51 protein-coding genes, 1 tRNA gene and 1 pseudogene (2 of these 53 running past the window's edge) are annotated in these 57,260 nt (G+C 62.4%); 23 read left to right on the top strand and 30 right to left on the bottom strand.

From position 1 onward, the window contains the following. On the bottom strand, window positions 1–211 hold the start of the coding sequence (locus AC1RZR_RS09055; RefSeq protein WP_477269580.1) for a J domain-containing protein. The gene continues 419 nt to the left of window position 1, outside the view; 211 of the gene's 630 nt are visible here — the first part of the coding sequence; it begins with the start codon at window positions 209–211; the stop codon falls past the left edge of the window. 180 nt (window positions 212–391) lie between these two features. Here AC1RZR_RS09055 and AC1RZR_RS09050 point away from each other — a divergent pair, with 180 nt between their 5' ends. Beyond that, window positions 392–694, top strand: coding sequence for a BolA family protein (locus AC1RZR_RS09050; protein ID WP_481828286.1), 303 nt, complete (start codon window positions 392–394; stop codon window positions 692–694). Window positions 695–716: 22 nt separating this feature from the next. Here the strand turns inward: AC1RZR_RS09050 and AC1RZR_RS09045 are convergent, their stop codons facing one another. Then, complete coding sequence (locus tag AC1RZR_RS09045) at window positions 717–2,270, bottom strand: acetolactate synthase large subunit (protein WP_481828285.1); 1,554 nt, start codon at window positions 2,268–2,270, stop codon at window positions 717–719. A gap of 121 nt (window positions 2,271–2,391) precedes the next feature. Then, window positions 2,392–3,198, bottom strand: coding sequence for an alpha/beta hydrolase (locus tag AC1RZR_RS09040; protein ID WP_481828284.1), 807 nt, complete (start codon window positions 3,196–3,198; stop codon window positions 2,392–2,394). 451 nt (window positions 3,199–3,649) lie between these two features. On the opposite strand from AC1RZR_RS09040, the gene AC1RZR_RS09035 reads away from it, so the two are divergent. Genes AC1RZR_RS09035 through AC1RZR_RS09025 form a run of 3 tightly spaced genes read left to right on the top strand, consistent with a single transcriptional unit; the run spans window position 3,650 to window position 8,482 of the window. Next, window positions 3,650–5,599, top strand: a complete 1,950-nt coding sequence (locus tag AC1RZR_RS09035; protein WP_481828283.1) for a PrkA family serine protein kinase — start codon at window positions 3,650–3,652, stop codon at window positions 5,597–5,599. An 18-nt stretch (window positions 5,600–5,617) separates the two neighbouring features. Next, window positions 5,618–6,931, top strand: coding sequence for a YeaH/YhbH family protein (locus tag AC1RZR_RS09030; RefSeq protein ID WP_481828282.1), 1,314 nt, complete (start codon window positions 5,618–5,620; stop codon window positions 6,929–6,931). A 9-nt stretch (window positions 6,932–6,940) separates the two neighbouring features. Then, window positions 6,941–8,482 (top strand): SpoVR family protein, encoded by a 1,542-nt coding sequence (locus tag AC1RZR_RS09025; RefSeq protein WP_481828281.1) that lies wholly within the window; start codon window positions 6,941–6,943, stop codon window positions 8,480–8,482. A 181-nt stretch (window positions 8,483–8,663) separates the two neighbouring features. Here the strand turns inward: AC1RZR_RS09025 and AC1RZR_RS09020 are convergent, their stop codons facing one another. Genes AC1RZR_RS09020 through AC1RZR_RS09010 form a run of 3 tightly spaced genes read right to left on the bottom strand, consistent with a single transcriptional unit; the run spans window position 8,664 to window position 11,349 of the window. Then, window positions 8,664–9,560 (bottom strand): HlyC/CorC family transporter, encoded by an 897-nt coding sequence (locus tag AC1RZR_RS09020; RefSeq protein WP_477269567.1) that lies wholly within the window; start codon window positions 9,558–9,560, stop codon window positions 8,664–8,666. Further along, a complete protein-coding gene (gene aroB, locus AC1RZR_RS09015) occupies window positions 9,557–10,741 on the bottom strand; it encodes a 3-dehydroquinate synthase (protein WP_481828280.1) in 1,185 nt (394 codons plus the stop codon). Before aroB ends, AC1RZR_RS09020 begins: the two co-directional genes overlap by 4 nt. Continuing rightward, window positions 10,738–11,349 carry a shikimate kinase gene (locus AC1RZR_RS09010; protein ID WP_477269563.1) on the bottom strand — a complete coding sequence of 204 codons (612 nt, stop codon included), beginning with the start codon at window positions 11,347–11,349 and terminating at the stop codon, window positions 10,738–10,740. Before AC1RZR_RS09010 ends, aroB begins: the two co-directional genes overlap by 4 nt. 209 nt (window positions 11,350–11,558) lie before the next feature. On the opposite strand from AC1RZR_RS09010, the gene AC1RZR_RS09005 reads away from it, so the two are divergent. From AC1RZR_RS09005 to AC1RZR_RS08985, 5 genes are all read left to right on the top strand, one after another. After that, the gene (locus tag AC1RZR_RS09005) at window positions 11,559–11,711 is read left to right on the top strand and encodes a histidine kinase (RefSeq protein ID WP_477269866.1); all 153 of its coding nucleotides are present in this window, start codon (window positions 11,559–11,561) and stop codon (window positions 11,709–11,711) included. Window positions 11,712–11,749: 38 nt separating this feature from the next. Further along, window positions 11,750–12,685, top strand: coding sequence for a site-specific tyrosine recombinase XerD (locus AC1RZR_RS09000; protein ID WP_481828279.1), 936 nt, complete (start codon window positions 11,750–11,752; stop codon window positions 12,683–12,685). Between the two features lie 100 nt (window positions 12,686–12,785). Further along, window positions 12,786–13,736 (top strand): acetyl-CoA carboxylase carboxyltransferase subunit alpha, encoded by a 951-nt coding sequence (locus AC1RZR_RS08995; protein ID WP_379105470.1) that lies wholly within the window; start codon window positions 12,786–12,788, stop codon window positions 13,734–13,736. A gap of 218 nt (window positions 13,737–13,954) precedes the next feature. Then, window positions 13,955–15,274, top strand: a complete 1,320-nt coding sequence (locus AC1RZR_RS08990) for a L,D-transpeptidase family protein (RefSeq protein WP_481828278.1) — start codon at window positions 13,955–13,957, stop codon at window positions 15,272–15,274. 11 nt (window positions 15,275–15,285) lie between these two features. Beyond that, window positions 15,286–15,528, top strand: a complete 243-nt coding sequence (locus AC1RZR_RS08985; protein ID WP_481828277.1) for a sulfurtransferase TusA family protein — start codon at window positions 15,286–15,288, stop codon at window positions 15,526–15,528. A 3-nt stretch (window positions 15,529–15,531) separates the two neighbouring features. Here the strand turns inward: AC1RZR_RS08985 and AC1RZR_RS08980 are convergent, their stop codons facing one another. Continuing rightward, window positions 15,532–16,635, bottom strand: coding sequence for a CobW family GTP-binding protein (locus AC1RZR_RS08980; protein ID WP_477269555.1), 1,104 nt, complete (start codon window positions 16,633–16,635; stop codon window positions 15,532–15,534). A gap of 4 nt (window positions 16,636–16,639) precedes the next feature. Then, window positions 16,640–17,806, bottom strand: coding sequence for a serine hydrolase (locus AC1RZR_RS08975; RefSeq protein ID WP_477269553.1), 1,167 nt, complete (start codon window positions 17,804–17,806; stop codon window positions 16,640–16,642). A 217-nt stretch (window positions 17,807–18,023) separates the two neighbouring features. Between AC1RZR_RS08975 and AC1RZR_RS08970 the strand changes: the two genes are divergently transcribed. The 4 genes from AC1RZR_RS08970 to AC1RZR_RS08955 all read left to right on the top strand — a co-directional run bounded on the left by AC1RZR_RS08970 (window position 18,024) and on the right by AC1RZR_RS08955 (window position 21,341). Next, window positions 18,024–19,187, top strand: a complete 1,164-nt coding sequence (locus AC1RZR_RS08970) for a M20 aminoacylase family protein (protein ID WP_481828276.1) — start codon at window positions 18,024–18,026, stop codon at window positions 19,185–19,187. 86 nt (window positions 19,188–19,273) lie between these two features. Then, window positions 19,274–19,350: transfer RNA gene (locus AC1RZR_RS08965), tRNA-Arg, on the top strand. 293 nt (window positions 19,351–19,643) lie between these two features. Beyond that, window positions 19,644–20,531: a metal-dependent phosphohydrolase gene (locus AC1RZR_RS08960; protein ID WP_481828275.1), complete on the top strand. Its 888-nt coding sequence runs from the start codon at window positions 19,644–19,646 to the stop codon at window positions 20,529–20,531. 30 nt (window positions 20,532–20,561) lie between these two features. Next, a complete protein-coding gene (locus tag AC1RZR_RS08955) occupies window positions 20,562–21,341 on the top strand; it encodes a cytochrome b (protein ID WP_481828274.1) in 780 nt (259 codons plus the stop codon). A 442-nt stretch (window positions 21,342–21,783) separates the two neighbouring features. On the opposite strand, the gene AC1RZR_RS08950 is transcribed toward AC1RZR_RS08955, so the two are convergent. Further along, entirely contained in the window at window positions 21,784–21,999 is a 216-nt protein-coding gene (locus tag AC1RZR_RS08950; protein ID WP_477269547.1) for a cysteine rich repeat-containing protein, read from the bottom strand. A 68-nt stretch (window positions 22,000–22,067) separates the two neighbouring features. Here AC1RZR_RS08950 and AC1RZR_RS08945 point away from each other — a divergent pair, with 68 nt between their 5' ends. Next, the gene (locus AC1RZR_RS08945) at window positions 22,068–23,225 is read left to right on the top strand and encodes an efflux RND transporter periplasmic adaptor subunit (RefSeq protein WP_481828273.1); all 1,158 of its coding nucleotides are present in this window, start codon (window positions 22,068–22,070) and stop codon (window positions 23,223–23,225) included. Next, window positions 23,222–26,367: pseudogene (locus AC1RZR_RS08940) on the top strand (efflux RND transporter permease subunit). The gene AC1RZR_RS08945 and the pseudogene AC1RZR_RS08940 overlap by 4 nt, the downstream one beginning before the upstream one ends. Window positions 26,368–26,444: 77 nt before the next feature. Here AC1RZR_RS08940 and AC1RZR_RS08935 read toward each other — a convergent pair. Together AC1RZR_RS08935 and AC1RZR_RS08930 are read right to left on the bottom strand one after the other, a co-directional pair. Next, on the bottom strand, window positions 26,445–26,798 hold the full coding sequence (locus AC1RZR_RS08935; RefSeq protein ID WP_111544347.1) for a cupin domain-containing protein: 354 nt from the start codon (window positions 26,796–26,798) through the stop codon (window positions 26,445–26,447). 93 nt (window positions 26,799–26,891) lie between these two features. After that, the gene (locus AC1RZR_RS08930; RefSeq protein WP_477269539.1) at window positions 26,892–27,917 is read right to left on the bottom strand and encodes a sugar-binding transcriptional regulator; all 1,026 of its coding nucleotides are present in this window, start codon (window positions 27,915–27,917) and stop codon (window positions 26,892–26,894) included. Between the two features lie 119 nt (window positions 27,918–28,036). On the opposite strand from AC1RZR_RS08930, the gene AC1RZR_RS08925 reads away from it, so the two are divergent. Continuing rightward, window positions 28,037–28,873 (top strand): hypothetical protein, encoded by an 837-nt coding sequence (locus tag AC1RZR_RS08925; protein ID WP_481828272.1) that lies wholly within the window; start codon window positions 28,037–28,039, stop codon window positions 28,871–28,873. Window positions 28,874–28,941: 68 nt separating this feature from the next. Here the strand turns inward: AC1RZR_RS08925 and ptsP are convergent, their stop codons facing one another. The 5 genes from ptsP to AC1RZR_RS08900 form a co-directional block, all read right to left on the bottom strand. Continuing rightward, a complete protein-coding gene (gene ptsP / locus AC1RZR_RS08920) occupies window positions 28,942–30,921 on the bottom strand; it encodes a phosphoenolpyruvate--protein phosphotransferase (protein ID WP_481828271.1) in 1,980 nt (659 codons plus the stop codon). Between the two features lie 56 nt (window positions 30,922–30,977). Further along, window positions 30,978–31,358, bottom strand: coding sequence for a PTS glucitol/sorbitol transporter subunit IIA (locus AC1RZR_RS08915; RefSeq protein WP_477269533.1), 381 nt, complete (start codon window positions 31,356–31,358; stop codon window positions 30,978–30,980). A gap of 129 nt (window positions 31,359–31,487) precedes the next feature. Next, window positions 31,488–32,489 carry a PTS glucitol/sorbitol transporter subunit IIB gene (srlE, locus tag AC1RZR_RS08910; protein ID WP_481828270.1) on the bottom strand — a complete coding sequence of 334 codons (1,002 nt, stop codon included), beginning with the start codon at window positions 32,487–32,489 and terminating at the stop codon, window positions 31,488–31,490. Window positions 32,490–32,504: 15 nt separating this feature from the next. Further along, the gene (gene srlA / locus AC1RZR_RS08905; protein WP_013892733.1) at window positions 32,505–33,266 is read right to left on the bottom strand and encodes a PTS glucitol/sorbitol transporter subunit IIC; all 762 of its coding nucleotides are present in this window, start codon (window positions 33,264–33,266) and stop codon (window positions 32,505–32,507) included. A 52-nt stretch (window positions 33,267–33,318) separates the two neighbouring features. Beyond that, a complete protein-coding gene (locus AC1RZR_RS08900) occupies window positions 33,319–33,756 on the bottom strand; it encodes a transcriptional regulator GutM (RefSeq protein ID WP_481828269.1) in 438 nt (145 codons plus the stop codon). Window positions 33,757–33,949: 193 nt separating this feature from the next. On the opposite strand from AC1RZR_RS08900, the gene AC1RZR_RS08895 reads away from it, so the two are divergent. Both AC1RZR_RS08895 and AC1RZR_RS08890 read left to right on the top strand, forming a co-directional pair. Next, window positions 33,950–34,591, top strand: a complete 642-nt coding sequence (locus tag AC1RZR_RS08895) for a hypothetical protein (RefSeq protein ID WP_477269527.1) — start codon at window positions 33,950–33,952, stop codon at window positions 34,589–34,591. Window positions 34,592–34,670: 79 nt separating this feature from the next. Continuing rightward, a complete protein-coding gene (locus AC1RZR_RS08890) occupies window positions 34,671–35,345 on the top strand; it encodes an HAD family hydrolase (RefSeq protein ID WP_481828268.1) in 675 nt (224 codons plus the stop codon). 4 nt (window positions 35,346–35,349) lie between these two features. On the opposite strand, the gene AC1RZR_RS08885 is transcribed toward AC1RZR_RS08890, so the two are convergent. From AC1RZR_RS08885 to AC1RZR_RS08860, 6 genes are all read right to left on the bottom strand, one after another. Next, the gene (locus AC1RZR_RS08885) at window positions 35,350–36,534 is read right to left on the bottom strand and encodes a DUF930 domain-containing protein (RefSeq protein ID WP_481829043.1); all 1,185 of its coding nucleotides are present in this window, start codon (window positions 36,532–36,534) and stop codon (window positions 35,350–35,352) included. A 247-nt stretch (window positions 36,535–36,781) separates the two neighbouring features. After that, on the bottom strand, window positions 36,782–37,537 hold the full coding sequence (locus tag AC1RZR_RS08880) for a 5'/3'-nucleotidase SurE (RefSeq protein WP_481828267.1): 756 nt from the start codon (window positions 37,535–37,537) through the stop codon (window positions 36,782–36,784). Continuing rightward, window positions 37,534–38,700, bottom strand: coding sequence for an MBL fold metallo-hydrolase (locus AC1RZR_RS08875; protein WP_481828266.1), 1,167 nt, complete (start codon window positions 38,698–38,700; stop codon window positions 37,534–37,536). The genes AC1RZR_RS08880 and AC1RZR_RS08875 overlap by 4 nt, the downstream gene beginning before the upstream one ends. Beyond that, a complete protein-coding gene (locus AC1RZR_RS08870; protein ID WP_481828265.1) occupies window positions 38,700–39,779 on the bottom strand; it encodes an ABC transporter ATP-binding protein in 1,080 nt (359 codons plus the stop codon). The genes AC1RZR_RS08875 and AC1RZR_RS08870 overlap by 1 nt, the downstream gene beginning before the upstream one ends. Further along, window positions 39,767–41,470 carry an ABC transporter permease gene (locus AC1RZR_RS08865; RefSeq protein ID WP_481828264.1) on the bottom strand — a complete coding sequence of 568 codons (1,704 nt, stop codon included), beginning with the start codon at window positions 41,468–41,470 and terminating at the stop codon, window positions 39,767–39,769. Before AC1RZR_RS08865 ends, AC1RZR_RS08870 begins: the two co-directional genes overlap by 13 nt. 96 nt (window positions 41,471–41,566) lie before the next feature. After that, on the bottom strand, window positions 41,567–42,553 hold the full coding sequence (locus AC1RZR_RS08860; protein WP_481828263.1) for an ABC transporter substrate-binding protein: 987 nt from the start codon (window positions 42,551–42,553) through the stop codon (window positions 41,567–41,569). A 260-nt stretch (window positions 42,554–42,813) separates the two neighbouring features. Between AC1RZR_RS08860 and AC1RZR_RS08855 the strand changes: the two genes are divergently transcribed. Continuing rightward, window positions 42,814–43,785 (top strand): sugar-binding transcriptional regulator, encoded by a 972-nt coding sequence (locus AC1RZR_RS08855; protein WP_481828262.1) that lies wholly within the window; start codon window positions 42,814–42,816, stop codon window positions 43,783–43,785. A 15-nt stretch (window positions 43,786–43,800) separates the two neighbouring features. On the opposite strand, the gene AC1RZR_RS08850 is transcribed toward AC1RZR_RS08855, so the two are convergent. The 8 genes from AC1RZR_RS08850 to AC1RZR_RS08815 all read right to left on the bottom strand — a co-directional run bounded on the left by AC1RZR_RS08850 (window position 43,801) and on the right by AC1RZR_RS08815 (window position 53,473). Further along, window positions 43,801–44,169, bottom strand: a complete 369-nt coding sequence (locus tag AC1RZR_RS08850) for a hypothetical protein (protein ID WP_379105336.1) — start codon at window positions 44,167–44,169, stop codon at window positions 43,801–43,803. A gap of 264 nt (window positions 44,170–44,433) precedes the next feature. Then, window positions 44,434–45,801 (bottom strand): pyruvate dehydrogenase complex dihydrolipoamide acetyltransferase, encoded by a 1,368-nt coding sequence (locus tag AC1RZR_RS08845; protein ID WP_481828261.1) that lies wholly within the window; start codon window positions 45,799–45,801, stop codon window positions 44,434–44,436. 3 nt (window positions 45,802–45,804) lie between these two features. Beyond that, complete coding sequence (locus AC1RZR_RS08840; RefSeq protein WP_477269508.1) at window positions 45,805–46,803, bottom strand: alpha-ketoacid dehydrogenase subunit beta; 999 nt, start codon at window positions 46,801–46,803, stop codon at window positions 45,805–45,807. Beyond that, window positions 46,803–47,831 carry a thiamine pyrophosphate-dependent dehydrogenase E1 component subunit alpha gene (locus AC1RZR_RS08835; protein WP_481828260.1) on the bottom strand — a complete coding sequence of 343 codons (1,029 nt, stop codon included), beginning with the start codon at window positions 47,829–47,831 and terminating at the stop codon, window positions 46,803–46,805. Before AC1RZR_RS08835 ends, AC1RZR_RS08840 begins: the two co-directional genes overlap by 1 nt. Before the next feature lie 2 nt (window positions 47,832–47,833). Continuing rightward, on the bottom strand, window positions 47,834–49,162 hold the full coding sequence (locus AC1RZR_RS08830; RefSeq protein ID WP_481828259.1) for an NAD(P)H-dependent oxidoreductase: 1,329 nt from the start codon (window positions 49,160–49,162) through the stop codon (window positions 47,834–47,836). A gap of 263 nt (window positions 49,163–49,425) precedes the next feature. After that, window positions 49,426–50,856, bottom strand: a complete 1,431-nt coding sequence (locus AC1RZR_RS08825) for a hypothetical protein (RefSeq protein WP_481828258.1) — start codon at window positions 50,854–50,856, stop codon at window positions 49,426–49,428. Beyond that, window positions 50,805–52,043 carry a patatin-like phospholipase family protein gene (locus tag AC1RZR_RS08820; protein WP_481828257.1) on the bottom strand — a complete coding sequence of 413 codons (1,239 nt, stop codon included), beginning with the start codon at window positions 52,041–52,043 and terminating at the stop codon, window positions 50,805–50,807. The genes AC1RZR_RS08825 and AC1RZR_RS08820 overlap by 52 nt, the downstream gene beginning before the upstream one ends. 215 nt (window positions 52,044–52,258) lie before the next feature. Beyond that, on the bottom strand, window positions 52,259–53,473 hold the full coding sequence (locus AC1RZR_RS08815; protein WP_481828256.1) for an ROK family protein: 1,215 nt from the start codon (window positions 53,471–53,473) through the stop codon (window positions 52,259–52,261). 209 nt (window positions 53,474–53,682) lie between these two features. Here AC1RZR_RS08815 and AC1RZR_RS08810 point away from each other — a divergent pair, with 209 nt between their 5' ends. The 4 genes from AC1RZR_RS08810 to AC1RZR_RS08795 all read left to right on the top strand — a co-directional run. Beyond that, entirely contained in the window at window positions 53,683–54,921 is a 1,239-nt protein-coding gene (locus AC1RZR_RS08810; RefSeq protein ID WP_477269498.1) for an extracellular solute-binding protein, read from the top strand. 80 nt (window positions 54,922–55,001) lie between these two features. Next, a complete protein-coding gene (locus AC1RZR_RS08805) occupies window positions 55,002–55,886 on the top strand; it encodes a carbohydrate ABC transporter permease (protein WP_477269496.1) in 885 nt (294 codons plus the stop codon). After that, window positions 55,886–56,731 (top strand): carbohydrate ABC transporter permease, encoded by an 846-nt coding sequence (locus AC1RZR_RS08800; RefSeq protein ID WP_477269494.1) that lies wholly within the window; start codon window positions 55,886–55,888, stop codon window positions 56,729–56,731. The genes AC1RZR_RS08805 and AC1RZR_RS08800 overlap by 1 nt, the downstream gene beginning before the upstream one ends. Continuing rightward, a protein-coding gene (locus AC1RZR_RS08795; RefSeq protein WP_481828255.1) for an SIS domain-containing protein crosses the window boundary here: on the top strand, window positions 56,728–57,260 show its 5' portion. It continues 490 nt past the right edge of the window; only the first 533 of its 1,023 coding nucleotides appear in the window; the start codon lies at window positions 56,728–56,730; the stop codon falls past the right edge of the window. Before AC1RZR_RS08800 ends, AC1RZR_RS08795 begins: the two co-directional genes overlap by 4 nt.

Here is a 57,260-nt window from a genome sequence, read left to right as displayed (position 1 = left end):
AGTTGAAGCCCTTGTTGTACTCGCGCACATGGTCGAAGCAGAAGCGGAAATACTCGCCCTCCTTCATGCGTCCGACCGGCGCACGATGGGTGCCAGCTTCCTTGCAGCCGTCCCACTGGCAGATAGGCGAGTGCGACTTCAGCTCCGCGTCCTTGTCGGGGCGGACGCGAATCTTCTCGAAATATTTGGGATACGGCTTCATCTCACCCATTTATGGGGCGTTCGCAAATGCGAAACAAGAATTGACATTTTCGCGATGATCGCCCTAACCGCTGAATCGCGGCATAAAGCAGGCGAATGGCTGATTTTGTTGCGCGGCAGTGGCTTTTGCGAGGACCGATTGCGGTTTGTGGACTGCTGCGCCAGCCATATGTGGTGAAGGGAGATGGCGATGTCCATACAGGCGACCATGGAAGACAAGCTCAACAAGGCATTTTCGCCGGACCGGCTGGTCATCATCAACGAAAGCCATCTCCATGCCGGACATCACCATCATGGCTCCGATCATCACGGCGCCTATGACGGCACCGGCGAGACCCATTTTCGCGTCCGCGTCGTCGCTTCCGCCTTTGCCGGCATGAGCCGCATCGACCGCCACCGCGCCATCAACGAACTGCTTGCCGACGAACTGAAGGCCGGCGTGCATGCGCTGGCGATCGAACCGGCGGCTCCCGGCGAAAAGACCCGCTGGTAGGTCGGTTCCGCCTTGGCTGTGCTCAAAGCACCGCTTCGATGAGAAACGGTCCGCGCCGCGACAAGGCGCTGTCCAGCAGCGCGTTGAACCGCTCGCAGGTGTCGGCGCGAGCCGCCTCCACGCCCATGCCTTTGGCCAGGCAAACCCAGTCCAGCGACGGATGGTCGAGATCGAGCATTCGCCTGGCGTTCTCGCCGATCGTTCCGACCCCGACATTGCGCATCTCGCCATGCAGGATCGCATAGGTTCGGTTGGAAAAGACGATCGTCACCACGTCGAGCTTTTCCCTGGCCTGCGTCCACAGCCCCTGCACCGTGTACATGCCGCTGCCGTCGGCCTCCAGATTGATCACCTTGCGATCGGGACAGGCGATCGCAGCCCCGGTTGCCATCGGAATGCCTCCGCCGATCGATCCGCCCGTGCCCATCATGTAGTCGTGAGGAGCGGCGAAGGCCGATAGCGCGAAGAAACGCCGCGCCGAGGTAACCGCTTCGTCGCAGATGATCGCATCGGCCGGCAGCTTTCGCGCCACCGACAGCGCGATCGCATCCTCGGTCAGTTTTCCGCTGGGCGTTGCCTCGTCGGGAAAGGCGGTCGCGAACACCGTCTGTTGCGACGGCTTGACGCCGAGTTCGTCGCGGAGTGCTGCCAACGCCGCATTGAGATTCTCGCCATGGGTGGCCAGCGTCAGCACCTGGCAGCCCTCCCGAACCAGCCGTCCCGGCTTTCCCGGATAGGCGAAGAACGCAACCGGCTCCTTCGCGCCGACCAGGACCAGAACGTCGATATCCCACAGCGCAGCCGTGGCGGCTTCGACCGGATAGGGGATGCGTGTCGGCGCGACACGCCCGCGGCCACGCTGCATCCGGGCGGTCAGAACCTCGCTGAACAGACGGACATCGCTGCCTGTCGAGATCTGTCCGGCGATGGCGAGTGCATCCGCTCTCGCCGCTCGCCCGCGAACGATGATGCCGGCCCGACCCGGAGCGGCGCGGATCGCCGCGGCGACGGTGCGCACGGCGTCCATGTTGACGGCAGGCGGCGGTGCCAGCGTTACCTTGCCGACTGAGGCCGCGCCGACTTCGCCCCAGGCGGCATCCGCCGGCAGGATCAGGGTAGTTACGCCTGGAGGCGTCAGCGAGGCGCGGAATGCCGCCTCGGTCGCCGGCGCGACATCGTCTGGGCCAGCGATGCGGCGCACCCAGTTCGACATCGGCGCCGCAAGGCTCTCGATATCGCTGGTGAGCGGAGCGTCGAGCGGCAGATGATAGGAAGCGTGGTCGCCGACGATGTTGATCATCGGGCTCAGCGCGCGCCGGGCATTGTGCATGTTGGCCAGGCCGTTGGCCAATCCCGGACCGGTATGCAGCAGGGTCGCGGCAGGCCGATCGGTCATGCGCGCATAGCCGTCGGCGGCACCGGTGACCACACCCTCGAACAGGCCGAGCACACAACGCATCTCGGGTTTGCGGTCTAGTGCTGCAACGAAATGCATTTCGGACGTGCCGGGGTTGGCGAAGCAGACCGTCACGTCATTGGCCAGCAGCACGTCACACAGGACATCGGCGCCGTTCATGAAATTCTCTCCCGCTTGACCATCTAAGAGAGCAATTGCACCGGCAGGCGCCCGCGCAGCAATATCCCGCCAGCACTTTTGATCTGATCCAGTTCTTACGACGCCTGCTTATGGGCAGGCATCAGCCGACCGTCGATTTCAGGAACGCCAGCGCGGCGGCGGTCAGCGCGTCGCCATCCGCGCCGAAATCGCGGTTGATCGACATGTGCGTATAGGCGCTGCCGTCGAAGACAGTGACCTTGGTGCCGGTGGCGCGCAGGCGCGCGGCAAAGGCCTTCGACTCCTCGCCACGGCCCGAAGCACGCGAATAGGCGATGAACGTCGGCGGATGTTTATGGCCATCGACGTAACTGGCGGGCGACAGCGCAGCCCACTGCGTGGGGTCGGAAAAGACACGTGCATAGGCCCGGACCATGCCGCCATTCCGGGAAAGCGAGGTGAGATCATAGGCCCTGGTGTCGTCGAGGATGAGTGCAGCTATGCCAGGCAGCCCACCGCGCATGCCGGTCAGCGCAATCAGATGGCAGCCGGCTGAATGGCCCATGCCGACAATGCGGTTCGGGTCGCCGCCATGCTGGGCGATGTTGGCGCGCACATAGGCATAGGCCTTTTCGACATCACCGGCCTGGGTGGCGACATCGGCCTCGGGCAACATGCGATAGTCGATGGAGACGAAACAGAACCCATTGGCGAGCAGGAAGGCCGGCTTGGTGTTGACCTGGCTGCGATTGCCAAACTGCCAGGTGCCACCATGGACGAAAAAGACGCCCGGCAGCCCGGTTGCACCATCCGACGCATAGATGTCGAGCTTGGCCGGCCCATAGTTGAAGGTTTTTGGCGCGGATTGTCGCGGCCGCCAAGCGGCCGATGCTCCCAATGGCAGCATCACCGCCACGGATGCCAGAATGAGGCTTCGTCGATCGATCATCATGGTCTCCCGACCGCGTAGGCCAACAGTGCCCGCAGGCGCCGCGAGCGTCCAGTTACGGATTGGCAATATTCAGAGGTCTGGCTCGGCGATCGATCATCGATCCGACTGTCGAATGGCACTCGAGCTTTTGTGTGCTCATCCGCTGTAGGCCGGATCAACCGGGCTTCGTCGAACTCGCATCGGGTCACAACTCTCGCAGCATCAGGCCACATCAAATGGGCTGCCCTTGCAGTTCAGTTCACGAAATCAATATCTACCCCTTGACGGTCTCATCTGGCCATCACCACCTAAGTATTCAGGTAAGCATTTTAGCCACATGGGTGGTGTCCCGGGTTTCAATGCCAGATGCACGCGCTCTCCTTCATGTGAAGGGAACCACAATGCGTCCCGGCAGTTGAATATAGGATGAGCCAGCTGACAGCCGGAACGGCTCTGAGGGCAAAATATCATGCGCGAGAATCAGTCCGACGTCTTCGATCTGTTTTCGGAGATCTATGCGAACGCGGCCCAGGAAGAAATCAGCCTCCAGCAATATCTCCTTGCTTGCCGAGAGGACAAATCGATGTACGCCTCGGCGCCTGAACGGATGGTCGAGGCAATCGGTGAGCCGAACCTGGTCGACACCAGCAAGGACGAACGGCTCGGCCGCATTTTCTCGAACCGCACCGTCAAGATCTATCCCTCCTTCTCCGACTTCTACGGAATGGAGGAAACGATCGAGCGCATCGCCGGATATTTCCGCTATGCCTCGCAGGGACTCGAGGAGCGCAAGCAGATCCTCTACCTCCTCGGCCCTGTCGGCGGCGGCAAATCCTCTCTGGCCGAACGGCTGAAGAAATTGATGGAGCAGCGCCCGATCTACACGCTGAAGGTCGGTAACCAGATCAGCCCGGTTTTCGAATCGCCACTTGGCCTTTTCCATCCCGATCGCATGGGCGACCTGCTGCAGGACAAATACGGCATAGCCCGACGCCGCCTGAACGGGCTCATCTCGCCATGGGCGGCCAAGCGCCTCGACGAACTGTCCGGCGACATTTCCAAGTTCAGCGTGGTCAAGCTGATGCCCTCGCGATTGCGTCAGATCGGCATCGCCAAGACCGAGCCCGGCGATGAGAACAATCAGGACGTTTCGGCCCTGGTCGGCAAGGTCGACATCCGCCAATTGGAAAATTTCAGCCAGTCCGATCCGGACGCCTATTCCTATAGCGGCGGACTGAACCGGACCACCCAGGGCCTGCTCGAATTCGTGGAAATGTTCAAGGCGCCCATCAAGGTCCTGCATCCGCTGCTGACCGCGACCCAGGAGGGCAGCTACAACGGTACCGAGAATTTCGGCGCCTTTCCCTATCAGGGCATCATCGTGGCCCATTCCAACGAATCGGAATGGCAGCAGTTCAAGAACAACAAGAACAACGAGGCCTTTCTCGACCGCATCCTCGTGGTCAAGGTGCCGTATTGCCTGCGGATCACCGAAGAGAGGCAGATTTACGAAAAGCTGCTGCGGGAGAGCGAATTGGCGGCCAGCCCCTGTGCCCCCGAGGTGCTGGACATTCTCAGCCGGTTCACCGTCTCGACCCGCCTTGCCGAGCATGACAATTCGCCGCTCTACACCAAGATGCGCGCCTATGACGGCGAGAACCTGAAGGACGTCGATCCCCGGGCGAAGTCGGTTCAGGAATATCGCGACGCGGCTGGCGTCGCCGAAGGCATGACCGGCGTCAGCACACGTTTCGCCTTCAAGATCCTGTCGCAGACATTCAACTACGATACGAAGGAGGTGGCTGCCGATCCGGTGCATCTGATGTACATCCTGGAAGAGGCAATCAAGCGCGAGCAGTTTCCGAAGGAGACGGAAGCTGCCTATCTCGAGTTCATCAAGTCGGAACTGGCAACGCGCTATGCCGAGTTCATCGGTCACGAAATTCAGAAGGCCTATCTGGAATCATACAGCGAATATGGCCAGAACCTCTTCGACCGCTACATCGCCTATGCCGATGCCTGGATTGAGGATCAGGACTACAAGGATCCCGACACCGGACAGGTTCTCAATCGCGAGGTATTGGAGAAGGAATTGTCGCAGGTCGAAAAGCCGGCCGGCATCGCCAATCCAAAGGACTTCCGCAACGAGGTGGTGAAGTTCACGTTGCGCGCGCGCGCAAGAAACCACGACCGCAACCCGTCATGGACCAGTTATGAAAAACTCCGCGAAGTCATCGAGAAGCGGATGTTCGGACAGGTCGAGGATCTCTTGCCGGTGATCAGCTTCGGTTCCAAGCAGGACAGCGTCACCGAAAAACGCCACAATGAATTCGTGCAGCGCATGGTCGAGCGCGGCTACACTCAGCGGCAGGTGCGTCGCCTTGTGGACTGGTACATGCGAGTGAACAAGGCGGGCTGAGAGAGCCCGGGTGGTTCCATGCCGATCTTCATCGACCGCCGTCTGAATCCAAAGGACAAGAGCCTAGGTAATCGCCAGCGCTTTCTGAGGCGTGCGCGCGAGGAGCTGAAGCGGAGCATACGCGATCAGATCCGCACCGGCAGGATCGCCGACGTGGATGCCGAGCACGCCGTGCCCATGCCCGAAAGAGGAACGGCCGAGCCGAGCTTCAACAACGCCAGGAACAGCGGCAGGCGCCAGCACATCCTGCCGGGCAACAGGCATTTCTCCCCTGGAGACCTGATCCCCAAGTCCGGCCAGGGCGGCGGCGCGGGAGCGTCGTCCCCGGGAAACACGGCGTCTGAAGACGACTTTCGTTTTGTGCTGTCACGCGAAGAGGTGCTCGATCTTTTTTTCGAGGATCTCGAACTCCCAGATATGGTCAAGCTCAACCTCAAGGAGATCCTAGCTTTCAAGCCGCGCCGGGCTGGCTTCGCCGCTACCGGCTCACCGACCAACATCAATGTTGGGCGCACGATGCGTAATAGCCACGGCCGACGCATTGCGCTGAGGCGCCCTAAGCAGGAGGAGTTGGACGCGATCCTCAAGGAAATCGCCATCCTCGAGGTGGTGCCATGCAGCGCAGCGGCGCGCCAGCGCATTGCGGCACTGCGCGAGGAGCTTGACCGGCTGGAGCGGCGGCGCCGGCGAATTGCCTATGTCGATCCGGTCGACATCCGATTTAACCGCTTCGATTCCCGACCTGTGCCGAACGCCAATGCCGTCATGTTCTGTCTGATGGATGTGTCCGGCTCGATGGGCGAGCGTGAAAAGGATCTGGCCAAGCGCTTCTTCGTGCTCCTGCACCTGTTCTTGAAACGGCGCTACGACCGCATCGAGATCGTCTTCATCCGCCACACGCACCTGGCCCAGGAGGTCGACGAGGAAACATTTTTCTACAACACGCAAAGCGGCGGCACTGTCGTTTCCACCGCGCTGGAGGAAATGCACCGCATTATTGCCGAACGTTACCCTGCCCACGAATGGAACATCTACGCCGCCCAGGCCTCGGACGGCGACAACTTCGCCGGCGATTCCGAGCGATGCATCGCATTGCTCAACGGCAAGCTCATGCGGCTGTGCCAGTATTTTGCCTATGTCGAGATCATCGACGAGCGTGAAGCCCATATCTTCGGCACGACCGAAAACGGAACATCGCTATGGCGTGCATATAGCGAAATCGACCTGCGATGGCCGAACTTCCAGATGAGCCGCATCGCCACGCCCGCCGATATCTACCCGGTCTTTCGCCAGCTCTTCAGCAGACAGCCGGCTTCCCTTAAGCGAGCGTGAGGGGCTCCGATGGCCAGACAAGCCAGTAAATCCAGCCTGCTCTTCTCAGGGTCCGACTGGGATTTCAAAACATTGTCGCGGGCCTATGACGCGATCGAGGCAATCGCGGTCGAAGAGCTTCATCTCGATACCTACCCCGTGCAAATGGAGATCATCTCCTCCCAACAGATGCTCGACGCCTATTCGTCGGTCGGCATGCCACTGATGTACCGTCACTGGTCTTTCGGCAAACACTTCCTCCACCAGGACCTGCTGTATCGCAAAGGCGGGCGAGGGCTTGCCTATGAACTGGTCATCAATTCCAATCCCTGCATCGTCTATCTGATGGAGGAAAACACCATGGCCCTGCAGGCCTTGGTGACGGCCCATGCTGCGCTCGGGCACAACCATTTCTTCAAGAACAATCAGTTGTTCAAGCAGTGGACGGACGCTGGGGCGATCCTCAGCTACCTGGACTTCGCCAAGGGGTACATTGTCCGTTGCGAGGAGCAGCACGGCGTCGCCGCAGTCGAGGCTGTTCTCGATTCCGCTCACGCGCTGATGGCGCAGGGTGTGTTCCGCTATCACCGGCCGCCTAAGCTGTCGTCGGAGCGGCAGCGCGAAGGGCTTCGCGAGCGCCTCGAATACGAAGAGCACTCCTACAATGACTTGTGGCGGACGCTGCCGCAGTCGCAGCAAAGGGCCAGCGACAAGGGACCAGATCCGGAGCGGAAGAAATCGCTCAACCTGCCCGAGGAAAACCTGCTGTATTTCCTGGAAAAGAACAGCCTGGTCCTGGAGCCTTGGCAGCGTGAGATCATCAGGATCGTTCGGGTCATAGCACAATATTTTTATCCGCAACGGCAAACACAGGTGATGAACGAGGGCTGCGCCACTTTCGTCCACTATACGTTGATGAATATGCTGTTCGATCGCGGCCAGATCAGCGAAGGCTCCATGCTCGAAATCCTGCGGAATCATTCCAACGTGGTCTTCCAGCCGGCGTTCGACGATCCGCGCTTTTCCGGCATCAACCCTTACGCTCTCGGCCTCGATATGATGCAGGACATTCAGCGCATCTCGACCGAGCCGACGGCCGAGGACCGGGACTGGTTTCCCGACATCGCCGGCGTCGGCAACTGGCGCGAGGTCCTGCTCGACGCCTGGGCGGATCACCGCGACGAGTCCTTTATCCGCCAATACCTCAGTCCGACTTTGATCCGGAAATGGCGGTTCTTTGTGCTCGGCGACGCTGCCGACCAACCGCATTGCCAGGTCACCTCCATCCACAACGAACGCGGCTACGACAAGATACGCGCCGCGCTCGCTCACAGCTACGAGGTCGGCGCGAACCAACCGGACATCCAGGTGGTGGATGTCGATCTGCTCGGCGACCGACATCTGCGACTGCAGCACAAGGTCAATGACGGCATCCTTCTCGATGATGCCAGCCGCGACGCCACGCTTCGTCACATCCGCAGGCTTTGGGGTTATGAGGTCAGCTTGGCGGCCGTCGACGCTGAAACGGGTGCGACGATCCACGAACGCTCGACGAGCCAGATCGCAGAATGAGGCTCCGTAGTTGCGCTGGTTCTGATGGCGCCAAAATTGCGCAGCGGGCTTGGGCGGCATTCATTGAAACTGGGGCTTAATGCACGTCGCCTGAATTCGTTTCAACGCGACGCGCTTTAGAGCAATTCCAGGAAAAGTGTGAAACGGTTTTCCGTCCGGAATTGCGTCAGAACAAAGAGCTCTAGGCGTCGCCGGCTGGTCTTATCCTCAGCCTTGCGATCCGGTTCTTGTCGCGCTTCATCACGACGAAGCGTTTGCCGTGGAACGTAAAAGCCTGTTTTTCCTCGGGGATCGACTGCGTCTCGTGGATGACGAGGCCGGCAATGGTGGTGGCCTCCTCATCCGGCAGGTTCCAGTCTAGCGCCCGGTTCAGGTCGCGGATCGGCACCGTGCCGTCGACGACGACGGAACCGTCGGCCTCCTGCTTGACGCCCTGAATGTCGACATCGTGCTCGTCGGCGATCTCGCCGACGATCTCCTCGATGATGTCCTCCAGCGTCACCAGCCCTTCGACCTCGCCATATTCGTCAACGACGACGGCGAAATGCGCCTTGCGGCGCAGGAAGGCGTTGAGCTGCTCCTGCAAGGTCGTGGTGTCGGGCACGAACCAAGGTTTCGAGGCGATCTTCATCACATCGATCTTGGAGAAGTCGTTACCGACTTCGTTGAGCGCCCGCAGCAGGTCCTTGGCGTGCAGCACGCCGACAATGTTGTCGAGTGAGCCCTTCCACAGCGGCATGCGGGTGTGCGGGCTCTGCAGGATCTCACGCACCACCGCCTCCGGCGCATTGTCGGCATTGACCGAGCGCATGTTGGTGCGGTGGACCATGATGTCGGACACTTCGAGCTCGGCGAGATCGAACAGGCCGCCGACGCGATCGCGATCCTCGCGCACCACCTGGCCGTCGCGGCGGAAATCGTCGACCGCGCCGCGCAACTCGTCCTGGCTCGAGCGCTGCGGCTCGATGCGCGACAGTTCATAGCCGAAAGCGGCAAACAGGCGCGTGCGCAAGGCAACGGCCAGCAGGATGAGGACGGCAAGGACAGCGACGACGATCCAGCCGGTCTCGTTGGTCATTTCGGCCGCATCTTCTGCTGGCCCGGCCGCATCTTCTGCTGGCCCGGCCGGCTTTCCTGCTCGCCCGGATGGTTCTCCTTCAGGAACGACAGCACTTCCGAAGCAGGCACATCCCTGGCGATGAAGGCCTGGCCGATGCCGCGCGTCAGGATGAAGGTCAGCGCACCGCGCGACACCTTCTTGTCCTGCGCGATGAAGGAAAGCAGTGCCTCGGGATCAGGCAAATCACCCGCAATGTCGGCCATCCGCCACGGCAGGCCGACGGCACGCAGATGTGCCTCGACGCGCGCCGCGTCGTCGGGGCTGGCGAGGTTGAGCCGCGACGAGAAGCGATGCGCCAGCGCCATGCCGATGGCGACACCCTCGCCATGCACGAGGCGGCTTCCGTCATACTGCGTGGCGGCCTCCAGCGCGTGACCGAAAGTGTGGCCGAGATTGAGCAGGGCACGGTCGCCGGTCTCGAACTCGTCGCGGGCGACCACATCGGCCTTGGCACGGCAGGCTTCGGCAATGGCCTGCGCCCTCTCCGGCCCGCCGGCGAACACTCGGGCCCAGTTCTCTTCCAGCCAGGCGAAAAATGCCGGCCGGTCGATGAGCCCGTATTTGGCAAGCTCGGCATAACCGGCGCGAAATTCGCGGATCGGCAGCGTGTCGAGGACTTCGGTGTCGGCCAGCACCAGCTTCGGCTGATGGAAGACGCCGACCAGGTTCTTGCCGCGCGCGCTGTTGATGCCGGTCTTGCCGCCGACCGAGGAATCGACCTGCGCCAGCAGCGAGGTCGGGATCTGCACGAAATTCATGCCGCGGCGCACGATGCCGGCGGCAAAGCCGGCAAGGTCACCGATGACGCCGCCGCCAAAGGCGATGACGATGTCACCGCGTTCCAGCCTGGCGGCCAGCACGCCGTCGACCGCCTCTTCGAGATGGGCAAAGCTCTTGGTCTTCTCGCCGGGCGGCAGCGTGATGACGGCGGGCTGGATGCCGCCCGTTTCGAGACCGGCCTTCAGCGCATCGAGATGCGCCGCCGCGACATTGGCATCGGTGATGACCGCGGCACGCGTGCCCGGCAGGCGCCGCGAAATCTCGGCACCGGCGCGCGACAGCAGACCGGAGCCGATCAGGATGTCGTAAGTCCGGTCGCCAAGGCCGACTTCGACGGTGACTGCCTGATCCGCACTCACGATCGCACCTCGCCTGTCGCGGCAGTCTCATCAATGCCGAAATGCCGGCAAAGCGCATTCACCACCTCGGCCGCGATGACCTCCTTGCGGTCGTCGCGGGTCGGCACGGTGACGTCTGATGTCGCGTAGACCGGATAGCGCTCCTCCATCAGCCGCTCCAGCACGGCGCGCGGGTCGGCACTTCTGAGGAGCGGCCGGTTCTGCTTCTTGGAGACGCGGTCCATCAACAGGTCGAGCTCGGCCTTCAGCCACACCGACACGCCATGGCCAGCGATGGCCTCGCGCGTATGCGCGTTCATGAAGGCGCCGCCGCCGGTCGACAGCACCTGCGGGCCGTTTTCCAGCACGCGCAGGATGACGCGCTGCTCCAGGGCCCTGAACTCGGTCTCGCCATAACGCTCGAACAGCTCCGGAACGGTCATCCGCGAGACGCTTTCGATCTCCTGGTCACTGTCGATGAAGGGCAGCGCCAGCATCGCGGCCACCTTGCGGCCGATCGCGGTCTTGCCAGCGCCCATCAATCCGACGAAGACGACGGAACGGCTGCCCAGCCGGCCAAGCAGCGCGGCGTGGTTCTCGTCTGGAGGATTTGCTGGCAGCGCGGTCATCGGATGTTTCGAGGGCCCTCTTTGCCGGCGTATCGACATGAAAAGCCCGTTTGCGTCAAGCTTGGCGAGCAGCCTGAGCCCGATATGGGCTGGCCGGCCTGCATCAGAAGTTGCTTACAAGCCTCAGCTTCTTCCTTGAATTGGCCGGATTAGAGTCCCATAAGGGCACAGGGTTTGGAAACGCAGAACAAGAAGACGGGCGAAAATTGATGCCGACACTGTTTCGCTTTGTCGTGATCCTCGCGATTCTGGCCGGCATTGCCTATGGTACGATGTTCGCGCTGGTGATGTTCGTCGAGCCCAGGAAGGCGGAAATGAGCGTGCGCATTCCGCCGGAAAGGCTCAACCCCAAGAAAAGCTGATCGATGCCCCGGAAACGATCTGCCAAGAAAAACTCCGAATGAACAGCGCCGCCCGCATCGAAGCCTTCCTGGAAATGATGAGCGCCGAGCGGGGTGCCGCCGAGAACACGCTGTCCTCCTACCGCCGTGACCTCGAAGACGCTTCGGACGCAATCGATGGCGGGCTTGCCGGTGCCGCCGCTGCCGATATTCGTGCCTATCTCGACGACATCGCCGCGCGCGGCTTCGCGCCGACGTCGCAAGCGCGCAAACTGTCGGCGATCCGGCAGTTCTTCAAGTTCCTCTACGCCGAGGGCCTGCGCGCAGACGACCCGACCGGCACGCTGGACAGTCCGAAAAAGGGCCGTCCGCTGCCGAAGACGATGAGCGAGGCCGACACCGGCCGGCTGATCGACCGCGCAGCACTTGAGGCCGGCGATCCCAGGCTCGGCAACGATGCCGCGCTTGGCAACAGCGATTGGCTGGCGGCACTGCGCCTGCATGCACTGGTCGAGGTGCTTTATGCCACCGGCCTGCGCGTTTCCGAGCTGGTCGGCCTGCCGGTGACGGTGGCGCAGCGCGACGACCGTTTCTTCATGGTGCGCGGCAAGGGCGACAAGGAGCGCATGGTGCCGCTGTCGGCCAAGGCGCGCACGGCGATGCGGAGCTGGCTTGCCGCCCGCGCCAAGGTGCCCGCCTTCGCTGACAGTCCGTTTCTGTTTCCCGCCGCCTCCGACAGCGGCTATCTCTCGCGCCAGGTCTTTGCCCGCGACCTGAAGGGGCTGGCGGCAAGGGCCGGCATCGCCTCGGCGAAGATCTCGCCGCATGTGCTGCGTCACGCTTTCGCCAGCCATCTCCTGCAGAACGGCGCCGATCTCAGGGCCGTGCAGCAATTGCTCGGTCATGCCGACATATCGACGACACAGATTTACACCCATGTGCTGGAAGAGCGGCTGGTGCGGCTGGTCAACGATCATCATCCGCTTGCCGACTAGGCCTCATATCGCTATGTGAGGACGACATTCCACCGCCCGGAGCCTTGGATTTCAGGGTTCTGCCAGTCCTCGCCTTTCCGACGTATCGGTCCGCTCACGCATGTACAATTACCTCGATTTCGAAAAGCCGGTGCAGGACCTCGAGGGCAAGATCCTCGAGTTGAAGAAGCTTGCCGAGAATGGCGAAGCGGTCGATGTCGGCGACGAGATCAGCCGTCTCGAGAAGCGCTCCCGCGACGCGCTGCGCGACGCCTACAAGGCGCTGACGCCCTGGCAGAAGGTGCAGGTGGCGCGCCATCCCGACAGGCCGCATTGCGTCGACTACATCAAGGGCCTGTTCAACGATTTCACGCCGCTGGCCGGGGACCGCAATTTCGGCGAGGACCAGGCGATCGTCGGCGGTTTCGCCCGCTTCCGCGGCGAGCCGGTGGCGATTATCGGCCAGGAAAAGGGTTCCGACACGACCAGCCGGCTGAAGCACAATTTCGGCTCGGTGCGGCCGGAAGGCTACCGCAAGGCGGTGCGGCTGATGGAGCTCGCCGACCGCTTCAAGATTCCGCTGCTGACGCTGGTCGACACCGCCGGCGCCTATCCCGGCGTCGGTGCCGAGGAGCGTGGCCAGGCGGAAGCCATTGCCCGCTCGACCTCGGCCTGCCTTGGCCTGAAAGTGCCGTCGATCTCGGTGGTCATCGGCGAAGGCGGCTCGGGCGGCGCCATCGCCATCGCCACCGCCAACCGTGTCTACATGCTCGAGCATTCCATCTATTCGGTGATCTCGCCGGAAGGCGCCGCCTCGATTCTGTGGCGCGACACGACGCGATCGAAGGATGCCGCGACCAACATGAAGATCACCGCGCAGGATCTTCTGGAACTGAAGATCATCGACGCCATCATCCCCGAGCCGCTCGGCGGCGCGCATCGTGGCGCCGAAACGGTGATTGCTGCGACCGGTGACCTCATCGCCAAGACGATGAAGGAGTTTTCCGGCGCCAACACCGATTTCCGCGAGCAGCGCCGCGAGAAATACCTGGCAATGGGTCGCAGTCTCTAAACCATGGCCCTGCCCTGCTCGCCGCAATGTGGCGGCGCGGAGCATTTTTGCCACAAAATTGCCGCTGCATTCGGCTCAATGAGACTACCGCAAGGGGACGTGTCGACACTTGTGGTAAGGAATTTTCAAGGTTAACGGGCTTAGGGTCCGTACACGTTCAATGCAGTAGCCTTGGCATGAATTGCCTTGGCGCAGAGAAAAAGACGATATCCGCAGCCATGTTCGCCAAGCTTGCCCGCACCGGAATCCTGATCGCTGCCCTCGCCGTGGCCGGCTGCAACGATTCGTCGATGAAGGATTTCGCGCCGGAGGCCAACAAGCCGCTGCCCGACAAGATCCTCGCCGACATGAGGGCGAAGGGCATGGTCCGCACCTCGTCGGTGATGGCCCGCATCTTCAAGGAAGAGGGCAAGCTCGAAATCTGGAAGGCCAAGACCAACGGCCGCTACGACATGGTCGCGAGCTACGACATCTGCAAATGGTCGGGCAAGCTCGGGCCGAAATACACCGAAGGCGACCGCCAGGCGCCGGAAGGCTTCTACACGGTGCGCCCGGCGCAAATGAATCCGCGCTCGAACTACCATCTGTCCTTCAACATCGGCTTTCCCAACGCTTATGACCGCGCCAATGGCCGCACCGGCGCCAATCTGATGGTGCACGGCGCCTGTTCGTCGTCAGGTTGCTATTCGATGACCGATGCGCAGATCGAGCAGATCTATGCCTTCGGCCGCGATGCCTTCCAGGGTGGCCAGACCGAATTCCAGATCCAGGCGTTTCCGTTCCGCATGACCGCCGCCAACATGGCGCGCTACCGCAACGACCCGAACTATGAGTTCTGGAAGATGCTGAAGGTTGGCTACGACAATTTCGAGGTCACCAAGGTGCCGCCGAAGGTCGACGTCTGCGAGAAGCGCTACGTCTTCAACCAGGTTGCCGCCGACGGCCAGACGTTCAACCCGACCGGCCCTTGCCCGGCGACCACCCAACCGGATTCTTTGAAGAGCGCCTACAACGCCTATCAGAGCACCTACGACGCGGCGTTCAACGGCGCGCTCAAGGCCAGCGTGCCCCCGCCGAAGCCGACCATCGCCGGCATCAAGGAAGCCAGCATCGTCTCCGACTGGTCGAAGCGCCGGGCGCGCGGCGAACGCGTGCCGATCGACCCGCCGTCGCTCAACACCGACGGTTCGGTGACCGAGACGGCGCGCATGGGCCGCATCGATTCGCCGGCCGGCCGCAAGATGGCGGCACTGGACGCCGAAAAAGCCGCCAAACAGAAGGCCGAAGAGCAGAGGCTGGCCGCAATAGAGGCTGCCAAGCAGGCCAAGGAAGCCGCGAAGGCGCAGGCCCTGGCCGAAAAGGAAGCAGCCGAAGCCGAAAAATTGGCGGCCAAGACCGCCAAGGAAGCGCCTGTCGCCACCGCCACCATAGCAGCCCCCACCGAAGCCGCGCCTGAAGCAGAAACGCAGGCGGCAAGTGCCGACGAGAGCCGGGTAACGAGGTTGAAGAACAAGCTGCTCGGCATGTTCGGCGGCTGAGGTTTTTCGCCTTGGCCCAGGACGACGCCGTCTATGACCTCAAGGGTTTGAACTGCCCCTTGCCCGTGCTCAAGGCGAAGAAGCGCCTTGCCGGGATGCAACCGGGCAGCAGGCTTTGGCTCGAAACCACCGACCCGCTCGCCGTCATCGACATCCCGGCTTTCTGCTCCGACAGTGGCCATCAACTGATTGAAACGGCGTCGGTCTCAGGCGGCCATCGTTTTCTGGTCGAGCGCGGCGAGCGGCGAACCTAGGGTTTAATGCCCGGCTATCGCCAGCGGGTTGTTCTCCAGCGCCGCGCGGTCGGGCGTGTCGATCGACGGCCGGTTGGTGAAGGCGGCAAACAGCCGGCGGATATAGTCCTCGGGCATGTCGAGCGTGATCAGCACCAACCGCGTGCCGCGCTGGCCATCCGGCCAGGACCGCAATTGGACCGGCGGATGCAGAATCTTCTGCACGCCATGGATCACCAATGGCCGCGACGGGTCTTCCCTGAGTTCGATGACGCCCTTCATGCGCAACAGATGCTCGCCATGCGTCGATCGCAGCAAGTCGAGAAACATCTCGATCGCTGAAAACGGCACCGGGCCGTCATGGACCAGCGAATAGGAACGCACGCGCTGATCGTGGCGATGGTCATGGTCATGCTGGTGATCATGACCGTCATGATTGTGATCATGGTCATGCGTCGCTTCCTCACCCAGCCAGCGCCGCACGTCTGCGGATTTGGTCGCCGGGTTGTAGAGCCCACAGTCAAACAGCGCCGCCACGCCGGTCGCCGTGTCGGCGGCATCGAGCAGTTCGGCCCCCGGATTGATCTGCCGCAAGCGCGCCCGCAGCGTTTCCAGGTCGCTGGCGTCTGTGACCAGATCGGCCTTGCCGAGCACGATGCGGTCGGCTACGGCGACCTGCTTGACCGCCTCGACATGACCATCGAGCGTGGCATTGCCGTTGACCGCATCGACCAGCGTGATGACGCCGTCGAGCCGGAAGGCCTGGACAAGCGCCGGGTGCGCCATGATCGACTGCAGCACCGGCGCCGGATCGGCAAGACCCGTGGTCTCGATGATGACGCGGGCAAGCCGGGCGATGCGGCCGGTCTGCAGCCGGTCGACCAAATCGGCCAGCGTGTCGACCAGTTCGCCACGCACCGTGCAGCACAGGCAGCCGTCGGAAAGCTGGATGATGCCGTCGGAAGCCTGCTCGACCAACAGATGGTCGATCGCCACCTCGCCGAACTCGTTGATGATGACCGCCGTGTCGGCCAGCGCCGGATCCTTCAACAGCCGGTTGAGCAGCGTCGTCTTGCCGGCGCCGAGGAAACCGGTCAGCACCGAGACTGGGATCGGAAAGCCGCTCATCGGCCTAGTTGGCAACCTTGACCGGCTGGTCGCCCTGCGCAGCGGGACCGGCAACGACCGGACCGGTGCCGGCTGGTGCCGGCCTGTCGGGACGCCAGCTCGGGACCGGCACATCGGCATATTCCTGGCCACCCTGGTCGAGCATCGCCTTCGGCGCCGGACCGGTGGCGCCGCCGAGGCCGACGGCTACCAGCGTCGGCACATGGTCGAGCTTTTCCTGGTAGGGCGACTTCGGCACGTCCTTGGTGGCAGCCGCCGGCGGTGCCTCGGACTGCTCCGCCGGCGCCTTCTTCTTGCAGATCTCGTCATGCATGTCGTTGGGCGAGACGGTGTCGCCGTACGGCGCCAGCGTGGCGATGGTGGCAGAGCCGGCCGCCGGCGTGTCAAAACCCTGATCGAGCAGTTTCGCGGCGGTCTCGGCACGGGTGACTGCCGATTTCTCGCCAAGCACGACCGCGACCAGCGTGCGTCCGTTGCGGGTCGCCGAGCCGATCATGTTGAAGCCGGAAGGACAGACGAAGCCCGTCTTCATGCCGTCGGCGCCGGGATACCGGCCGATGAGCAGATTGTAATTCGGGATCGCCTTCTTGCCGACCGCAAGGCCCTCGATCGAGAACCATGGCGCATATTGCGGAAATTCACGCCGGATCGCCATCACCAGCACGGCGAGGTCGCGCGCCGTCGTGTACTGGTCCGGCGAATAGAGCCCGTTCGGATTGACGAAATGCGTGCCGTTCATGCCGAGCCGGGTCGCCTCGGCGTTCATCCGTTCGGCGAACGCCGCCTGCGAGCCGCCGACATTCTCGCCGACAGCCATGGCAATGTCGTTGGCCGACTTGACCAGCATCATCTTCAGCGCGTTGTCGAGCCGCATCACCGAGCCCGGCTTGAAGCCCATCTTGCTTGGCGGCTCGGCGGCGGAGTGTTTGGTCACCTTGATCGGCGAATCGAGCTGGACCTCGCCGGCCGCGATCGCCCGGAAGGTCACATAAGCGGTCATCAGCTTGCTCAGCGACGCCGGATACCAGCGCTTGAACGCGTCCTGATGCTGCAGGATCTTGCCGTTGTTGAGGTCGAACAGAACGACCGGATTGGCCTGCGCCGACCCGGCCAGGACCGACAGCACGATTGCGCCAGCCGAGAATAGTTTGAGGAAATGCCTGTGCCGCATGATCAAATCCGAAATCGCCTCTTGCCGTAGTCGCCCCTGGCTCCGTAAGATTTCGTTACGCGATCGCCAGCATGATGCGTCCGACCCTCAAAAAACCGGACCACATCGTTGCGGTGCTATTTACTCTATGTGACGCCAACATGGCAAAGTGCCTGACAATCACAATTGCAAGGCAGCGGACGACACCCGCCTGTCCCAACAGCGAAATGGAACCATCATGCCAATCCTGAACCGTGCAGCCGAAATGCAGGACGAAGTTGCCGGCTGGCGCCAGCATCTGCACCAGACGCCGGAATTGAACTTCGACGTCTTCAAGACCGCGGCCTTCGTTACCGAGAAGCTGAAGGCCTTCGGTTGCGACGACGTGGTGACCGGCCTCGGCAAGACCGGCGTCGTTGGCATCATCCGCGGCCGCCAGGGCGAAGGCCCCACCATCGGCCTGCGCGCCGACATGGACGCGCTGCCGCTCAACGAGATCACCGGCAAGCCCTACGCCTCGACCAATCCCGGCAAGATGCATGCCTGCGGCCATGATGGCCACACGGCGATGCTTCTGGGTGCCGCGAAATATCTCGCCGAGACGCGTAATTTCACCGGCTCGGTGGCGGTGATCTTCCAGCCGGCCGAGGAAGGTGGCGGCGGCGGCAACGAGATGGTCAAGGACGGCATGATGGAGCGCTTCGACATCTCCAGGGTGTTCGGCATGCACAACATGCCGGGCCTGCCTGTCGGCCAGTTCGCCATCCGCCCGGGCCCGATCATGGCGGCGACGGCCGAGTTCACCATCACCGTGCGCGGTAGAGGCGGCCATGCGGCAATGCCGCACGCCACGGTCGACCCGATCGTCATCGCCAGCCAGCTGGTCGGCGCCTTGCAGACGATCGCCTCGCGCAGCACCGATCCGGTCGAGGCCGTGGTGGTGTCGGTGACCAAGTTCCACGCCGGCGATGCCTATAACATCATCCCGGAAACGGCAGAAATCGCCGGCACCGTGCGCACCTTGCGCAAGGAAATCGCCAAAAAGTCCGAAGAGCGCATCCGCACCATCTGCGAGGGACTGGCGACCGCGTTCGGCGCCAAGATCGAGGTCGACTACCAGGCGAATTACCCCGTGACCTTCAACCATGCGGAAGAGACGGTGTTTGCCAGCGACGTCGCGGCCGGTGTCGCCGGCGACGCCCATGTCCACCGCGGCATCCAGCCGGTGATGGGCGGCGAGGATTTCTCCTATATGCTGGAAGCCCGGCCCGGAGCCTTCATCTTCATCGGCAACGGCGACACCGCCGGTCTCCACCACCCGGCCTACGACTTCAACGACGAGGTCATCCCACACGGCATGAGCTATTGGGTGAAACTGGCTGAAACCGCGCTGGCGGCCTGATGCCTATTGCCAAAAGGGCTGGCCGAATTGCGTTCGGCGGGCCCCCTTGGCGAAACGATCCGAAGCGGCTATGTGTCGGGCCGCGTGGTCCCGTAGCTCAGTAGGATAGAGCGGCAGATTCCTAATCTGTAGGTCACAGGTTCGATTCCTGTCGGGATCACCAACGTTCTCAAGGACTTAGAGAGAAACTGCCGTACTTTTTGCGAAATTTTTTGTGAAATTAGTACGGTGAATTTCCTAGACCTCAAACTTTGGGGCATTGATCGGCCGGGATGCAGTGCATGCCGAGCGCGTGATACCCGCTGCGAGCCGGCGGATATCGTTTCTGGTCAGGCATGCAGCGGACCGGCGGTGGGTGGCCTTTGGTCCTAAGATAAAATCCACGCCGGAAACGTGCTAGGATGGCCGCCGCGCGGCGCGACTTGTCATGCTTCAAAGCGGTCAGGAACGATTGTCATGCTCAATCCAATCTCCATCATGGCCGACCGGCTCGGCGATCATCTGTCAGAACTCTATCTCCAGTATTTCTCGCATCGCAATCCGGAATATGCGAGCTACATAGGCGGGGCGGCCCGCCTTGTCCTGGAGCGCATCGGCAATTCGAACGCCCTCTATCACAACATCGAGCACACGCTGATGGTTACGCTCGCTGGCCAGCAGATCATCCGCGGCCGGCTGCTTTCGGAATCCCTGACCCCCGATGACTGGCTGCATTATACCTGCGCGCTGCTTGTCCACGACATTGGCATGGTGCACGGCGTGTGCCCGGGCGACACCGAGGACAGCTTCGTCATTAACGAGGCCGGCGACCGCTATACGCCACCGCGCGGCACCTCCGACGCGGTGCTTGCGCCCTATCATATCGAGCGCGCCAAGATCTATGCGCGCCAACGTTTTGCTTCCTCGAAGTTCATCAACGAGGAGCGCATTGTCGAGGCGATCGAGATGACGCGCTTTCCGGTGCCGAACGATCCGGCCTACCAGGTCACCAACACCGAGCCGGCGCTGGTCAGGGCCGCGGACCTGATCGGCCAGCTCGCTGATCCCTTCTACCACCGCAAGCTGCCGGCGCTGTTTGCCGAGTTCTCTGAGATCGGGATGGTGGAAAAGCTCGGCTGCAAGACCGCCGCCGATCTCGGCGCCATCTTCACGGATTTCTTCACGCTGCAGGTCGAGCCCTATATCGGCGACGCGATCCGCTATCTGGAGTTGACGACGGAAGGCAAGCAGTGGATCGCCAACCTCCACAGCAACCTCTTCCAGTCCGGGCATCGCCCGGCCAAGATCGGGCCGTTTCCCGGCGTGTCGCAGCCGACCTCGGCGAGCCTTTCGGTGGTAACTTAAGAGCCTGGGATTGTTTCCTCTTTTCCGCCGATGCCAAGCCGGCGTTGGTTGCATTCACCAGGCATGCAGCGAACCAGCGATGGGTCGACTGGGAGTGGGTCTTACAGTCCGCCGTACTTTCTTGCGAAATCAGATCGTTGGAGAGGACGAAACCATCACACCCTTGCGCGCGCATTCCATAGCTGTCGGGCCCCAGAGGTGAGAGAGAACCCTCGCCTGCGCTGGCATTTCGGCGTTCGTCTGTTGCACTGCCTGACCGTGATCGCACTCGCGGTGCAGATTACTGTCGCCTTCGGACCGATGAACGGGCCGGGAATGGCGATGATGAACTGGCTTCCGCTCCACATGTCGATCGGCGTGACGATCCTTGCCATCATCGTGCTCAGGCTTTGCTGGCGCATCCTCACCCAGCCCCCTGTCAGGCAAACCTCACGGTCCGTGCGGTTTGCTACGACTTTCTTCCACATGTTGCTCTACGTCATGATTCTTGCCGTGCTCACAACGGGATGGCTAGGCTACCGGCCAATGCCTTTCATGCCTCCGGCACGGCTTTTCGGAAACTTGCCTGTCCCGTTGGCACCATCCGTCGGCGCGCTGTCGGCAAGGGGTTTCGCGTTCGTCCATGCAAAGCTGGTCTGGATCATGCTTGGATTGGCCGGCGTTCACACCTTGGCCGCGCTTGTGCATTTCGCACTGCTGCGCGACGGTGTCATGCGCACCATGTTCTTTGGACGACAGGACATCGCTTCGCGGGAAGAGAAAGCACAGTTTGCGGTCGACGATGATGCCGGCAGCTCACGCAACGGCTGACGATCCTCCCGCAATGACAGCCGCGTACCGGGCGGCCTTGCCCAGGGCGACGAGAACACGCTGAGATCGACGCGGCCATCACGCAATGTCTCAACGATCATTTTGTGTACCCAGATTTGTTCTAAGATCGGACTCAACCGGAGTGCAGCACGAAGGGCAGAGACTGCCTCCGGCATCAAAACCAAACCAGCGATCAACGCCCCCACAGTGGCGTCGGCTTGAGTCACCTTGTAAATAGCGAGCACATCTTCGATGCCGGCGGCGACTTGCTCGGCAAGCATGACCCAATCGATATCGATTGCGTCAGTAGAGCCGGATAGAACCTTACAACTACGCTAGATTTCTTTCCAATGGACGTGAATGTGACCTTTTCTGGTCACTTCGCCCATAGTCGCTCGCCAGTTCCCGTCGTCGGCGACTTGGAGGAGAGCACCGCGCGATCCTAACCAGGTGTGTTCGCCTTGACGACCTTCTGGCATTCCGGCGTCAGCTCGCTCAAATGCTCTGTCAGACATTGAATGACTTTGCCGCCACCTGGCTCCACGCCTTTGCAGAACTTTTCGTAGTCTGCCTGGCAAGCCTCACGTTCGGCCGCTGTCTGCGCCTGAGTTGCAACCATCTGAATGGCCAGGAAAACCGCGCTTAAGGCAATTCGCATGACAAACCCCTCCAAAGTAGCTAACCTTGATCAAAATACCGTGAAGTGTTGAGAGGGGTCAAATGCTTTTGGTATGGCGCATCGCGCTGGCCGTAGCCTCGCTTACGGGGACGGTGCTGCTTTCAGCATGCAACAAACAAAATGACTATGTTCCGCCGCCACCGCCCAAGGTTGACGTGGCGCTGCCGCTCAAGCGGACAGTAACGCCCTATCTTGAGGCGACGGGGAACACGGCGGCCGTCAATTCGACGCCGTTGGTTGCCCGGGTGGCGGGCTTCATTCAGGAAATAGACTACAAGGACGGCGACAGCGTCAAAGCAGGCACCCGACTGTTCCTCATCGAGCCTGAACCTTACCAATTGGCACTTGAACAGGCACAGGCAGGACAGACGTCGGCCGATGCCTCGGTCAAACAGTCCAGCGCCGACCTGAAGCGACAGCAGGATTTGCTCGCGCAGAAGGTGATTTCGGCTTCGACGGCGGACCAGGCCGCCGCTGCCGCCGCGGTCGACGTGGCCAAGCAGCAGCAGAACGCCGTTGACGTCAAGCAGGCCCAGCTCAACCTAAGCTACACCGAAGTCAAGGCGCCATTCGACGGCATCGTCACCGCCCGCCAGGTATCCGTCGGGCAGTTCGTAGCCACTGGCAGTGCTTCCGACCTCGCAACGATCGTCCAGATGGATCCGATATACGTCAATTTCAATGTCAGTGAGCAGGACGTGCAGCGGATCAGGGTCGAAATGGCCAAGCGTGGTCTGACAATGCAGAATCTCAAGAAGATAGCGGTGGATGTCGGCCTGCAGACCGAGACTGGATATCCGCACAAGGGAACGCTCGACTATGCGGCGCCTCAGGTATCTTCCTCCACCGGTACGCTTCTGGTTCGCGCCGTTTTGGAAAACAAGGGAAATGCGCTGCTGCCTGGTTATTTCGTCCGACTGCGCATTCCACTCGGCGAGCAGCCGGACATGCTGCTCGTACCGGATCGTGCGATCAGCAGCGACCAGAGCGGTCGCTATGTGCTCGTCGCCGGAAAGGATGACACAATCGAGCAGCGTAGCGTCGAGATCGGCCAACTGGTCGGCGAGTTGCGCGTCATTACCTCCGGCCTGACAGGGGATGACCGCGTCGTCATATCTGGCATGCTGACGGCCGTGCCCGGCCAGAAGATCGAACCGACGGTGAAGACCCTCAAGGCAACTCCGGCCAACGGCGCTGGCCAATGATCTCCAAATTCTTCATCGAACGGCCCGTGCTGGCGAACGTCATAGCCGTTCTTATGGTCGTCATTGGCGTCGTCTCGCTCTTTGCGTTGCCGGTAGCGCAGTATCCCGATGTGGTTCCACCGACCGTTTCGGTTACCACCCGTTATCCGGGCGCCAGCGCGCGCACGGTCATCGACACCGTAGCCTTGCCGATCGAGCAGCAAGTCAATGGCGTCGAGAACATGCTCTACATGCAGTCCTTCGCCGCCTCCGACGGCAGCTACAACCTGACCGTAACTTTTGCCATCGGTACAGATCTCGACCTTGCCCAGGTGCTTGTTCAGAACCGGGTCTCTGCCGCCATGGCCGGGCTGCCCAACCAGTGCAGGTGCAGGGCGTCAACGTGCAGAAGAAGTCGACTGCCATCCTCGAGATCGTGACGTTGACCTCGCCTGACGGGAAATATGGCAGCCTCTATCTCAGCAACTACGCGACGATCAGCCTTAGAGACGAAATCTCGCGTTTGCCTGGCGTCGGCAATGTCAGCGTATTCGGCGCGGGTCAATATTCCATGCGGGTCTGGCTCGATCCCGAAAAGATGTTGGCGCGCGGGCTGACCACGCAAGATATCGTTCAAGCACTTCAACAGCAGAGCGAGCAGGTCACAGCAGGTCAGATCGGCGCCCCGCCGGCGCCGGACGACCAGTCCTTCCAGTATTCGATCGAAGTGTCCAGCCGCCTTGACGATCCCGACCAGTTCGGCGCCGTTGTGGTCAAGACGGGCGCCAACGGTGACATGACGCGTGTTCGCGATGTCGGGCGGGTTGAACTCGGGGCGCAGACCTACGGACAGTTCTTCAACCTCGACGGCCAGCAGGCGGCCGGCATGGCCATCTTTCTGGCACCCGGCGCGAACGCGCTCGATGTGGCCAAGAGGGTCGCGTCCAGGATGGAGGAACTGGCGCGTGCCTTCCCGCAAGGCATAGCTTACGCGATACCGTTCAACACGACGAATTTCGTCAGCCAGGCGATCGACGAGGTCTACAAGACGCTGTTTGAGGCTGCGGTGCTGGTCTTGATCGTCATCCTCGTCTTCCTGCAGGATTGGCGGGCGATGCTGGTTCCGGCCACGACCGTACCGGTCACCATCATTGGCGCGTTCGCCGCAATGGCGGCGCTCGGCTTCTCGGTCAACCTTTCCACCTTGTTCGCCATCGTGCTCGCCATAGGCATCGTCGTCGATGACGCCATAGTCGTGGTCGAGGGGGCCGCCCATAACATGGAACGCGGCATGTCGAGCCACGACGCCGCCATTGCCGCCATGAAGACACTGTTTGCGCCGATCATCGGTATCACGCTGGTGCTGCTGGCGGTGTTCCTGCCGGCGGCCTTCCTTCCCGGCCTTACGGGCCGGATGTACGCGCAATTCGCGCTTGTGATCGCAGCGACCGCGTTGATCAGCGCGGTCAACGCCGCGACATTGAAGCCAACGCAATGCGCGACATGGCTTAGGCGTCCAGTACCACCGGACCAGCGCAATGTTTTCGCGCGGGGCTTCAATGCGGCCTACCAGCGTGCCGAGAATGCCTACGCTCGGTTGATCGGAATGATGGTGCGCCATAGCGCCGTAACGGGCGTGATCGCACTCATGATCATCGGCGCGGCTGGCTACGGCATGTCGCGCGTCGCCACCGGTTTCATCCCTATCGAAGACCAGGGTTATCTGCTGGCCGCGGTTCAACTGCCTGACGGCGCCTCGCTTGGCCGCACCCAGGAAACGCTGCAGCAGGTTTCAAAGATCGCCAAGGCCACACCTGGCGTGGAGACTGTGGTCACCATCGCCGGGCTTTCGGCCCTCGACAACAATTCGACGCTCGCCAACGCAGGCGTCGCCTACATCATTCTCAAGGACTGGGGGTTGCGCGGTAAGAACGAGGACCTCGCTTCGCTCTACGCCACCCTCAACAAGAATCTGTCGGCTATGGCCGACGGGCTTGTTCTGGTGCTTCCTCCGCCACCCATCCAGGGCATCGGCAACGCCGCCGGCTTCACACTGCAGATCGAACTCCGCGATGGCAGTTTCGACCTCTCGAAGCTCCAAAGCACCGTGAGGGCGGTGGTAAGCAAGGCTGAGACGCAATCGGGCATCCAGCGCGTCTCGTCATCGTTCCGCGCCAACGTCCCGCAGTACAAGGCCGAGATCGACCGCGACAAGGTGGAGGCCCTCGGCCTTACCACGGACCAGGTGTTCCAGACGCTCGCCGGTTATCTCGGCTCGAGCTACGTCAGCCAGTTCAACAAGTTCGGGCGTGTCTTCCAGATCTATGTGCAGGCTGACGCCCAGTTCCGGTTGACGCCGGAGGAAATCGGCCGCCTTACCGTCCGCAACAATAACGGAGACATGATCCCACTCGGAACCGTGTTGACGATTGAACCCAGCGTCGGTCCATCGCTGATCAGCCTGTACAATCTCTACCCCGCCGCGTCGATCGTGGGCGTGCCCGCCGCGGGCTTTTCGTCAGGCGATTCGATCAAGCTGATGGAGGAGATCGTAGCGGATAGCCTTCCGCCCGGTACTGGCTTCGATTGGACTGCCCTGTCTTTCCAAGAGAAGCTTGTTGCCAATCAGATTTACCTGGTGTTCGGAATGGCGCTGTTGCTTGTCTACCTGGTCCTTGCCGGCCAATACGAGAGCTGGCTCGCTCCGATCTCAATCCTGCTAGCCGCGCCGCTGTCGCTGGTGGGGCCAGTCCTGGTCCTCAATGGCCTTGGCATCGACAACAATCTCTATGTCCAGATCGGCCTTATCTTGCTCATCGCACTGTCAGCCAAGAATGCGATTCTGATCGTCGAGGTCGCACGCGAATTGCGTGCCGCCGGCACGCCTATCGTCGAATCGGCGATCGATGCCGCACGTGCCCGCTTCCGGCCCATTCTGATGACATCGTTTGCCTTCATCCTCGGCGTGGCGCCGCTGGTATTTGCAACCGGCGCCGGTGCCAGCGCGCGGAAGTCGATCGGCATCACGGTCTTTTCAGGCATGCTCGCTTCGACCTGCCTGGCCATTCTTTTCGTGCCATCCTTTTTCGTCATCCTGCAACGATTGGAGGAACTGCGCTCCAGACGCCGGAAGAAGAACGAGGCGACTCCAACGCTCCTCTAGTGGCGGTACAATCAAAACCAGACGGCGCGCCGGCATGCCTAGGCGTCAACCACCAAAGGCCCGCGCGAACAGGCAGCTCAGCCGACCCTGACGACAAAATGCTTGGTCACCGGCTCGATGATCTTCCACGTTCCCTTGAAATCGGCTTCCACCACGAAGGCATCGCCGGGGCCGACCTCGACCGGTGCACCGCCGTCGGGGGTGATGATGATGCGGCCGGCGATCATGTGCACGAATTCGTAGTCGGTGTAGGTCGCATGATAGGTGCCGGGCGTCGCCTGCCACGTGCCCGACATCACCTTGCCGTCTTCGGTCGTGTGCTGGACGGCGGTTTTCATGGTCGGCTTGCCCTCGACCACGACCCAGCCGGCCAGATCGCCGGCTTCCGCGTTTTCGACGGCGCCGAATTTGAGGATCGTCTTGTCGGTCATATCAGGGGCTCCGTTTGATTGGTCGTTCAGGCGTCAGGTGTCTGGACGGTCAGATAGCCGATGGCCCTGGTCCGGGCAACCGGCGCGGCGGCCTCATGGCGAGCCTTGCGCCGCGTGAGCCTCGAGCATGCGCCGCGCGCTTTCCTCGTCGGTGATCAGGATCGTCGGCGCGATCAGGGTCATGGCACCGAGCAGCGCCTCTGTCTTCTCCGCACCGCCGGAGGTGAGGATACGGATCGGCGCCTTGCGCAGACGGTCGACATCCACCGACATTACGTGGCTGTTGACCGGATGGTCGACCAGATCGCCATTGCGGTCGAAGAAATGGAACAGAAGGTCGCCAACGGCGCCACGCGCAAGCAGGGCCTCCCGATCCGCTTCTTTGAGAAAGCCGCCGCGAGAGAAGGTGGTGGCCGAGGCGATGCCGCCGACGCTCAGCAAAACGGCATCGAGCACGTTGGCCATTTCAAAAACCTCCTGCAGGCCGCAGCGCTCAACCAGCGCGATCTTGGTCTCGACGCTGTCGACGACGGCCGGCGTCGGGATCAGATAGCCGTCGCCCTGGAAGATTTGGGCGAAGCGCCAGGCGAACTCGGCCGGGTTGAATCGACGCACCACGCCGACACCGCCAAGCAGCGAAATGACCTTGAAGTCGGCGAGCGACTTGGCGCTGATGAAGGGCAGGCTCGAGAACAGCGTCCGACCCCAGCCGACGCCGACACGCATGCCGGATTTCATCGTGTCGGACAGGAAACTGCCGGTCTTGGCACTGATTGCCGGTACCGGATCGGCATCGGGCGTGGAAAGCGGCGCCACCAGCGCCTGCTGCAGCCCGAAGGTCTTTTCCAGCGCGCGCTCCAGCCGCACGATCTCCGACAATTCGCTTTCGATGCTGATCTTCACCTCGTTGCGTGAACGGGCATCCGCCAGCATGCGCACGATGGTGACGCGGCCAACGCCGAGCACGTCGGCGATCTCGTTCTGCGTCATCTGCTCTACGAAATACATCCAGGCGGCGCGAATCCTGAGGCGATCCGTCCGGCTTTCGCCAGCGACCTGCTCGGGCGTCTCGCTTTTACCTCGACTGTTTTCGGTTTCGCCCTGTCGTCGCCTGCCCAATCTATCCCTCCCCACGGCGATGGCCGAGCGCGCTGTCGCCGATTCTGCCTGCTGGTCTAATATCCCCTATTGATCTACCAATCGATAGGAACAATGTAGAGGTGGTGGCTGGAGCCCTGTTGGCGGCCACCCGCACGAATTTCGAGGCGATCGCCATGCTGCGACAAATCTCCGAAGACGTCCGCGTCAATCTGAAGGACCGGTTGCGGGAAGTTCGCGATATGATCCGCCAGAGCCGCCATGACGGCACCGGCGACGCCAGTGTCTTGCGCGAAGCCACCAGCCATCTGCCGCCGTTTCCCGGCAAGGGCATAGAAGACCTGCTCAGCCATGCCGCGAGCGCCGTCGACGAAGCGTTGTCGATTGCCGAATCCTTTGTTCCGCGTGAACGCCCGATAAAGGTCGACGGTACGACCGTAAAAGGCCTTGGAACCTATTTCCCGGCCGGAAACCAAGAGCGGCAGTTGAGCGCGGAGCGCCTGTTCCGACGCGACATGTACTATCTGACCAAGGCGGTGCTTGCAGGCCTGAAGATTGAAAACGCCCGCATCCACGAAGCCGATTTCGCCGCGGTCCATGCCACGATGCACAAGCGGCATGGCAATCTGCTGGCCGCTCTGACCGCGCCGGGTGCTGGACTGCAGGCAATCGCGGCCACCTGTTCGGCGCTGCTGGTCGAGTGTCTCGCCCAGCGTCCCGTCCGCTTTGCCGAAACGGCGCCGGAAATGCCGGCGATTGGCGACCGGGCGCTCGACATCAACTGCCTGGCGCCGCTCGTTCTGGCCTGCGGCCTTGCGACAACAGGCAGGGACGGCTTGCCGGAGCCGGATCTGCTGGAGATCGCGATCCTGGCCGCCGATATCCGTCATGATCGCATTGTTCAGGCCTGCGCCAAGGCGAGCCCGATCGATGAACTGACCACCGTCTTCGCCACCTTGCTTGCCCATTTGCCGTAACCCGCTCGAGCAATTCCAGGAAGCGATTTTCCGTCCGGAACTGCGCAAAACAACGCGGCGGCGGAGATCTATTCCCCGGCCGCCAGGGCCATGATCGTCTTCTTGGCGCGCTGGATCGAGGCCGGGCTCATGCTGAGTTCGGTCAACCCCATCTTCACGAACGTCGCAATGAGATCGGGCCGGCCGGCCGCTTCGCCGCACATGCCGACCATGATGCCAGCGGCAACGCCGGCTTTTGCCGTCATTTCGATCGCCGACATGACGGCCGGGTTGGTGACGTCGTTGAGCTTCGACACCGTCGGATTGAGCCGGTCGGCGGCCATGATATACTGGGTCAGGTCGTTGGTGCCGATCGAGAAGAACGCCACCTCTTTTGCCAAAGCCGGGGCGATCAGCACGGCGGCCGGGGTTTCGATCATCACCCCGAGGTCGAACGGGGCATGCGGGACGCCTTCGGCTTTCAGCTCGGCGGCGCATTCCGCGACCAGCACGCGCGTCTGCCTGACCTCGCCGATGTCGGCCACCATCGGCAGCATCACCTTGACGTTGCCGTGCACGGCCGCCCGCAGCAGCGCCCTGAGCTGGCGCTTGAAGATGTCGGGCCGGTCGAGGCACATGCGAATGCCGCGCCAGCCGAGAAAGGGGTTTTCCTCGTCGGGGAATTCGATGCCGGCGATTGGCTTGTCGCCGCCGATGTCGAGCGTGCGCACGATCACCGGGTACGGCGCAAATGCCTTGGCCAGCGCCGCATAGGTTTCGGCCTGCATGTCTTCCGAGGGAAGGTGCATATGGCGCATGAACAGAAGCTCGGTGCGGAACAGGCCGACGCCCATCGCACCAGCCTCCTGTGCTGCCTCGATTTCCTCCAGCGAGCCGATATTGGCGGCAACTTCGATCACGGTGCCGTCGGCGAGCTTCGGCGTCACGCTCTTGAAGACAGTCAGCCCGGCGCGCTCCTTTGCCGCCGCTTCGACACGACCGGCGAACTCGGCGCGAGTCGCCGAATCGGGGTCGATGATCACGCGGCCGCTGTTGCCATCGAGCGCCACTTCGCGTGCCGTGCGCAGAGCATTGATCTGGTCGCCGAGGCCGAGCACCGCCGGAATGCCGTGCGAGCGTGCGATGATGGCGATGTGCGAGGTGGCGCCGCCATGGCCGCACACCACCCCGCCAATGCGCTTCAGCGGCGCGCGCGCTAGGTCCCAGGCGCCGATGTCGTCGGCGATGAGGACGGCGCCTTCGGGGATGGTTTCGAGGCTGACGTCGTCCTGCCCAAGCAACACCAGGCAGATCTGCCGCCCGACCGCATGGACGTCGTCCGCCCGCGCGTTGAGATAGTGATCGTCGACCGCGCTGAAATCGGCGGCGATGGTGGAGGCGCCGGTGATGACGGCTGAAACCGCGTCGTTGCCACCCTTGATCAGGCCCTCGGCCTCCCCGGTCAGGCTGTCGTCGGCGGCGATGTCCCTGAGCGCGGCGATGATGCCGCGGTCTCCGGCCGACAGACTGTCCTGCGCCAACGCCCTGTCCATGCGCGCCTGGACGGCGCTGACGGCGGCGCGGAACCTGTCGATCTCGCCGGCAATCTCCTCGGCCTGCAACATCCGGCCTTGTCCGGCCATATCAGGCGGGAAATGCGCAAAGGCCGGCCCGATGGCGACGCCCTCGCTTGCGGCAACACCACGCAAGCCGTTTGCTCCACCAGATGCCGCGGGTTCGGGCGCCGGCGCAGCCGCCTCGTCCTGCCCGGCATCATTCGCCGGGCTCTGCGTCTCGGCTTCATCATCGAGGCCGGCCTTTGGATTTTCGAGATAGCCGATCAGCGCCTCGATGGCCTCGATGGCGTCGGCGCCGTTCGCCCGCACGGTGACTTCCTGGTTTTCCTTGACGGCCAGCAGCATCAGCTTGACCGAACTCTTGGCGCTGACTGCCTTGCCGTCCTTGACCAGTTCGACATCGGATTCGAAGCCCTTGGCGAGCTTGACGAATCGCGTCGCGGGGCGGGCGTGCAGACCTTCATGCACTCTGACGATGGTCGAGCGTTCCATGGCAAATACTCTGGTTTTGAGCGCCGCTCCCAACATAGGCCGCGGCGCGAATGCTGTCAGGCGGCGATGGTTATGATCGCGCCGGTCTTGAGCGCAGCCACGAGCGCTTGCGCATCGACTTGCGAGGCGCAGATCTCGCCCGGCCTCTCGGCCTCGTTGGCGCCGTTGAACGAGATGACGACATGGCCCATTTCCAGCACCTTGCTCCAGGCACTGGACCCGACCGCGGTTATGGTCGCGGCAACAGGACCAAGCGTGATCGACGCGCCCTTCTGAGGCGCGCCGTCGCTGGGTCCGTGCTCCGTCTTGTGGAGCACGGAAACCTCGGCAAGTTCCGGCGGCGAGCCATCGGCAAACAGGATGACCACGCCCCCTTCGGCAAGGTCCGCCACTTCGGGTCCGATGGCAGTGACCCGTGTTCTCAACAGAACCGTCATGTGGCGAACCTCATTTGCTATTTTTCCTGAGAGCGGTTCAGCGTTTCACGGAAACGGCGAACCGCTCTATCTCTTTGTTTCGACGCAATTCCGGATGGAAAACCGTTTCACACTTTTCCTGGAATTGCTTCAGAACACGATCAGGCTGACGATCCAGGCGATCAGCACCGACACAGGGCCCATGATCTGGCGGCTGATGAGCACCGCCGGAACACCGATCTCGATCGTCTTCGGCTTGGCCTCACCGAGCGCCAGTCCGACAGGAACGAAGTCGCAGCCCACCTGGGTATTGTAGGCAAACAGCGCCGGCAGTGCCATTGCCGGCGAAATCGTGCCGTTGGCGATCTGCGGACCGATAATGGCCACGCCGATGACCTGCGCAATGACGGCGCCTGGCCCGAGGATGGGCGACAGGAACGGCAGGCCGCAGATCGCCGAGATGATCAGCAGGCCGACGATGTTGTTGGCCAGTGGACCCATCGGCTGCGCCAGCACGTCACCGATGCCGGTGTACAGGATCAGACCAATGAGCATGGTCACGAAGGCCATGAACGGCAGCACGTTGCGCACGACCTGGTCGATCGTGCGGCGGCCGGCATTGAAGAAGATGCCGACGACACGGCCCATGACGCGGCCGATCGAGCTGATCAGACCGATCACACCGCCTTCGCTTGGCAGCGCCTGCGGCGCCGCAGGCGCGTTGTTGCTTGAACTCATCGATGCTGCTCCCCCGGCAGTGGTGACCGCTTCGGATCCGTCCGCCATTGTGATGTTGGCCGGCTTCACGCCCGAAACGTAGATGTCCTCGGTGATGAACTGGGCAAGCGGCCCAGACTGGCCGACCGGCGTCAGATTGACGGTCGGGATGCGCTTGCGGGGATAGACGCCGCATCGTGCGGTGCCACCGCAGTCGACGACGACAACCGCCATCTCACTTTCGATCGGCGGCGCCTTGAAGCCGTCGACGGCCTCGGCGCCGGTCATGTCGGCAATGAGCTGCGCCACCGGGTGAATGCCGCCACCGGTGACGGAAACAACCTTGCTGCGCTGTTCGGTCGGTTCGATCACGAGCGGACCGCCCCAACCGGTTTTGCCCCGGGAAATCTGTACGGCTTTGTATGTCTTGGCCATGATGTCCTCCCGACCTTACAGCTCGACGCCCTGGCGGCGTGCCATGATGGCGGTGATGCGTTCGGTCAGCATGCCCTTGAGCAGGATGACGACGAGGCCGACGATGGCGTACCAGATCGCCACCTTGACGTGATAACCGGCGACGACGGCGCCCTTCTTTTCCAGCTCCAGCAGCGCCACGAGAATGCCGCCCCAGACGAAATATTCGCCGGGATTGATGTGCGGGAACAGGCCCAGCGGCGGGTGCACGTAGGACACGGCCGCGTCATAAAAGGCCGGCTTGTGCTTTTCTTCCAGGAACGATCCGAACGTATAGGCCATCGGATTCGTGAGGAAGAACACCGCCAGCAGCGGCAGCAGCGTATAGCGGGTCAGCGCGATCCGGCCGGCGCCGCGCGCCAGACCATGCACGCGCTCTTCGCCGACCAGTTCGGTGACGGCGTAGAAGGCTGTCATCAGCACGACCAGCGTCGGAATGATGCCGGTGACGAAGCCGGCGAAGACCTCGCCACCCTTCTGGAAGATACCGATAAAATATTTGCCGATGGCGGTCAGCCAGCCGAGTTGCTCTTCCTGCTGGACTTCCTTCAGCTTTTCCTTGAACTGATCGACGGTGATCGGTCCGCTGTCCGCCTGTGCGAGGACAACGAGATGGTCGGAAGCATGCTCGACCGCGAGCTTGCCATGCAATGCAGCATCCGAGACCATGGCACCTGCGACATGCAGATTGTGCACGGCCATGTCGGCATGCTGCGCCAACAACGAAAATACAGACATTTCTCCTCCTTATGCCGCCCGCCGGTTGATCCCAGTCGGTGCGCGGCGTCCTCTAGGCCCTTGCTACGTTCAAACCGGACAGACCCGGCTTCTTCCCCGGCTCCGACCGTGTTTTGTCGATCTGTTCGATCGCCCGCTTCACGGCCTCGGCCACACCGGGTTCCCCCTCCCCCATGACTGCAGGGTCGGACCGGAGTCGATCGAGGGGAACGCCCTCGAATTCTTCATGTCTTTTGAACTTGGTGAAGACAGAGCGTCCGCTCATCACCATCAGGCGGCGCACGACCAGATCAGGCGTCACCACGACGAGCGCGATGGTGCCCTTGGCCAATCGACCGCGAAAATTGCCGGCTCCGACGAAGCCGTCCTTGTATTGGTCGGTGACGCCCCTGAAGACATCCGAATAGTGCCGCATCTGCAGCCAGACGCCGAGCGACTGAAGCGCCCAAACAATAACCAGAAGAAGCAGTCCCCACTGCCAAATCGCCATTCGGTTCTCCTCCCGAAGCCTATGTTGAACCGCACCTTGGACCGACGCGTGGCAACAGCAAAGTGAGAACATTTGTTTCCGCGAATGTCAATATGTATGATATTGGTCTTGGCCACGGTCATCCACAGGCCGTCAACCGATTTCGGTGGCGGCGCCGTTGTGCTAGCCTGACCGGGAACAGGAAACGCGGAACATGGATCTCCCCTTTAGGGACGAACTGGCCTTGATGCCCGACCTTCGCCACCGGTTGCGGCAGTTGCGCTGGTTTCGCGCCACCTTCCGCGGCAGCGCCAAGGTGGTCTCGGACACATTCGGCGTGCGCTTTGAAATCGACGAAGCCAAGCTCACCAGGGCCTTTCTCGACTGGGTCGAGATCATGGAAGCGCAGAAACGCTTCGCCGCGATCGACCGCGCCGACTTCATCGTCTTTGCCGCCGGTCTCGTTTTGCGTGAGCTGATCAAGCAGGCGCCAGCCAGGGAGATCTCCGGCCTCACCCAGCTCATCGAGACGGATAAGAATGCCGGCACGCTGGAGATCATCCGCTTCTGGCCGGAAGGATTCCTCTACACCAACTACTGCGTCTCGGTGATTTCAGCGATCCACGAGCAGGAATTCGGCAGCGCGCCGAGCATCGACAAATGCGCCGACGACCTGCGCACATGGTGGTCCTATCGCGAGAACGTGACCGAGATGCCGGCCTATGCGGTGGCTTTCCTCGACCGCTTTCTCGGCGCCGAGCCGAACTGGATCACGCCCGATCGCGCCCAGTCCCGGCAAGCCATGCAAAGGGCGCTCGGATCCTCGCGTGCGAGCGATGCCCTCCGCCAGCTATGAACACGGCTTCGACGCGCACTATTGAACATTTGACTTTTTGCCGATAGCGATGTGCGAAATCGACTCGGGGGAGAAGCGCGTGGCGCGACCAAGGCCTATCATTTTCGATTGCGACGGCGTTCTTGTCGACAGCGAGCCTCTGGCCGCCCGGGCCTATGAACGCGTCTATGACAAGCATGGCATGCCTGGCGTCAACACCAGCATCATCGCCCAGTGCATCGGCATGAAGCAGGCCGATATCATCGCCAAGATCAGGGAATTGACCGGCCACCAGTTTCCAGCAGCATCAGACGGCGACATCTGGGCCGAGACCAAGATCCTGTTTTCCCAGGAGTTGAAGCCGACACCCGGAATTACCGCATTTATGCAGACGCTTGCGGGCGACCGCTGCGTCGCCTCGTCATCTTCCGTCGAGCGCATAAACCACAGCCTCGCCGTCACCGGGCTGGCGCGATACTTCGGCGACGCGATCTACAGCTCCTCGATGGTCAGGAACGGCAAGCCCGCGCCGGACATCTTCCTGTTTGCCGCCGACAAGATGGGCGCCACCCCTGTCGACTGCATCGTCATCGAGGATTCACCCTTCGGCATCCAGGGCGCAGTTGCCGCCGGCATGACGGCGATCGGCTACACCGGCGGCGGCCATACCTATGCCGGGCACGGCGCGCGGCTGACAGCGGCCGGTGCCGATTTCGTCTGCGCTGACTGGCATGACGTTAGCCAGCAATTGTCCAGGCTCGGTGTCCCCGCCTAGTTTATCAGCGAAGTCCAAAGCGAGCCGCTTCTTCGGGCGAAACCACAGTCCCGACACGGTAGGCGAAGGACGAGACCCTCGTCGCATCGGTATCGACCTCGCACCGGAAGCTCAGGTGGTACCATCCTGTCGTTGTGCGGAATGCGACATCCGGGGCGTCAAGGACGTTGCCCGCCTTCAGCCGAACAAACGGCAACAAGACGGGAAGATAAGAGGCGTCCAGCAGTTGCTGTTGCAATACGCTGGCGCAAAGTTTGCCAGCACGCTGATCGCGAGGCACGCCGCTCATCGAGGTCGTGGCCAATGCATCGCCAGTAGCGCTCTGCGAGTTGAGCCTGCGAACACCCGGAAGGCTCGAATAGCCGCGTGATGCGGCAACGGCAGCGTCCTGAGAATTCGGCCGCCCGGCGCTCCCGCTTCGGGGCTTCGAGACCTTTGCAGGGCTGGGTTTCGGCGCGTTTTCGGGTCTGGCCTTCGGCGTCTCGGCCGACATGGGAAGCTCGATCTCACCGCCGGTGGCAGCCAACGGCGTTGGTGCCGCTTCTGTTTGCTTCTCAGCGTCTCGCGCTCCTGCCTCTTGTTTGTCCGCCTGCTGTTTGTCCAGTTCCTGGCTTGAAGTTGCCTGCTTCTCCTCTGCGGACTCGGCGTCCTTCGCTGCGGTTACCTGTTTCTCGGCGGCCTTGGTTGAATCTGGCGGCTGATCGGAATCTGCCGGCGCTGCAGGTTGGTTTTCTGCAGGCTTCGGCACGACAGGCGGCTTCGAAGCGTCATCCTTGGCCGGCGAGAGCGAGTTGTCTTGAGCGCTGGCCCCATCCAGGGATTTCCGGGGGCCGCTATCCTTGTCGCCGAACTGAAAAACAGGCTTCAGAACCTCGATTGGAGGGGGCTTGCGCAGCTGCTTTTCCGGTGGTTGCGGCTTTTCGACATTCTGCTCGGGTGGCTTTTCAACCTTCGGTTCCGGTGGTTTTTCGGCTTTGGGTTCCTTTGGAGGCGGTGCAGGAGCAGGCTTCGGTTTTGGCTGATCGGGCGGAGGCACGAGCGCGACATTTACGGTTTGCTCCTGCTGCGGCTGTTGGGGAGGCTTCGGCAGGCTGTAGACCGCGAGCGCTACGATGAGCGCATGCAGGATCAGCGAGGCGGGCAAGCCCCACAGCAAATTCCGACGCCGTTCTCGTTCCTCGTCCTTCATCCTGACCGATGTGGAATGAAATAGCGGCGGCTTCAAGCATAGGCACTGGATTGACGCAATTTTAGCCGCAGGAGAGGATGGCAGGGGCCGCACCACCCGAGGCGTTGGCGCGACTCGACGAGCACCTGTCCCGTCCCGACATTCGCGACAACTCGTTATCTACGACCTCGGTGGGACATCTTTTGACGAAATCGGACACCACGGTGCAAGCGTTCCACGGTCCGATTCCATCAAGACCTGTGATCAGCTAGCTTTGCCGCTGGCGCAGGATCCTGTCCAGAAACCGGTCGTCCAGCCGCGTTTCGCCAAACCAGTTCAGCCGGTTGATGCTCACGAAGCCGGCATCGATCGCTGCGTTCTCGTCCCCAGACTGGGTGGCATGGTCGCGGCCGCGCGGGACGGTGATGACGGTTCGCTCACCATCGCTTTCCACGATCTCGGCCTTGCGGCCGATCTTGTCGCGGCCGATGCGCGGCTGCCGGAGTTCAGCAGGCAGCGAGGTCGGCAGGTTGATGCTCAGCCAGTGACCTTCCCTTGCCCAGTCCGCGCGCGATTGCCAAAGCGATGCGATCAGCGCACCCAGCCACTGGTCATCGGCATCGGCAAAATCCGGATTTTTCACGCGCGAGAAGCCGATGGCAGGCACGCCCCAGAAGGTCGCTTCACGGGCAATGCCGAGCGTCCCGGAATAGGCAAGGTCCTCGGCAACGTTGCGACCGTCATTGACCCCCGACAGCACCAGGTCCGGCTTTTGCCCATCGGCAAACAGCCACGTCATCGCACTCACCACACAATCGGCCGGAGTACCGGAACAGGAATACCAGCCAGGCCTAGTGCGGCGCATCGTCAACGGCTTGGCGATCGTCAGCGACGACCCGGCGGCGGTGCGTTTGCCATCGGGTGCGACCACCCAGACATCGTCGCTCAATCCGTTTGCGGCAGTGACAAGCCGGGCAAGCCCCGGCGCTTCGATGCCGTCGTCGTTGCAGATCAGGATTCTCATCTTTTTCTTGCCTCCGGCACCGTGATGCGCTGGCCGGTGCGGCATTGTGCGCGCAGCGACGGGATGTGGCTTTGCAGGTCGCACAGAAGATCGGTCGCACAGGAATGACCGAGCGCTGCGGGGCGCCCAGCCTTCTCCCAAATGTCGACATTGCCCGACAGCGTTGGATGGGTGGGCATGCGCACCCAGTCGGCCCGACCGGCCTTGTGCAGCACATCGCCCGGGGAGCCTGATGGCAGATGCCCGGTGAGCAGCACTGGAAAACCGGCCTCTTCCGCGCGCGGCAGCAGCCGCGACGACGGTCCGGCCTCACCCATGCCGTCATCCGCCAGCAAAGGCAATGACGGCAATGGATCGGAATCGGCCCAGTCCGCTGCGCCTCGCAAGCGGCGAAGCAAGAAGTCTGAAACACCGGGCAACAAAGCTGCGGTAGCACCGATCTGCGCCTGGAGCGATGAACGCATCCCGGCGTGGATGGCAAACGGTCCCGGCAACGTCGCAATCAATTCCAGCGATCGGCCCGACAGCGGCGTCGGCAAAAGGCATCCGTCTGAATGTCTGTTCACCCACTCCGAAATTGCACGCGCGCGCGTCGCCCCCGGCACCGGATCGGCACCGTAAGAAGCGTCGAGAACAAGCAGATCGCAGTGCGGGATCGTGTCCATCACGAACACGTTGCTGTCCGGCACCACATCGCCCGAATAGGCGACGTGGCACTCGCCGTCGTCGACGGCAAACCAGACACCGCCGACGACATGTCCCGACCGCCCCGTCCGGATCGTGAGATTGCCGCTCTTCAGCGTATCGCCGGGCTCAAAGAGTTCGATGCGATCGCTGGGAAAGGGAAAACGCTGCAGATCCCCGGGCTCGGCATAGCCGGCGAGTGTTGCCGGAGCCTCGTTGCGGGTCTCCGCCGTCATGAAAATCGGACCTGCATACCCTTGCGACAACAGCCAGCTCAATGCGCCGACATGATCCTCGTGCGCATGCGAGACAAACAACGCGTCGATGTCGGCAACCGAACCGTGGAGAGCCGGATAGTACTCGGCGCCAGACTCGCCAACCTTGATGCCGACGTCGAGCAGGATGCGATCTTTTCCGCTGCTGACAGCGAGACTGGTGCGGCCCTTTTCCCCAAAGCCGCCGAGCAGGTCGAGCATCATCACCATGCTTCCCCCGCCGCCGGGATGAGCCAGCCTGACCTTATCCGCAGCCGCGCCTGTGCGCCGCTCTCCAGCACCACCGGATCGGGCTGTTCGAAATGCAAGGTGAGATCCGCGCCGGCGGCAGGCGTAAATTCGATGCGCGCCGCGCCGCCTTGGTAGATCACCCGCTTGACGAGGCCGTCGAAGCCAGGACCATCCGGCGACACGTCGAGATCGGATGCCCGGCAGCAGATTTTTGCGCCGGCGCGCGGCCGTTCCCCCGCCCGGCAGCGGACGGCCAGCTCGGCGCCGAGCACCCGGACCTTGCAGAGACCGGCCTGCTCCGCGCTCAGCACGTCGGCGGGAAGCAGGATGCCTTGCGAAATGAAGGATGCAACCATTTCATTTGCCGGCTCATGGTAGAGTTCGCGCGGCGTCGCCAGCTGGGCCAGCCGCCCGCCGTCCATCACGGCAATGCGGTCGGCGAGCGCCATCGCTTCGGCCTGATCATGGGTGATGTAGACGATGGTCGTACCCGTGCGTTTGTGAAAGGCGGCGAACTCATCCTCCATCGAGGCCCTCAGATGCACATCGAGATTGGCGAGCGGCTCGTCGAACAGGACAAGCGAGGGCGCGGCGACTAGGCAGCGCGCCAGCGCCACGCGCTGGCGCTGGCCGCCTGAGAGATTGGCCGGCCTGCGGTCGCCTAATCCCTGCAAATTGACCAAAGCGAGCGCGTCTTCGACCTTCCGGCGCGCGACCGCCTTGTCCAGCTTCGCCACCTTCAGCGAATAGCCGATGTTCTCGGCAACCGTCATGTGCGGCCACAGCGCATAGTTCTGGAAGACGATGCCGACGCGCCGCTTCTCCGGCGCGACGCTGCCGCCCTTGCCCGACACGACATCACTGCCGATGCGAATCTCGCCGGATGTCACCTTCTCGAATCCAGCGACCAGCCGCAGCAACGTCGTCTTGCCACAACCGGAGGGCCCGAGGACCGCCAGGAACTCGCCGTCGCCGACATCGATCGACACATCCTTGACCGCGTCGAAGTCGGCAAAACTCTTGGTCACGTGGTCCAGGGTCAATCGCGCCATGGCAGCACTCCGCTGGGAAGATGAGGGGCAAGCAGATTGGTTACCAGCATCAGCACGAAGGTGACTGCCACGGTGACGACGGACATCGCTGCCGCGTAGTTGGAATCGCCGCCCTGCTCGAAGGAAAACATCACCACGCCGATCGTTTCCGACCCAGATGACCACAACAGCGCGGAAACGGTGAGCTCGCTGAGCGCCGTCATGAAGATCAGGAGGCCGCCGGCGATCGCCGCCGGTGCCACGAGCGGAAAGATGATCGTGCGCATGCGCGTGAACAGCCCGGCGCCTGCCACCTGGGCAGCTTCCTCCAGCGCCCTGTCGATCTGGTGATAGCCGCTGATGGTCGGCCGCAGCGCCAGGACCAGGAAGCGGGCGAGATAGGCATAAAGAATGATCCAGACGGTGTTGTAGAGCTGGATGCCGGTCAGCGGAATCGGCCGCAGGAACAGCAGCAGCGAGGCGATCGCCAGCACCACGCCGGGCAAGGCGTAGGGCAGTTCGACCGACAGGTTGAGCAGCCGCACCCAGCGCTGCTTGCCCCAGGCAATGAGGTAGCCGATCGGCACGGCGACCAGGACCGCGAAGACCGCGGCCGCGATCGACAGCCAGAAACTGTTGAAGAAGGCGCGGCTGGCCGCATCATGCTCGAACAACACGAAGCGATAATTGTCGAGCGTTGCCGTCCTGGCACTGAGTGCAATGCCGTAGCCCGGCACCAGCGACGTCAGCACCAGCCCGAACAGCGGCAGGAACAGCACAGCCACGATCAACAGCCACATACCGGCCTGGACGACAGGCCGCCAGCGGCCGAGCTCATAGGGTTCGGCCGCCAGCGAGGTGGAGCTTATGCGATAGTCGTGGCGGCGGCTCGTGAGCTCCTGGACGAGAATGCCCGCCATGGCGATGACGCCGATCAGCACCGACAGGAACGCGGTTTCGCCGAGCACCGCCGGACCGCCGCCGGCCAACCGCTGGTAGATCAGCGTCGGCAGCACGAGATAATTGGCAGGAATGCCGAGAAATGCGGGAATGCCGAAATTACCGACACAGGACACGAAAGCGAGTGCCGCGGCTGCCATGATCGACGGCGTCATCAGCGGCAGCACGATGGTGACCAGCACGGTGAACCAGCCGGCGCCGCCGGCCCGCGCCGCCTCGACCAGCTCGCGCGGCAGCTTGCGCAGGCCGGCGCGTACCAGCAGGAAGACCAGCGGGCCGTACTGCACGCCGAGCAGCAGGATGATGCCCGAGGTGGAATAGAGCGGGTTTTTGGTGCCGAGCGGGGGTGCTGCGCCGAACAGCTTGAGGAACGGACTTGCCGGGCCGAACAGTTGCAGCCAGGCCAGCGCCGTCACCTGTGGCGCGATCATCAGCGGCATGACATAGCAAAGCACGAGGGCGCTGCGGCCACGAATGTCGGTCAGCGCGACGAGGACAGCCACCAGCGTACCCGACAGCACCGCAAGCAACGTGCCGCCGATGCCGACGACCAGCGTGTGCCAGGTCGCGATCCAGGTTGCCGGGTTTCTCAATCCGGCCTCTATCGCCACGCTGGACAAGGTGCCGCCGGGTGCGACGATCTCCTTGATGAGACGCAGCATCGGCAACACGGAAAGCAGGACGATGACCACGGCCACCGCCGCCGTCAGGGCCATTTCCTGGCCCCGACTTTCCCTGATCCTTGGTGACATGATTGCTTTCCCTTGGGATCGATCGCCGACGCGGTCGGGTTCGCCCGAAGCGGTCCGGTATGCCGTCGAGACGGCATACCGCCGCGATTGTCGGGCTCAGCCGCCGAACAGTTCCGAGAACTTCGCCTTGTCAGCGTCGGTCTTGGCGACGATTGCCTTGGTGTCGAATGGCATCACCTTGACCTTGACGCCTTCCGGCATCCATTCGGGGCGACCGACCGAGGCGCGCGCCGGCAGGTAGCCCATGGACAGCGCCAGCTTCTGGCCCTCGTCTGAAAGAATGAAGTCGACGAACTTCTTGGCGCCATCGACATTCTTGGCCGTCTTCATGATGGCGACCGGTTCAGTCACCGCCGGCACGCCTTCGCTAGGGAACACGAACTCGACCGGCGAGCCCTTCTTCTTGGCGTTCATCGCCATGAAGTCGACCAGGATGCCATAGGGCTTCTCGCCGCTCGCCACCGACTTCAGCACCGCCCCATTGCCACGCACGCTGACGGTGTTGTTGGTCTTCAGCTTCTGGAAGAAATCCCAGCCATAGTTGGCATCGCCGACGAAGCCCGAAAGCAGGTAGGCGGCAGCGCCCGAATAGAGCGGGCTCGGCATGACCAGGCCATCGGCATAGGCCGGCTTGGCGAGATCGGCCCAATGCTGCGGCTTTTCGGCGGCCGCGGTGTTGTAGACGATGCCGGTGGTGATCAGCTTGCTGCCGAAATAGGTCTTGTCGGCGTCATAGGCATCCGCCTCGATGCCGTCGAGCTTCGCCTCGGGATAAGGCAGCAGCCGGTCGTCCTTCTTCAACAGCTCCATGCTGACCGCGTCGGCGATCAAAAGCACATCGGGCTGCGGACTGCCGGCGGCGAATTCGGCTGCCATCTTGGTCAGGATGTCGCTCGTTCCGGAGCGGTAGATGGTCACGTCGATACCAGGCCGCGCCTTCTTGAAGGCGTCCACGGTCTTGGCGGCATCGGCTTCCGGCTGGGATGTATAGAGCGTCAGCGTTTCGGCGCCGGCCACGCCGGCAAACAAAGTTGCCGCGAGCGCCAGCTGGCTGGCCAGCAGCTTGATGATTAGCGTCTTCATGAGACCTCCTGTCTTGTCTGTGCACGACCGGTCCGGCCCCTGGCCAGTTCCCGTCTCTCCTCCCTGCACGGCGCATATGACTGGTGGATGACACTGCGCGTGAAACCCACAAAATATGTTCATATGTACAATGTCAATTACAAATGAACAGAATTGTGCGACGATCGACGTGCCGGCGGACCGGCATCAATTGACATCGGGCCGGCGTTCCTCCGATGAGGACAATTCGGCCAGGTGATGGCTCATGAGGACGAGGACCGATGCCCACGGAAAAACCCAGACCGGCTGGCCTGCCGATGGTGTCGTCTGACCTCAACGTCAAGACGGCCTGGCTCTACTATGTCGAAGGCTTCACGCAGGAGCAGATCGCCGAAAAGCTCGATGTCAGCCGGGTAAAGGTGATGCGCACCCTCGCCGCTTGCACCGCCGAAGGCATTGTCGTCACCATGATCAATGCGCCAACCGCCGAGCAGGTGGCCCTCGAGCGCGCACTCGAGAAGCGTTGGGACCTCAACGCCGCCGTCGTCGTCCCGACGCCCTCGTCGCACGATCATCTGGAAAAGGCGATCGGCCATGCCGTGGCGGCCTATCTCGGCGAGCAGATGCGGGATGGTATGACGTTGGCCATCGGCGGTGGTGCGACCCTGCATGCGAGTCTCGGCTTCCTCGCCCGCCGGCAATTGAAGCGCGCCTCGGTGGTGGCGCTCGTCGGCAGCCTGCCGCACTCGCAATGGATCAACCCGTCGATTGTCGCCGCCAAGGTCGCCGATGTTTTCGAAGTCGACAACTACCAGATCACCGCGCCGGTGACGGTCGACGACCCCTCGCTTCGCGATCTCTTGTGGGCGCAGCCGACCCTGCAGGACGTGCGCCAGCGCGCTGCCGCCGCCGACATCGCGCTGCTGACCGTCGGCGACATGTCGCCCGACGCCACCATATTCCGGCACGGCATCGTGCCGTCGTCGCTCATCGCTTCGCTGAAGGCGAAGGGCGCGGTCGCCAACATCCTGTGCTTTTTCGTCGACGCCGCAGGCAGGCTGGTCGACCACGAGGTCAACGGACGCGTCATGGCCATCGATCTCGATGTGGTCGGTCAGGTGCCGAACGTCGTTCTTGCCGCAGGCGGTAAGCGCAAGGTTCCGGCGATCCTCGCCGCGCTGAAAGCCGTCAGCACCAATGTGTTGATTACCGACAGCGATACGGCCACGGCACTGCTGGCAAGGGGCGGTTGAAACTCGGCGCTGTAGCTAGATAAGCCCACGCTCGCGCAAAAAATCCTCGACGCCGACATGGGTCATGGATTCGAATTCGGCCACGGCTTCAGCCACCCGTTTGCGCTGGGCCGCCAGCAGCGTGAACACCTGTTTCATCTCGCCGGAAACACCAAAACGGCTCCAGCGCTCGGCGATATGCACCGGCAGGCCAATGTCGGCGCAGAACGCGTCCAGACTGCCATAGCCGAGGCTCACGACCAGTTGCTTGGTTTCCTCCGCCGACATGCGCGGCTCGAAAGCGTGATCGTGCAGGCGCTGCGCCACCAGCTTGATGTCAGACGGCGACGCGCCCATCACCTTGCTGAACAAGGTTTTGACGTCCGATGGGTCGAATGCGGGCATGCTGGCCTCCCTTTGGATCGAAATCCACTTACAACATGGGTCAGGGGTTGGCGCCTGACAAGTCGTTTCTGACATAAGCCGGCTTCGCAGGGCGGCCTTGCCTTATGTCGCCACGCCCGAGGGTGTGTTGAGATTCAGGTCAGGCCGGATCGAGAATGGTTGTCTTCGAGCACCGGAGCGCAGCGTACTTTCGGGTATGTAAGCACCGGAAGCGCAGAAGACCGCCATTCGCAGGTGCCGGCCTCACCTGAACATCAGTAGACCCTAGACCAGCATGCCCATCGGGTTCTCGATCAGCCGTTTGAAGGCGACGAGCAGTTCGGCACCCAGCGCGCCATCGACGGCGCGATGGTCGGTCGACAGTGTCACCGACATCACGGTGGCTATCTTGATCTCGCCATTCTTGACCACCGCCCGCTCCTCGCCGGCGCCGACCGCCAGGATCGTCGCATGCGGCGGGTTGATGACGGCGGCAAAGTCCTTGATGCCGAACATGCCGAGGTTGGACACCGCCGTGGTGCCGCCCTGATACTCTTCCGGCTTCAGCTTGCGGCTGCGCGCCCGGCTGGCCAGGTCCTTCATCTCGTTGGAGATCGCGGACAGCGTCTTTTCGTCCGCCTTGCGGATGATCGGCGTGATCAGGCCACCTGGGATCGACACGGCGACGCCGACATCGGCATGCTTGTGCTTGACCATCGCGCTTTCGGTCCATGACGCATTGGCATCCGGCACCGCCTTCAGCGCCAGCGCCATCGCCTTGATCACCATGTCGTTGACCGACAGCTTGTAGGCGGGCGCGTCGCCCTTGTCGGTCTTCTTCACGGGCGTTGCGGCGTTGATCTGCGTGCGCAATGCCAACAGGGCATCGAGTTCGCAATCGAGCGTCAGGTAGAAATGCGGGATGGTGGTCTTGGCCTCGACCAGACGGCGCGCAATGGTCTTGCGCATGTTGTCATGCGGGACCAGTTCGTAGGAGCCCGCCTCGAACAGTTTCAGCACCTGATCGTCCGACATCGCCTTCACCGGCGCGGCAGAAGCAGCAGCCGGAGCCCCGGCAGGTGCCGCCTTGGCGGCAGGCTTGGCGCCGCCACCGGCAATCGCCGCATCGACATCGGCCTTCACCACGCGGCCGTGCGGACCGGTGCCGGCAACATCGGAGAGCGCAAGACCCGCTTCACGGGCAAGGCGCCGAGCCAAAGGTGTTGCGCGCGCAACCGAAGGCGATTGGCCGATCTCCCCCCTTGCGGGGGAAATGCCCGGGAGGGCAGAGGGAGCCCCGACAGACTGAGACGCAGGCGGGACAGCGCCCCCCTCTGTCGACTTTGTCGACATCTCCCCCACGGGTGGGGAGATTGGCGCTTTGTCTTGCTCCGCCTTGTCCCCATAGGCCTCATCGTCGGCATAGATCCAGGCAACCACCGCGCCGACCGCAATGTCGACGCCCTCCTTGCCGGTGACGTCGCGCAGGACGCCGCTGGCCGGCGCATCGATCTCCATCGCCGCCTTATCGGTCTCGATCTCGAACAGCACATCGCCCTTCTTGACCCTGGCGCCTTCCTCGGCAAACCAGCGCGAGATCTGTCCGGTCGCCATGTCCATGTCGACCTTGGGAAGAATGACTTCGGTCGGCATCGCTCAGCGAATCCCTTTCACGAGGTCGCGCGCGGCCGCGATGATGTCGGGAACCTGTGGCACAACAGCCTTTTCGAGCTCCGGATTGTAGGGGATCGGCGTCTCGGCTCCGCCCAACCGCACGATCGGCGCATCGAGGTAATCGAACGCCTCGCTCTCGGCGATCATCGCGCTGACCTCGGCGCCGATGCCCAGCGTCTTGACCGCTTCGTAGACGCACATCAGCCGCGACGTCTTCTTGACGCTGTCGATGATGGTCTGCTTGTCCATCGGCCGGATCGTCCTGAGATCGACGACTTCGACGTCGATGCCTTCGGCCTCGAGGGCAGCGGCGGCGTCGAGCGCCTTGTGCACCATGATCGAGGTTGCGACGATGGTCAGGTCGCAGCCCTCGCGGCGGACATCGGCCTTGCCGATCGGCACTGTGTAATAGCCTTCGGGCACCGGCCCCTTCATCTTGTAGAGCAGCTTGTGCTCGAAGATCATCACCGGATCGGGATCGGCGACCGCCGCCAGCAGCATGCCCTTGGCATCGTATGGCGTCGCCGGCTGGATGACCTTCAAGCCAGGTACATGGCCGAGCCAGGCCTCGAGGCTCTGGCTGTGCTGGGCGGCGGCACCCGTGCCGGAGCCGGCCGGAAAGCGCATCACCACCGGAACCGAAACCTCACCGCCGAGCATGAAGCGCATCTTGGCCGCCTGGTTGACGATCTGCTCCATCGCCAGCGTGGCGAAGTCGGAAAACTGGAACTCGAAGATCGGCCGCATGCCGGTGAGGGCGGCACCGACCGCCACGCCAGCCCCACCCAGCTCCGAAATCGGCGTGTCGATGACCCGCGCGGTGCCGAAACGATCGACCAGATCGCCGGTGACCTGGAAGGCGCCGCCATAGACACCGATATCCTCGCCCATCAGGAAGACGCGCTCGTCCATTTCCATGGCGATCGCCATGGCTTCCTGTATCGCCTGGGCGTAACTCAGTTCACGCACCATCGCGTCCATCAAGCCTGCTCCGTGTAGACATAATTGCCGGTGTCGCGGACGTCCGGAGACGGGCTCTCCTTGGCGAACTCGATGCCGTCGGCGATCTCTTGCGCCACCGCGCCGCGAATGGCCTCGATGCCCTTGTCGTCGATGAAGCCGAATTCGCGCAGCTCGCTTTCGAACAGGGTGATCGGATCGCGATTCGACATCCAGTCCTCGATTTCCTCCTTGGTGCGGTAGCGGTTGCGGTCGCTCTTGGAATGACCGCGATGGCGATAGGTCTTGGATTCGATCAGTGTCGGCCCATTTCCCACGCGGGCACGCTCGACAGCCTGGTGCGATGCCTCGGCGACCTCGGAGAAGATGTTGCCGTTGACGATGACGCCCGGCATCGAATAGGCGGCGGCGCGTTCGGCGATGTTCTTGACGGCGGTCGATCGGGCCGTCGATGTCGACATGCCGTAGCCGTTGTTCTCGCAGACGAAGATAACCGGCAGCTTCCAGATCGCGGCTATGTTCAGCGCCTCGTGGAAGGCGCCTTCATTGTTGGCACCATCGCCAAAGAAGGAGACCACGACCTTGCCGGTCTTCATCATTTTGGAGGACAGTGCCGCCCCGACGGCGATCGGGATGCCGCCGCCGACGATGCCATTGGCGCCGAGATTGCCCTTGCCGACATCGGCAATGTGCATCGAGCCGCCACGGCCCTTGCAATAACCGGTGGTCTTGCCGAAGAACTCGGCGAACATGCGCTTGACCTCGGCGCCCTTGGCAATGCAGTGGCCATGGCCACGATGCGTCGAGGTGATCTGGTCATCCTCGGCAAGTGGCATGCAGATGCCCATGGCGCTGGCTTCCTGGCCGATCGACAGATGCATTGTGCCGTGGATAAGGCCGCGCGTGTAGCACTCCTCCGCGCCCTCTTCGAAGCGGCGGATGAGGTACATCTTGTACAGCACCTCTCTGAGCTGCTCGGCGCTGTATTGGCGATAGACGAAGGGCAGGTTGGCGCGACTGTCGGCGACGGCTTTGCTGGCTCCGGCCATGGTCAGGCTCCCACGGAGCCGTAGACGAGCTTGTCCTGGCGGGCGCGCAATTCGGCGATCTTGGAGCCCGGCGCGGGAGCGGCATTTGCATAGGTGATGAGCTCGCCCCTCTTGATCGGCGCGGTCACCGAGCCGCCTTGCAGCAGGCCGCAGGGAACGGCCTTGGCGGCGCGCGCCTCCGGCGCCGTCATGATCCAGGCGCGGTAGCAATATTCACCGATCGCATCGAGCTTCTCGCCCGGCTTCATGTCCTTCTTGGCCACCGCGCAGACTTCGGCGGTCGGCTTGGCCAGCGGCACCATGTCCGCCTTTCCGTAGAGCACGACGCGGGCGCAGGTCAGCGGCACTTCGAGCGAGGTCAAATGATAGGGGCGGTGGAAGGTGAAATACGGGCCCTTGCCCATCTTCAGATCTTCCATGCGCTCCGAAATGCGCGGGTGCGACATGTCGGCGACGACGAACACACCGGGCGCGACACCCTTGCCGATCGAGTAGTCGACGACGCCGACCTTCGACAGCACGCCGCCATCCTTCTGCGGCACCAGGACCTTGGACAGGTCGCCAAGCGTCGCCGCCGGGCCATGCATACCGGGCTTGTCGGGAACCAGCCCGGTGGCATTGGCGATCGCCGCCATCTCGACCATTGTCTTGGAGCCATCGACGAATTCGACCAGCATGCGCACATTCATATGCCGGCGCTTGGCCTCCTCCTCATAGTCGGGGGGCGTGGCATCGATGTTGAGCGGATTGTTCTTGCCCTTGCCGGCGGCGACGATCGGATGCCCCATCGCCGAGACGAATTCTATCAGCTCCATACAAGAGGACGGCTCGTCGCCGGCACCCAGCGAATAGGTGACTCCCAGCCGGTCGGCCTCGCTCTTCAGATAGGCACCGATGGTGACGTCGGCTTCGACATTCATCATCACCAGATGCTTGCCATGCTCCATGGCGCGGAGCCCAATCTCGGCGCCGACGGCAGGAACGCCGGTGGCGTCGATGACGACGTCGATGAGATCGTTGTCGATAACCAGGCTGGCATCGTTGGTCACCGCCACCTTGCCGGCCTCCATCGCGGCCGTCATCGTCGAAGCGTTCGACACTTCGCGCGCGTGGCCGGTTTCCTGGAAGGCGATATCGACTGCCTTGCTGGCGGCGGGCAGGTTCAGCTCGGAGATGGCGCCGATCTCGATGCCGGACATATGCGCGACCCGGGTAACGATATCGGTGCCCATCTCGCCGGAGCCGATCAGGCCGATGCGAATGGGCTTGCCCGATCTGGCGCGGTCCTCGAGATCGCGGGCAAGGCCGGTCAACGAAACATTGGAAGCCATACCGCTCGTTCCTCCCATAGTGCAGGCTGTTCAATGGCCTGACGGGTATTGAACATATGTATTTCTGTCAAGACTAATGTGCAGATTTCGCATGCTTTTAAGGCGCCTGGCGGAAGGCATGTCGTGTCGAAAAAGAGACTTGGAGGGCTGTAGCCCAAGCAGTCGGCCGGTCCGCTTCAACGAAGGCTAGCGGCCGCCAGATGTAGCTCGCGATGTACGAGAACGACGCTGATTCAGCAGCGCAGCCGCCAACGGCACATCGCCTAAATCATCGCATCCTGCTGGCGTTGCACAATTTTCTCCACGGCGTCTTGCGGCACGTTGAGCTGCGCCAGCGCCCTTCGCACGAGGCTTGGCCAATCCTGCATCGGGCAACTCTTTAAGCCGGCAAAACGATCTTTGCCGATGAAGAAATTACGCGTCGCGTGGAAGCCGAGCGCTCGATAGACCTCGAATTGCTCTTCATTGAAGAACTGATCCAAGGTCGTTTGATGGGGGAACTGCGGGTAACGCCGACGATAGTCGCGTATCATGTCGCTTTCGTCACCGCTCATGCATGACTTGATGTAGATCAGCACGCCGTGCTCGTCTTCTCCATAGTCAATTCTACCGATCGCGACGTGGGGGCCATGGAACGGCCCCTCATCGGTAGGGCTGTCGTTCAGCTTCTCCTCGCTTGCCTGCGCATTCGAGCGTCGAAGCTCGGCCCAAGGCAGATCTATCAGAATGCCGAGATCGATTCGTGCATAGCGCTCGACCCGAATGAGCGAGTTGAAATCGAGCGTCGGGTCGGCCTCGGCGTCGGCCACGACGATAACCTTGCAGCGCCTTTTCAGCAGCTCATAAAGGCCCAGATTGTCGAAATGGCCTCCATCCGTCAGGTAGACATTGCTTGTCAGTTCATCGACTCTGCCCATCGCTTCCTTGGCAAAGTACCAGGGCGCGACATGGGCCAGCCATCCCCGCAGGCCCGACCGGTCACCGAGGAACCGCGGATTTGGAAGCCAGTACCCCAGGCGTACGTTCAGCGCAGCTAAGCTGAAAGTCAGGGCGCGGATGGTGTTCGCCCCCATATTTGCGGATGCCGCCGCTCCCGAGATAGCCATTGCCGTGCCGAGATTGAGATTGCGGTCGGCCTGCTCGACTGACTCCGTCGCGATGTAGCCCGTAGCCTGGCTGCCGGTATAGAGGGGGCTGAGAAAGAAGGCATCGGCACTGCGACCGCGCCTGCCGAGAAAGGGCGACCCCTCCAGATTGACCGTGGTGTTTATGATCAGATAGGGCGAAAACCAAACGGAATCAGCCCAGTTTCCTGGGGAGCCGGGCTTCAGCGACGTCAATTTGAACTGGTCGACATCGATCTCCCGTTTTCGTGCTTTCCGGTCTTTGAGCCATCGCTTCAGGGGAGCGAGCACGCGGTTTTTTTCAACAAGTTCGCTCTTGGCGCCGTCTCTCAGCTTGTCCAGCCGCCAAAGGAATGCCCTGCTCAGACGGTCCCGGTAGTAACCGTGGAGCGAATTCGCGTTTGGCGTGACCAGCAATGAGAAAAGAATGAGCAGGCCAGCCACGATCGCATAGTTCTCGCGTGCATTTTCGGTGACAGCTGCCGCGCCGCCACCGCTAATTCCCGCATAGGACAGGCTTAGATAAACCACCCACAGGAATACCGGCACAACCACGGACAGGCAGTACAACAGGATCTTGGAAGCCAGATGTTAGCGGTTCCGGTCCACGAATTGTCGCCCTTCGAGGCAACCACGACGGCGATAAGCTTGTTGCCGAAGGCAGCAAGCCCGGCCGACATGCCGACAAGGACACTCCAGAGCCCGCTCAGTGAGTTCGGCATATGGATCAAGGCGCACCCGACCCAGTTGATCGCTTTGCAATCCTTTGGTGGGTTCGCCGCATCGAAGAGTCCGGCGAGAACGTAAGCCTGAAACTCGAAGAAGGCGATCAGCAGGCACACGATAAAGACGAATGCAAAAACCCGGCTGGTCGTTTCTCGCTCTACAAGCGTGGTCATGCGATCAGCCCGCTTCGAAGGCCAAAAGGCAACTATCGAATAGCCAATCTGCATAATGCCGAATGCAGTCAGCAGAACGATCGACCAAAAGAAGACGCTTTGCGAATCCCCGGTCAATTTTTCGAAGATGGGCAGCCGCAGTGATGCTTCCGTCGGGTTGATCAGGAGGGTCAGCCAGGCAAGCGTTACAAGAGCCGCAAGGAAAATCATCGCGTTGACCAGCAGCCCACGCAGCAGCACCACGAGGCCGACAATGACGTCGATAAACCCATTTGGCGCCAGATAGTTGGAATAATGCCGAATGTGCTGGGTCTCGAGGGACTCCGGGCCGCCGAGTGTGCTTGTGAACGGAAAAACACCATCCGTCTGCATCAGCCCGGCGACCAGCGACGTTCCGATGTAGCCGCCTCCGGAAACCGTCGATAGGTAATCGACATTGTCGAACACCTTCGGCTGGTCCTCTTCGGTGATGGACTCCAGCGCCTGCATAACGCCCATGCAAAATGCCGCCGAACGAACGCCTCCGCCTGAACACGCAAGGCCTGTCAGGTCGCGCTCCGCCTCGATTCTGGGATAAGGATTGCCGCGCTCATCCGCCGTCCCCGATGTCACCACTTGGACCCGGGCCGCACGGCTCGCCGCCACCGACGACGCACTCGGCGGTCTCTTCCCGCCCTTTTCGTCCGACGCACGTCTGGCGGCGATCAGTTCTCGGCGACGACTGACAACGGAAGCCTCGGCGATCATCACATCGTAGAACGAAATCGGGAGTGTTTCAGCGTCTCCAGACATGACATTCTCGGGTGGCAAGGGAACTTTCCGACTGAGAAGATGCTCTGGAAACGCGAAAAATGACATGGTGCGATAGCCCCATGAACGCGATTTCTGTTTCACTCGATTGATGGGCGACGGGCCTGCGCATTTGATTCATGCCGGCCAGCCAAATCAGGCGGCAGCGCTGTCCAGAAAATCGTGAAAATGCACGATCACCCATCCGCATCGATCAGGATCACAGCATAGACCGGCGACTCGTGCCCCAGGCGCCAGGGCGAAAAGCCTGGCGGCCGGCCCTTTCAGGCGCCGCTGGATCGCGTCTTCAGGATCGCCGAAAACAGCGGATCGAAGGCGCGGCTGATAGGCGCCGCGGCGGCACCGAGCGCGATCGACCAGGGATCGGTGGTGCCAAGCTGCAGGCGCGGCAAATTCCGCCCTGGCCGGTCGGCGATCGACGGCAGCAGCGGATGCATCGCCTCGATCAACCGGCGGGCCAGTGCTTCCGGCGCTCCGCTGGTCAGGATGACGGTCTGCGGATCGAAGATCGTTTCGATGAGGTGCACGCTCCAGCGCAGATCATGCGCCGCACCATCGATCCAAGCCGTCATCTTGGGATCCTCGACCATGACCAGGGCGTCAATCTGTTGGTAGATATCGTTGTCGGCCGGGTTGAGATCGAGATGCTGGTAGAGCGAGGCCAGCGACGCGCGATGTTCGAGCGGCGTCGAGCCGGGTCCGGCCGGCGACAGCAGCGCCATGCCGATCTCGCCTGCATTGCCATGGCCCCCGCTGTAGAGTTCACCGTTGAGAATCAGCCCGGCGCCGATGCCGTAGCCGACGTAGAGGCAGACCGCGTGATCGACACCGTGCGCCGCGCCGACGATGCGTTCCGCCGTCGCGCAGGCGGCGGAGTCGTTCTGCAGGCCGACATTCAGGCCTGTGCCTTCAGCCAGCGTCTCCAGCAGCGGAAATTTCTGCCAGGCCGGCATCATCCATTTGTCGTCCGAGTTCTTCAGCCCGAAAGGACCCGGCATGGCGACGCCAAGGCCGACCAGCCTCTGTTCGGATTGGGCGGATAGCTCAGCCAGTTCGCGTCGGACGCCACTGATCAGGCCGAGGATGACCTCGACGCCCTTCGATGGTTCATCGAATGGCAGGTTGGCCTCGGCGCGAGCCAGCACGCTGCCCATCAGGTCGACGGCGACCGCCCGCGTCAGATGGCGGTCGATCTGCAGACCGATGGCGAAGGCCCCCTCGGGAACCAGCTTGTAAGGGGTCGAGGGTTGGCCCCTGCCCTTGCGCACCGCATCGAGGGCAACGACGAGGCCATCGCTTTCGAGATCCTCGATGATGTTGGAGACCGCCTGTTTGGTGAGTTGCGTCGCCCGTGCCAGATCAGCCCGCGACAGGGCGCCATTGAGACGCAGCGCCTCGATCATGACACGGCGATTGTGCGCACTCGTGCCTTCCTGATTGGTGCCGCTTTTGGCGCGGATCGGGCTGATATCGTCCACCGGCGTTTCCCTCTTGACTCCATTAGGATATTGATCGACTAATTAAGTCAAGCGAATTGACTTAATAGCGAAACCGACCGCAAAACAAGACGGCCAGGGCTTTGGACCCTGTCGCCGCCCCCCGGTCGGGAAGCATTGGGTCACGTGACATCAACCCGGGAAGGCAATGAAGATTGCCGGCCCGCCAACATCGGAAATGGGAGAAGAAGATGCTGAAATCGATCGGTAAGACCCTTTTGGGCGCAGTCTTTGTCGGGGGGCTGTTCGTTCCCCATGCCTTCGCCGAAACGTCGCTCAATGCGCTTTTCATGGCGCAGGCCGCCTACAGCGAGGCCGACGTGCGCGCCATGACGGACGCCTTCACCAAGGCCAATCCCGACATCAAGGTCAATCTCGAATTCGTCCCCTATGAAGGCCTGCACGACAAGACCGTGCTCGCGCAGGGCTCGGGCGGGGGCTATGACGTCGTGCTGTTCGACGTCATCTGGCCGGCCGAATACGCCACCAACAAGGTGCTGGTCGATGAGTCGTCGAAGATCACCGACGACATGAAGAAGGGCGTGCTGCCCGGCGCCTGGACCACGGTCCAGTACGACGGCAAGTACTACGGCATGCCGTGGATCCTCGACACCAAATACCTGTTCTACAACAAGGATATCCTGGAGAAGGCCGGCATCAAGACGCCGCCGAAGACCTGGGAAGAACTCGGCGAACAGGCCAAGATCATCAAGGACAAGGGCTTGCTGAAGACACCCATAGCCTGGAGCTGGGCGCAGGCCGAGGCCGCGATCTGCGACTATGCCACGCTGGTTAGCGCCTATGGCGGCGACTTCCTAAAGGACGGCAAGCCGGACTTCCAGAATGGCCCCGGCGTCGCAGCGCTGAAATACATGGTCGACAGCTACAAGTCGGGTCTCACCAATCCCAATTCCAAGGAATTCCTGGAAGAAGACGTGCGCAAGGTCTTCCAAAACGGTGACGCCGCCTTCGCGCTGAACTGGACCTATATGTACAACATGGCCAACGATCCGAAGGACAGCAAGGTGGCGGGCAAGGTCGGCGTTGTGCCGGCGCCAGGCGTTACTGGCACCAGCGAGGTGTCGGCCGTCAACGGCTCAATGGGCCTCGGCGTCACAGCGGTCTCAAAGCATCCGGACGAAGCCTGGAAATACATTGAATTCATGACCTCGCAGGCGACGCAAAACCAGTATGCCAAGCTCTCGCTGCCGATCTGGGCTTCGTCCTACGACGACCCGGCCGTCACCAAGGGCCAGGAAGAGCTGATCGCCGCCGCCAAGCTCGGTCTGGCCGCCATGTATCCGCGCCCGACCACGCCGAAGTACCAGGAGCTGTCGACTGCCTTGCAGCAGGCGATCCAGGAATCGCTTCTCGGCCAGTCTTCGCCGGAAGACGCCTTGAAGACCGCCGCACAAAACAGCGGCCTCTGAGACGTTGCTTCCAACCACGGGCGGCCCAGTGCCGCCCGTGCTATGTCTGAAATCACCATGGATGAAGAGGGGCTGCTCCGATGTCGGGCACCTGGATGACAACCCGTGCGTGGCTGCTGATGCTGCCGCTGCTCGTGGTCATGGTCGCCGTCATAGGCTGGCCGCTGGTCGATACGGTTGGGCTTTCCTTCACTGACGCCAAGTTGGTCGGCACCGGCGGAAATTTCGTCGGCTTCGACAATTATGCCAACATGCTGTCCAGCTCGAACTTCTCGCGCACGCTGGTCACCACGACACTCTTCGCGGTGATCTCGGTCGCCGCCGAAATGGTGATCGGCGTTCTCGCGGCGCTGCTGCTCAATCAGCAGTTTCACGGCCGCGCCATCCTGCGCGCCTTGATGATCCTGCCCTGGGCATTGCCGACGGTGGTCAACGCCACGCTGTGGCGGCTCATCTACAATCCCGAATATGGCGCGCTGAACGCCGCGCTGACCCAACTGCATCTTCTCGATTCCTATCGCTCCTGGCTCGGCGAGCCGGGCACGGCGCTGGCTGCGCTGATCGTTGCCGACTGCTGGAAGAATTTTCCCCTGGTGGCGCTGATCGCGCTGGCCGCGCTGCAGGCGGTGCCGCGCGACATCACCGCCGCCTCGCTCGTCGACGGCGCCGGGCCGTTCAACCGCTTCCGCTTTGTCATCCTGCCCTATCTTGCCGGCCCGCTGATGGTGGCGCTGGTGCTACGCACCATCGAGGCCTTCAAGGTCTTCGACATCATCTGGGTGATGACCCGCGGCGGTCCGGCCAACAGCACGCGCACGTTGTCGATCCTCGTCTACCAGGAGGCCTTCTCCTTCCAGCGCGCCGGCTCCGGCGCGTCGCTGGCGCTGATCGTCACCTTGCTCGTCACCGTGCTGGCCGTCGCCTATGCGGCGCTTGTGCGGAAAACCGCCGGGAGTGCCGCCTGATGGAACGCCAGAGCCCTGCCTTCACCATCTTCATCCATGCCTGCGCTTTGCTGCTCGCAGCCGTCATCCTGGCGCCGCTCGCCTGGCTGTTCATCATGAGCATATCGCCGGCCGCCGACCTTGCCGCCAAGCCGCTGCGCTGGTGGCCGCAAAGTGCCGATTTCTCCCGTTACCAGCAATTGCTGTCGACAGCTGAAAACAGCGCCGGTGGTGCCTTTACCTCATCGCTGCGCAACAGCCTCGAGATTGCCGGCATGGCGACCATCGCAGCCCTGGCGCTGGCGATCCCCGCGGGCTGGGCCGTCTCGCGCACGCCGTCGATCGGCTGGTCGCTGTCAATGGTCATCGCCACCTACATGCTCCCGCCTGTGGCGCTTGCCGTACCGCTCTATATGGGCCTGTCATATCTCGGCCTGCTCAACAATGTCTTCGGCTTGGCACTGGTCTACCTGACCATTCTGGCACCCTTCACCACCTGGCTGATGAAGTCGGGCTTTGACTCGATCCCGCGCGAGATCGAGGCGGCGGCGATGATCGACGGTGCCGGTCTGTTCCAGACTTTGCGCATCATCACGCTGCCGCTGGCCGCGCCCGTGATGGCGACATCGGCGCTGTTTGCCGTGCTGCTTGCCTGGGACGAATTCTTCTATGCGCTTCTGTTCACCTCGGACCAGCGCGCCAAGACCTTGACCGTCGCCATCGCCGATTTGGCCGGCGGCCGTGTTTCCGACTACGGATTGATCGCCACAGCCGGCGTGCTGGCCGCCTTGCCGCCGGTGCTGATCGGCCTGGTCATGCAGCGCGCGCTCATCTCGGGCCTGACCAGCGGCGGTGTGAAAGGATGATGATGACTGCAGCAAAACCCCGGCCGGCCGGACTGCTCGCCATCGACCGCGAAATGGCGCGCCAGTATGCCGATGCAATCGCCTCGTTCAAACAGAATGCTGCCAAGGCGGCAAAAGTCGCCGCCTCGGTCCGGCAGGCCGGGCGCCTGCTGCTGCTCGGCATGGGCGGCTCGCACGCCGTCGGGCGTGCCGTCGAGCCGCTCTATCGCGCGCTTGGCATCGATGCCCTGGCGCTGCCGCTTTCCGAACAGCTCGGCCAGCCACTGCCGCTGGCCGGCAGGACCGTGCTCGTCACCTCGCAGTCGGGCGAGAGCGCCGAGGTCGTCAGGTGGTTCGCGGAGGCTGGCAGCACCGCCGATGTTTTCGGCCTGACACTCGAAGCCGCCTCGTTCCTGGCTCGCACCGCGCCTTGCCTGGTGGGCGCCGGCGGCACCGAACTGGCCTTCGCCGCCACCCGCAGCCTGACCGTGACTTTCGCACTGCATCTGGCGATCCTGGCCGCACTCGGCGAAGACCCGAGTGCGGCGCT

The sequence above is a fragment of the Mesorhizobium bavaricum genome, assembly GCF_056781655.1.
This window is presented reverse-complemented; position numbering and strand designations above follow the sequence as displayed.

Coding starts and splice junctions, on each gene's coding strand:
- AC1RZR_RS08970 (WP_481828276.1), top strand. CDS start 18,024: ATGCCAATCCTGAACCGTGCAGCCGAAATGCAGGACGAAGTTGCCGGC.
- AC1RZR_RS08955 (WP_481828274.1), top strand. CDS start 20,562: ATGCCAAGCCGGCGTTGGTTGCATTCACCAGGCATGCAGCGAACCAGC.
- AC1RZR_RS08835 (WP_481828260.1), bottom strand. CDS start 47,831: ATGGCCGGAGCCAGCAAAGCCGTCGCCGACAGTCGCGCCAACCTGCCC.
- AC1RZR_RS08895 (WP_477269527.1), top strand. CDS start 33,950: ATGGATCTCCCCTTTAGGGACGAACTGGCCTTGATGCCCGACCTTCGC.
- AC1RZR_RS09025 (WP_481828281.1), top strand. CDS start 6,941: ATGGCCAGACAAGCCAGTAAATCCAGCCTGCTCTTCTCAGGGTCCGAC.
- AC1RZR_RS09035 (WP_481828283.1), top strand. CDS start 3,650: ATGCGCGAGAATCAGTCCGACGTCTTCGATCTGTTTTCGGAGATCTAT.
- AC1RZR_RS08805 (WP_477269496.1), top strand. CDS start 55,002: ATGTCGGGCACCTGGATGACAACCCGTGCGTGGCTGCTGATGCTGCCG.
- AC1RZR_RS09020 (WP_477269567.1), bottom strand. CDS start 9,560: ATGACCAACGAGACCGGCTGGATCGTCGTCGCTGTCCTTGCCGTCCTC.
- AC1RZR_RS08875 (WP_481828266.1), bottom strand. CDS start 38,700: ATGATGCTCGACCTGCTCGGCGGCTTTGGGGAAAAGGGCCGCACCAGT.
- AC1RZR_RS08885 (WP_481829043.1), bottom strand. CDS start 36,534: ATGAAGGACGAGGAACGAGAACGGCGTCGGAATTTGCTGTGGGGCTTG.
- AC1RZR_RS09030 (WP_481828282.1), top strand. CDS start 5,618: ATGCCGATCTTCATCGACCGCCGTCTGAATCCAAAGGACAAGAGCCTA.
- AC1RZR_RS08840 (WP_477269508.1), bottom strand. CDS start 46,803: ATGGACGCGATGGTGCGTGAACTGAGTTACGCCCAGGCGATACAGGAA.
- AC1RZR_RS08810 (WP_477269498.1), top strand. CDS start 53,683: ATGCTGAAATCGATCGGTAAGACCCTTTTGGGCGCAGTCTTTGTCGGG.
- AC1RZR_RS08850 (WP_379105336.1), bottom strand. CDS start 44,169: ATGCCCGCATTCGACCCATCGGACGTCAAAACCTTGTTCAGCAAGGTG.
- AC1RZR_RS08865 (WP_481828264.1), bottom strand. CDS start 41,470: ATGTCACCAAGGATCAGGGAAAGTCGGGGCCAGGAAATGGCCCTGACG.
- AC1RZR_RS09010 (WP_477269563.1), bottom strand. CDS start 11,349: ATGACCGCGCTGCCAGCAAATCCTCCAGACGAGAACCACGCCGCGCTG.
- AC1RZR_RS08845 (WP_481828261.1), bottom strand. CDS start 45,801: ATGCCGACCGAAGTCATTCTTCCCAAGGTCGACATGGACATGGCGACC.
- AC1RZR_RS08855 (WP_481828262.1), top strand. CDS start 42,814: ATGCCCACGGAAAAACCCAGACCGGCTGGCCTGCCGATGGTGTCGTCT.
- AC1RZR_RS08870 (WP_481828265.1), bottom strand. CDS start 39,779: ATGGCGCGATTGACCCTGGACCACGTGACCAAGAGTTTTGCCGACTTC.
- AC1RZR_RS08935 (WP_111544347.1), bottom strand. CDS start 26,798: ATGACCGACAAGACGATCCTCAAATTCGGCGCCGTCGAAAACGCGGAA.
- AC1RZR_RS09000 (WP_481828279.1), top strand. CDS start 11,750: ATGAACAGCGCCGCCCGCATCGAAGCCTTCCTGGAAATGATGAGCGCC.
- AC1RZR_RS08980 (WP_477269555.1), bottom strand. CDS start 16,635: ATGAGCGGCTTTCCGATCCCAGTCTCGGTGCTGACCGGTTTCCTCGGC.
- AC1RZR_RS08995 (WP_379105470.1), top strand. CDS start 12,786: ATGTACAATTACCTCGATTTCGAAAAGCCGGTGCAGGACCTCGAGGGC.
- AC1RZR_RS09005 (WP_477269866.1), top strand. CDS start 11,559: ATGCCGACACTGTTTCGCTTTGTCGTGATCCTCGCGATTCTGGCCGGC.
- srlA (WP_013892733.1), bottom strand. CDS start 33,266: ATGTCTGTATTTTCGTTGTTGGCGCAGCATGCCGACATGGCCGTGCAC.
- AC1RZR_RS08960 (WP_481828275.1), top strand. CDS start 19,644: ATGCTCAATCCAATCTCCATCATGGCCGACCGGCTCGGCGATCATCTG.
- AC1RZR_RS08915 (WP_477269533.1), bottom strand. CDS start 31,358: ATGACGGTTCTGTTGAGAACACGGGTCACTGCCATCGGACCCGAAGTG.
- AC1RZR_RS08830 (WP_481828259.1), bottom strand. CDS start 49,162: ATGGCTTCCAATGTTTCGTTGACCGGCCTTGCCCGCGATCTCGAGGAC.
- AC1RZR_RS08860 (WP_481828263.1), bottom strand. CDS start 42,553: ATGAAGACGCTAATCATCAAGCTGCTGGCCAGCCAGCTGGCGCTCGCG.
- AC1RZR_RS08990 (WP_481828278.1), top strand. CDS start 13,955: ATGTTCGCCAAGCTTGCCCGCACCGGAATCCTGATCGCTGCCCTCGCC.
- AC1RZR_RS09045 (WP_481828285.1), bottom strand. CDS start 2,270: ATGAACGGCGCCGATGTCCTGTGTGACGTGCTGCTGGCCAATGACGTG.
- AC1RZR_RS08820 (WP_481828257.1), bottom strand. CDS start 52,043: ATGTCATTTTTCGCGTTTCCAGAGCATCTTCTCAGTCGGAAAGTTCCC.
- AC1RZR_RS08900 (WP_481828269.1), bottom strand. CDS start 33,756: ATGGCGATTTGGCAGTGGGGACTGCTTCTTCTGGTTATTGTTTGGGCG.
- ptsP (WP_481828271.1), bottom strand. CDS start 30,921: ATGGAACGCTCGACCATCGTCAGAGTGCATGAAGGTCTGCACGCCCGC.
- AC1RZR_RS09050 (WP_481828286.1), top strand. CDS start 392: ATGTCCATACAGGCGACCATGGAAGACAAGCTCAACAAGGCATTTTCG.
- AC1RZR_RS09040 (WP_481828284.1), bottom strand. CDS start 3,198: ATGATCGATCGACGAAGCCTCATTCTGGCATCCGTGGCGGTGATGCTG.
- AC1RZR_RS08880 (WP_481828267.1), bottom strand. CDS start 37,537: ATGAGAATCCTGATCTGCAACGACGACGGCATCGAAGCGCCGGGGCTT.
- srlE (WP_481828270.1), bottom strand. CDS start 32,489: ATGGCCAAGACATACAAAGCCGTACAGATTTCCCGGGGCAAAACCGGT.
- AC1RZR_RS08800 (WP_477269494.1), top strand. CDS start 55,886: ATGGAACGCCAGAGCCCTGCCTTCACCATCTTCATCCATGCCTGCGCT.
- AC1RZR_RS08950 (WP_477269547.1), bottom strand. CDS start 21,999: ATGCGAATTGCCTTAAGCGCGGTTTTCCTGGCCATTCAGATGGTTGCA.
- AC1RZR_RS08975 (WP_477269553.1), bottom strand. CDS start 17,806: ATGCGGCACAGGCATTTCCTCAAACTATTCTCGGCTGGCGCAATCGTG.